Origin of the sequence: Nocardia sp. A7, from assembly GCF_046549215.1 — a bacterium.
Lineage (GTDB): Bacteria > Actinomycetota > Actinomycetes > Mycobacteriales > Mycobacteriaceae > Nocardia.
In genome coordinates this window covers 1661944-1717618 of sequence record NZ_JAJPWE010000001.1, presented here as the reverse complement: position 1 = coordinate 1717618, position 55675 = coordinate 1661944, and the positions used below count along the sequence as shown (strand labels likewise).

Here is a 55675-nt window from a genome sequence, read left to right as displayed (position 1 = left end):
TCAAGCGGCTGCGCCGACTGCGGGCCAGCAGGCAGAAGTCGCGTGCCGCGCGCAAACTCGGTTTCCAGGTCTGACATGACGGCCACACACCCTCGGTTGCGACTAGGGTTGAGCGGGTGAGCAACCCGAACCCCACTCCCGGCGGCCCGCCGTTGCGCGCGCTGGCGATGGTGTTGATCGCGCTGGCCATTGTCTTCGCCGGTCTGGGTGCGATGTCGCTGTCGAACTCCGATGCCGTGGCAGCCGACGCGGAGCCGACCGAGACCACCACCTCCAGCGCGGTCGCGCAGGCACCGACCACCACGACTGCGCCGACGACCACCAGCGCGGCTGCCGCGACCACGACGACATCCGTCGCGCCGACGACCACCGCCCCGACCACCACCGCCGCGGCGGATGGCCCGGATCAGGCTGTGTCGGTGAAGGTGCTGAACAACAGCCTGGTCGCCGGCCTGGCCGCGCGAACCGCGAGCGAGCTGGGCGCGGCGGGTTGGACCAATGTGAGCACCGGCAACTACAGCGGCGCGAACCTGACCACCACCACCGTGTACTACGGCGGCGGCGCGGGCGACAAGGCCGCGGCCACCGAGATCGCCGAGCAGGTCGGCGGGACGGTCGCGCCCAAGACGGGGGACACCTCGCCGGGCGTTGTCGTCGTGCTGACCGGTCGCTGAACCGGGCGCGGCACGCGGTGCCGTAGGTCGTCTCGCCGCTGTGGCATCATCTTGAGCGGTATAGCCCCAGTCCGATAAGGAGTCTCCTGATGGCCACGTCGACAACTCGTCGCCCGTCCTGGCGCATTGTGACCCCGTTGCTCGCGGTCGCCGCGTTCGGGCTCACTGCGTGCTCCAACAGCCAGGAGTCGAGTGACGTCAAGGGCACCACGCCGCCGGTGTGGACCAGCTCGGCGGCTCCCGGCGGCGAAAGCGGCGGCCACGGTGGCGGTCACGCCGAATCGTCGGCGACCGCGGCCCCCGGCCACGGCGACGATCACGGTGGCGTGGCAGGCGGCCTGAAGACCTCGCTCAAGAACGGTGCGGGTGCTGAGGTCGGCACCGCGACCATCGTCCAAGAAGGTGGCCACCTGGTCGTCACCGTCGAGGCACGCGGTCTCACCCCCGGCTTCCACGGTTTGCACTTCCACCAGAACGGCACCTGCGAGGGTGACTTCGCCTCGGCCGGCGGGCATCTGCAGGTCGGCGGTGCCACCGCGCACCCGGCCAGCGGTGACCTCACCTCGCTGCAGGTCGGTGCCGACGGCTCCGCGAAGCTGGTCACCCGGACCGACACGGTCACCCTCGACGCGGTCAAGGGCAAGGCGCTGATCATCCACGGCGGCGCGGACAACTTCGGCAACATCCCCCCGCGCTACACGCGTGAGGGTGGCACCGGCCCGGACGAGACCACCCTGAGCACCGGCGATGCGGGCGCCCGGGTGGCGTGCGGCGTGGTCGGTTAGCGAGAAACGCATGGCTGGGGGATTCGAGTCGGTTCCGTTTCGCGGTTCGCCCCGGCCGACCATCGGCATCGAATGGGAGATCGCGCTCGTCGACAAGGTGACGCGTGATCTGTCCAACACTGCCTCGGCGGTGTTCGACGCGGTCGGTGACCTGCGCGCGCACGACGGCACTCCGCAGGTCACCAAGGAATTGCTGCGCAACACAGTCGAATTGGTGACCGGGGTGCACGACACGGTCGGCGGGGCGGTGGAAGACCTGCGCGGCACCATGGACGCGGTGCGCCGGGCGGCCGATCCGCTCGGTGTGGACCTGTTCTGCGCGGGCACCCATCCGTTCGCGGCATGGTCGGCCCAACAGCTCACGCGCTCACCGCATTACGACGAACTGATCGAGCGCACCCAGTGGTGGGGCCGCCAGATGCTCATCTGGGGTGTGCACGTGCACGTAGGAGTTTCGCACCGGGACAAGGTCTTTCCGATCCTGAACTCGCTGCTGCTGTCGTATCCGCATCTGCTCGCGCTGTCGTCGTCCTCGCCGATGTGGTCCGGCGACGACACCGGCTACGCCAGCAATCGCGCGCTGATGTTCCAGCAGTTGCCGACCGCCGGGCTGCCGTTCCAGTTCGAGAACTGGCACCAGTTCGAAGGTTTCGTACACGACCAGATGAAAACCGGTGTGTTCGAACAACTCGGCGGCATGCACTGGGACATCCGGCCCGCCCCCAAGTGGGGCACCATCGAGGTGCGGGTGTGCGACGGGCTGTCCAGCCGTGCCGAACTCGCCGCGGTGGCCGCGCTGATCCACTGCCTGATCGTCGACCTGGACCAGCGCCTCGAAAACGGCGAGACGCTGCCGACACTGCCGCCCTGGCACGTGCAGGAGAACAAATGGCGGGCCGCGCGCTACGGGCTCGACGCCATCATCATCGTCGACGATGCCAGTAATGAGCGTTTGGTCACCGACGATCTGACCGAGCTGCTGAACCGGCTCGAGCCGACCGCGAAGCGTCTCGGCTGTGCCGACGAGCTGGCCTCGGTGGCCGACATTCCCCGCCACGGTGCCTCCTACCAGCGGCAACGCCGGGTAGCCGCGCAGACGCAGGGCGATATGGTCGCGGTCGTCGACGCGCTGGTGCGCGAGCTGGATCAATAGCGTTCAGCTGCGCGGTGGGCTGTCGTTAACCCGCCGTTTACGATGGTCGGATGCTTGTCGAACAACCACGCACTGTGGCGGGGGGTGCCACTCTCGGTTCCCGTCTGCGCGAACCACGGATACTCGCAGGCACCGCGGTGGGCGCGGTGCTCGCCTTGCTCATCGGACTGCAGGTCACGGCCTGGATCATGGGTTTCGACGGTCCGCTGGCCAGCCTGGCTCGTGACTTCGTCGGCACGCCGAAGTCGATGTCGGTGCCGTGGGCGGGTCTGGTGCTCGCGCTGGTCGGGATCTCCGCGCGCAGGCGGGTGCTCGCGCTGGCAGTCGCGATCGGGATCGACGCGGTGTGGGTCGCGCTGCGGCTGATCGACGGCAAGCCGTTCGTGGTCGGCAACGGGCCGACGATCGTGCTGGCCGGGCTCGCGGTGATCGCGGCGGTGCGCTGGCAAGGGCGTGAACGCTTCAACGCGTTGAAGGCCGTGGCCCTCGGTGCGCTGCTGGTGCTGGCCACCAAGGTCGGTGATGTGTGGTTGCACCTGACATCGGCGGTGCGGCCGACGGTGCTCGACGAATACGCGTTGCTCGCCGATCACGCGCTCGGTGATCCGTCATGGGTGCTCGGGCGGGTGCTCGATGTGCTCGGACCCGAGGTGTACGCGGTGCTGCACTGGGTCTACATCGAACTGCCGGTGGCGGCGATCGCGGTGGCGGTGTGGCAGTTGCGCAGGGTGGTGACGACCGGGCAGTGGCCGACCCACTATCTGGTGCGTACCTTCCTGGTGCTCGGGCTGGTCGGGCCGCTGTTCTATGTGCTGTTCCCGGTGGTCGGGCCGATGTTCGCGTTCGGTGCCGACGGACACGGCTTCGAGGTGGGCAACTTCTGGCCCGCCGCGTTGCCACCGATCGATGCGAATCCGTCCGCCCTGCCGTTCGACGAGTTCACCCCGCGCAACTGCATGCCCTCGATGCACACCGCGTGGGCGCTGTCGCTGTTCATCCACACCCGTCGCGATATCGACGGCTCGCGCGCGCCGATCTGGATGCGCTGGGGCGGGGCCTTCTGGCTGGCCGCCACGGTCACCGCGACGCTCGGCTTCGGCTACCACTACGGCGTGGACCTGGTGGCGGGCGCCGTGCTGTGCCTGACGGTCGAGTCGGCGTTGCGTGCGCCCGAGCGGGGCTGGGGAGCGTTCCGGATTCAGCTGGTCGGCTTCGGTACCGCGGTGTTCGCCGGGCTGCTGCTGTCCTATCGGTACCTGGCGGTGCCGATGGCGGAATACCCCGTGGCGGCGGGTGCGATCGTCATCGGGCTGCTGGCCGCGGTGGCCGTCGCCTTCCACCACACATGGTTCGCCACCGCTCCCGCACCTGCCATCGAGCGCATCCCGACACCCGCTGCCTAGAACAACCCATCGCGGTGGCGTTGTTCACGGTAGGCGGTGCGGCCGATGAGATGGGCGACCACCGGGGCGGTGATGATCGTGAACAGGCCGGTGAGCACGAGCATCCAGACGTTGACGTCGCCGCGGATATCGATGCCGGTGCCGACGAGCACCAGCATGAGGCCGACCACCTGCGGTTTGGTGGCCGCGTGCATCCGGGTGAGGGTGTCGGGGAAGCGGACGATGCCGATCGACGCCGTGAACGCGAGCGCGCAGCCGGTCAGGATCAGGATCGCCGACACCCATTCCCAGACGCTCACCGGTCGTCACTGACCCGGAATCGGGTGACCGCGGCCGAGCCGAGGAAACCGACAAGCGCGAGCGCCACGATCGCCGGGATCACGGTGGTGTCGTCGCTGTAGGCGGCCCACACCGCGAGCCCGGATGCGGAAATCGCCATCAGCGAGTCGATGCCGACGACCCGATCGAGGGTGCTCGGGCCCGCGAGGACGCGGTAGCTGGTGATCACCGCGGCGGCGGCGAGCAGGACGGCGGCGATGATGGCGACGATGGTCATGGCTGTACCTCCGTGGGGCGGCGCCGTTCGCTTGGTCGTTCGAAGGCGTTGATCATGAGGTGTTCCAGGCGCCGGGTGGTGCGGTAGAAGTTCACCACCGCCTCGTCGGTGCCGACATCGAGTACGTGCACGTAGACCACACACCGGGCGCGGTCGAGTTCGAGGACCATGGTGCCGGGGATCAGGTTGAGCAGGTCGGCGCACATCACCAGCACCAGATCGGACTGGATGCCGAGGTGCACCCGCAGCACGCCGGAGACCGGCGGTCCGCTGGGCCGGATGGCGAACCAGGCCACCTGCAGGCTCGATTCGAGCGCGTAATAGATACTGACAATGATCAATTCGAGAAACGACAGCGGATGGAAGCGCCCGACCACCGGGACCAGTGGCAGGGGCAGCGCGAAGACCACGATCAGCGCGACCACCACACCGCCGAGGACGTTGGCCGCGCTCAGATCGCCCCAGAGCGCGACCCAGACGGCGGTGAGCCAGATCAGCACGCCGACGCGAATAGCGTTGTCGCGGTTGATGAGTCGGCTCATCGCTGCACCGGTCCCAGGACCGAGTTGATGTACACCGACGGGTCGTTCAGGTCGGTGGCCGCGCGTTCGGCGATGCCGAGGACCGGTCCGGCGAACACGGTGAGCGCGAGTCCGGCGGACACGAGTCCGGCGGTGGCCAGCACCATCAGCACGGGCATGCGGCCGGGATCGGTGCGGTCCTCGTAGTACATATCGGTCGAATCCTCCACCAGTGTCGGCAGATTCGCCGCGGTGAGATGACCTTCGGGTGCCTCTTCGCGCGGTCGCCAGAAGGCCTTGCTCCACACCCGCGCCACCGCGTACAGCGTGAGCAGGCTCGTGATCACCGAACCCGCGACCAGCACCCAGGCCAGCACGCTGCCTTCGGCGGCACCGGCCTCCAGCAGCGCGACCTTGCCGATGAATCCCGAAAAGGGTGGAATGCCACCGAGGTTCAAGGCGGGGATCAGGAACAGCACGCCCAGCAGTGGGCTCGCGGTCGCCAGTCCGCCGATCCGGCGCAACGACACCGACCCGGCCTGCCGTTCGATCAAGCCGACAGCGAGGAACAGCCCCGTCTGTACCAGAATGTGGTGGGCCACGTAGAACACCGCACCGGTCAGCCCGGCGGTGGTGGCGAGGCCGATGCCGAACACCATGTAACCGATGTGGCTGACCAGCGTGAACGAGAGCAGTCGCCGGATATCGGTCTGCGCGATCGCGCCGAGGATGCCGACGATCATGGTGGCCAGCCCGCACACCAGCAGGATGTCGTCGAACGCCCCGTCCGGGAACCAGAGCGTATGGGTGCGGATGATCGCGTACACACCGACTTTGGTGAGCAGACCCGCGAACACCGCGGTGACCGGAGCGGGCGCGGTGGGGTAGGAGTCGGGCAGCCAGCTCGACAGCGGGAACACCGCCGCCTTGATCCCGAACGCCACCAGCAGCACCGCGTAGCAGGCGGTGCGCACGCCACTGGGTGTCGCTTCCAGGCGCACGGCCAGTTGCGCGAGATTCAGGGTGCCCGTCGCCGCGTAGGTGAGGCCGATGCCGATCAGGAAGATCAGCGACGACACCATCGACACCATCACATAGGCGATGCCGGTGCGGATCCGTTCCTCGGTGGCGCCGACGGTGAGCAGCACGAACGAGGCGACGAGCAGGATTTCGAAGCCGACGAACAGGTTGAACAGGTCACCGGCCAGGAACGCGGTCGACACGCCAGCGGTCAGGATCAGATAGGTGGGGCGGTAGATCGAGGTCGGCTGGAGTTCGCCACCGTCGGAAATATTCTGTCCCGCACCGTAGATCGACACCACGAGCAACACGAACGCCGAGACCAGCAGCATGGCGGCGCTGAGCCGGTCGACGACGAGGGTGATGCCGATCGGCGTCGGCCAGCCGCCAACCTGCACGGCGGTGGTGCCGTCGCGGTCGGCGAGATACAGCAGCAGCCCGCTGATCACCAGCACCACCGACAGCGCCGTCAGCGTGATCATCGCCTGCAGGCGCGGGCGGCGACCGAACACCAGCGTCGCCGCCGCGGCGAGCAGCGGAACCAGCACGGGCAGTGCGGCGATGGCGGGCAGCAGATCCGGGGACAGGGTCACAGTTCGGGATCCTCCCGTTCGCGGCCCGCCGCGACCTGGGCGTCCTCGGGGTCCTTGCTGACGTCTTCGGTGGTGGTCAGCATGTAGGCGCGATAGGCCAGCGCCAGGACGAAAGCCGCCACGCCCATGGTGATCACGATCGAGGTGAGCACCATCGCCTGGGCGAGTGGGTCGGCCATGCCGTCGGGGGAGGTGTCGGAGCTGCCGAGGATCGGGGGTTCCCCGTCCGGGCCACCCATCGTGAGGATCAGCAGGTTCACCGCGTTGCTGAGCAGCAGGATCCCGAGCAGCATCTTCGACACCACCCGCTCCAGCAGGAGGTAGACACCGCACGCGGTGAGCACGCCGATGGTGACCAGCAGAACGAGATTGGCGCTCATCGCAATTCCTTGTCCAGGCGGGCGCCGAGGCTGCGCAACACGTCCAGCACCAGCCCGACGATCACCAGGTAGACGCCGAGGTCGAAGAACAGGGCGGTGACCAGTTTGAGGTGGCCCAGTATCGGCAGCGTCACCTCGATGATCGTGGAGGACAGCGGGGGCGCGCCGAGCAGCAGCGAGGCAGTCGCGGTGCCCGCGGCGAGGGCGAGGCCGGTGCCGAGCAGGTGTCCGGCGTCGACCGGGAGCGCTTCGCCCAGCTCGTACTGCCCGCCGGCGAGGTAGCGCAGGGTCAGCGCGAGCCCGGCGACCAGGCCACCCGCGAAGCCACCGCCGGGCGCGTTGTGGCCGGCGAAGAAGAAATACACCGACAGCATCATGATGGTGGGGAAGACCAGGCGGGTGGTGATCTGCAGGACCATCGAGCGGTCGCGGCGATCAAGGAGACGGGCGGCGGGCAGCCAGCTCACCGCGTCGGGGTCGTAGTTCGGTGAATCGGCGGCGCGGGGTGCGCTGCCGAAGCGGCGGCTGCGGAAGACCAGCGACGCGACGCCGGTCGCGGCGACGACGAGCACCGAGATCTCGCCAAGGGTGTCCCAGGCGCGGATGTCGACCAGCAGCACATTGACCGCGTTCTTGCCGCCGCCGATCCGGTAGGCCGCGTCGGGGATGGCGTGCCAGATCGGGTTGCCGTGCCGGGCGGCGATGGCGAACGCGGCGAGTACGGGAACGGTGATGCCGACGGCGAGGGCGAGCAGGGCCCGGCGGAATTTGAAGGCCGTGCCCTGGCTTTCGGCGATCTCGGCGGGGAACGCGCGCAGCACGAGCACGAACACCACCAGAGTCAGTGTCTCGACCAGGAATTGGGTCAACGCCAGATCGGGAGCGCCGTGCAGCGCGAAGATCACACCGCACCCGTAACCGGTCACGCCGACCACGAGCACGCTGGCCAACCTGTTGTGCAAAAGGGTGGCGGCCAACGCCATCGCGATCATGATCGCGCCGATAGCGGCCTGCAGGGGCGAATCCCACAGTCGCAGTCGCACTCCCGTTCGCGTACCGACCGCGAGCAGGATCGTCGGCATGATGATCAGCGTGCAGAAGATGGTGGCCTGGCTGGCGGGCAGCGACCCGGACTGCACGGTTCCGGTGATGCGCGAGGACAGTCGATCCATCGCGCGCAGGGCGGCGTCGTAATTGCGATCGGCGTTGCCGAGACGTGGGTGGGCGGGTTCGCCGATCCGGCCGCGGATCAGGAACAGCGCGACACCGGCCGCGACGACCAGCACTGTCAGCGCGAGCGGTCCGTTGACGCCGTGCCAGAGCGCGAGATGGGTGTCGAGGACGCCGGGCAGCGATGCCGCGTAGGGGCTCAGCCAGTGATCGACGGCGGGCGCGCCGAGACCGCCGACCAGTCCCGCCACCGCGAGCACGGCGGGCGGGCCGAGCAGCAGCGGGCCTGGTGCGTGCCAGGTGACCGCGCGCTCGGGATTCGCGGTGATTCCGAAAGCGCCCCAGACGAATCGCAGGCTGTAGGCGACGGTGAACGCCGAACCGACCGTGACGCCCGCCAGCAGGGCGAACCGCACCGGCGGGCTCAACACCTCGGCCGACCACAGTGCGCCGAGCGCGGACTCCTTGCCGACGAACCCGAGCAACGGCGGCAGTCCGGCCATGCTGAGCGAGGCGAGCACCGCGATCGCGCACAGCACCGGCGCGCGCTGACCGAGCCCGGACAACCTGCGCAGATCCCTCGTGCCCGCGCCGTGATCGATGATGCCGACCACCATGAACAGGCACGCCTTGAACAGCCCGTGCGCCACCAGCAGGGCGAGCCCGGCCAGCGCCGCATCGGGGGTCCCGATGCCCATCATCGTGATCATCAGACCCAGCTGGCTCACGGTGCCGAACGCCAGCACCAGCTTCAGATCGTGCACCTGGATCGCCCGCCACCCCGCGAGCAGCATCGTCGCGATGCCGAGCGGCAGGAGCAGCAGATGCCATGGGGGTGTCTGCGCGAGGGCGGGCGCCAGCCGGGCAACCAGGTAGATACCGGCTTTCACCATCGCGGCGGCGTGCAGGTACGCACTCACCGGCGTCGGCGCCGCCATCGCGCCGGGCAACCAGAAGTGCAGCGGCACGATCGCGGATTTGCTGATCGCCCCGAGCAAGACCAAGCCGACCCCGACCGACACCGCGCTCCCGGCCGGGACCGAGCTCGCCGCGAGCACATCCGAGAGCAGGAAACTGTCGTAGCGCAGCCCGAGGATCACGATCCCGACCAGCATCGCCAGCCCGCCGGCGCCCGTCACCAGCAGCGCCTGGATCGCGGCCCTTCGACTGACCGAACGCTCGGCGTAATGCCCGACGAGCAGGAAAGACAGCACCGTCGTGATTTCCCAGAACACGTAGAGCAGCAACATGTTGTCGCTGACGACAAGCCCGAACATGGCACCGGCGAACCCGGTCAGCTCGGCCGCGAACACCCCGAGCCTGGCCTCGTCGCGCTCGAAATAGCGGCCGCAGTAGGCCAGGATCAACGCGCCGACGCCGAGCACCAGCGTGCACATCACCGCGGCGAGGGAATCGAATCGCAGATCGATGTCCATCGAGATCTGCGGCGCCCACCGCACCTGCGTGCGCACGGTGTCTCCCCAGTGCGCGAACACCCAGCCCAGGCTGCCGAGCGGGACCAGCGCCAGCAGGTAGAAAGCGTTGCGGCCGAGCACTCGTACGCACAGCGGGGCCAGCAAGGCCGCCAGTGCGTGAACGAGCAGTACGGCTAGCAACTCCCCCTCCGTCGGGTAGGTAGCGGTCGAGTAGCGCGCCCCGATCCTACGGGCGCGAGCGGGATGTTCGGTGGCACCGAGGCTGTTGCGTCGGCCATGTCACGCGCGAGGTGGCTATGGTCGCGACGCCCGGGGCGTGGCGGGCCGGAGCTGATACAGCACCGCGAGGCAGGCCGCGGCGCCGATGGTGACGGCCAGCGCGACCTGGCCCGGCACCCGCTCGCCCACGGCGGTGCTGCCGGTCGGCCAGTGCCGCTCGTCGGTGGGGATCGACCACACGATCGACGGCAGGAACAGCGCGCCCAGCCCGAGCATCACGCTCGGCAGGTAGACCACCCGGGTCGAGCCGATCGCGAAACCGGCCACCCAGGTCACCAGCACCAGCCCGGCCGACCACGCGAACGCCAACGGAAGCTGTTCGGCCACCGCGGCGAAAGCGCAGATCGCGGCGGCACCGAGCAGTACGCCCCACGGTGACGCCCAGCGCAGGCCGGTCAGGATGGCGACCACACCGACCACGAGAACCACAACGAGATGCCAGCCGAGAGCCGATGCGTCACCGAGCGAATCGGCGGCCGCGGCCAAGGCCACGGCGAGCAGCACACCGGTGCCGTCGCGGCCTGGCAGCAGCACGGCGGCCACGAATGCCGCTGCGAGCGTGACGATCACAGCGAGGACGAGCTGCCAGAAATTACCGCGTAGTCCGTCGAACTCGCGACCGAGCCATTCGGTGGCGAGCAGCAGCGACAGCGACAGCACCGTGGTGGCGATGATCGGAGAGATCGGCAGATCCGCGGCCATGCGCGGCACGGCGGGCACCATGAGGCCGTGCTGGTGGCGCACGGTGTTCACCGCGAGCAGTACGACCGCGGCGCCGATCAGCCAGAACGGGGTGTGCACGGCCTTGTCCGCCGTCGCGGAGGCGTTCGAGGTGAACACCGCGACGACTTCGCCGTAGACGAACACGACCAGGATCCCGAGCCCGAAACCGACCGCCGACCAGCGCATTCGCCACGCGCAGATGCACAGCGATCCGATCAGCGCACCGCCGAACAGCGAGTCGATGTAGTTCTGGGTGGTGAGGACATCGGCGGAGGTCATCGCCTGGCCGATGACGAAGTTGACCGCCAGGGCCGTCGCCCCGGCCGTCGCGGTGAGCCAGACGAGTCCCGGCCGGGTGATCGGTCTGGCCAGCACGGCGACGACGACCGCGACGATGAGACCGAGTGCCGCCGCCCGCGGAACACTGTTGATCAGGCTGGTGACCCGGTACGGCGAATTCATCGCAGACCCGTCACCGTAGGTGAACGGCAGAAACAGCGACATCCCCGCGGCCGCGGCCCCGGCGAATGCCGTGACCGCGTCCAGACCATCGCCGATCTTGGGCACCGTGTGGACGATACCGGCGACTACCCCGCCTACCTGGGATGTCGTGACCGGATCGAGAGGCGGCGAGTTCCGGCCGCGATCAAGTCCTGCTCTCGGCGTAGCGGCGTAGCGATTCGACCTGCGCGGGGTCGAGGGAGGGGCGCACGGTGGCGCGGGCGGTGGCCACGTCCTCGGCGGTGACGTCGGCGGCGGCCATATCGCGGCGCAGTGCCGAGAGCGCGGCCTCGCGCAGCAGGGCGGCGCAGTCGGCGGCCGAGTAGCCGTCGAGATCCTCGGCCATGGCGGCCAGGTCCACGTCCTCGGCAAGCGGAACCGAACGGCCCGCGGTGCGCAGGATCTCGAGGCGGGCGGGACCGTCCGGCGGTGGGACGAAGACGAGGCGGTCAAGTCGGCCGGGTCGCAACAGAGCTGGGTCGATCAATTCGGGGCGGTTGGTCGCACCGACCACCACCACGTCGCGCAGCGGTTCGACCCCGTCGAGTTCGGTGAGCAGCGCGGCGACCACCCGGTCCGACACCCCGGAGTCGCTGCTCTGGCCACGGCGGGGGGCGAGGGCATCGACCTCGTCGAGGAAGATCAGCGACGGCGCCGAATCGCGGGCCCGCTGGAACAGTTCGCGCACCGCTCGTTCCGAGGAACCGACCCACTTGTCCATCAGCTCAGCGCCTTTCACCGAGTGCACGCTGAGTTGGCCGGTGCCTGCAAGTGCCCGCACGAGGAAGGTCTTGCCGCAGCCGGGCGGGCCGTAGAGGAGGACCCCGCGCGGCGGTTCGATGCCGAGGCGGGCGAACGAGTCGGGGTGGCGCAGTGGCCACAGCACGGTTTCGGTGAGTGCCTGTTTGGTTTCGACCATGTCGCCGACGTCATCGAGGTGCAGTGAACCGATCGCCAATTCCTCTGTCCCCGAACGGGACAGGGGTCGGATCACGTCGAGTGCGCCGATCAGATCGTCCTGGGTGAGTTCGGGTTCGGTGTGTTCGCGGCTGGCCCTGCCCGCTGCGCGCACGGCCGCCTCCCGGCACAGGGCGCACAGGTCGGCGACGACGAAACCCGGTGTGCGCGAGCCGATTACGTCGAGGTCCAGCTTTCCGGCGGGTACTTTTCGCAGCAGCTGTTCCAGGAGTGCGCGCCGAATCGCCGCCGTCGGCAGTGGTAGTGCCAGCTCGCGATCGCACAGGTCGGGTGCCCGCAGTCGCGAATCCACCTGGGTGGGATGGGCGGTGGTGGTCAACAGAGCCACGCACGGCGCGCGCACAGCGGCGCGCAGTTGATCGAGAATGAGGGTGGCGACGGGCTCGGCTTCCGCGGGCAGTAGGGCGTCGATATCGGTGATCAGCAGCACTCCGCCCTGCCCGGTGGCGACATCGCCCACCGCCTCGGCGACCGCACGCAGCCGGGTGCCGCTCTCGGTGGCGCCGACACTGGGACCGTCGAGTTCGATGATGCGGCGCGGTGCGGCAACAGCTTTCGCGAAGGTGGCCTTGCCGACACCGGCCGGACCGGTGATGATCACGCCGAGATGTGCCGGTGCGCCGAGCGTTTTGAGCAACTCGGGTTCGTCGAGCGCCAAGCTCAGCCATTCGGCCAACTTGGCTGCCTGGCTCTGCACTCCGGCCAGTTCCTCGACCTGGATCGGCGCGGCCCCCGAACTGACCTTCACCGCACCGGGTTCTGACAGGTCAGACTCCGAAAGTAACTGCTGCCCTGGGCTGTTCGGCAAGGATTGCGGTGCGTCACGGGCCACCGCGTGCAGGATCGCGCCCGCGCCCGCACCCCAGCCGACGGCCGAATTCGGTTGCACGCTCACCGGTCCCGGCATCGGCTCGATGGCCGTCACGGTGAGCAGTTCGGTGGTCCAGGCGATGCCGAAGGTCCGCGAGAGGGCTTGGGTGGCCGCCGAGGAACTGATGTCGGGCCCGAGATCGCGCGGCAGCAGCGACACCGTGTCGCCCACGGTCACCACTTTGCCGAGTAGTGCCTGTCGCAGGGTGGCGGCCGGAATGCTCGCCATCGCGTGCGCCGAACCGCTCAGCGAGATCTGCTTGGCGCCGAAGACCGTCACCGGGGCGACGGTCACCGCCGCGTTCTCCCGCAGCCCCACATTCGACAGCGTCACGTCATCGAGCAGCGCCACCCCCGGCGGACTCCCCGCGGGCGCCTTCGCCACCACCGCCGCGGTCCTGCGCGCGCCGATCAGGGCGATGCCGTCCCATTCGCGCAGACCGAGCGCGGTGAGGGTCTCGGGGTGCAGGCGCACCACCCCGCGACGGGCATCGGCTGCGGAGGGATTGAGCCGGGCGGTGAGCGAGAGTTCAGCCACCGCCCCATTCTGCCGCTTCGCGCCGTGATCAGGAATCGATAGGCCGCTCGCAAGGTCAGACGGTCATTCTGGCTGACATGACGAACTCCGAGCCCCAGTCGGTACGCTGCACCGGACGCGCCGGAGGTGCCGGCGCCGCGATCTATCGGGGAAAGCAGCAGATGAACCGAATCTCCCTCGCCGTTCTGGCCGCCGGGGCACTGACCCTGACACTGGTCGGGTGTGGTTCCGGCGACGACTCCGCCGATGCGAGCGGGCTGCGCAAGGGCACGCCGAGCGCTACCTCGAGTGCGCCCGCCACCACCACCTCGAGTGCCGCGCCCACCTCGGCCGCGGTGAGCGCCGACATCACCTGCGCGCAGTTCAAGACCCTCGACTCCGATGGTGAGAAGAAGGCGATCGATCAGATCCTCGCGGAAAATCCCGGCGGGCCGTTCGAGGGCAGTCCCAACGTGGCGCTCAGCACCGCGAAGCTGATCTGCCTCGTGCCGGGCAATGCCGACAAGCCGGTCGCCGACGCGGCCGGAATGAAGCCGTGACGGGGTGCGGCTCAGTTGATGAGTGATTGCCAGTTCGCGGGTACGCGCGAGGCGGGACCGGGCACGGACTGATCGGTGGGATGGCTCGTCGGCGCGGCGAGTTCGGGGCCGTCGCTGTACATCTCGCCGGTGGCGAAGTTGTAGAACCAGTCCTCGCCCGGTTCGTAGCTCTGCATGAACGGGTGCGCGGTGGCCTCGAAGTGCTTGGTCGCGTGCTTGCTCGGTGAGCTGTCGCAGCAGCCGACGTGCCCGCATTCGGCGCAGCGGCGCAGGTGCACCCACCAGCCACCGCTCGCGTCGCACTCGACGCAACCGGCGCCGCTCGCCGGCACGCTGGGATCGATTCCGGCTTCAGCCATCCTGACCTCCTGTAGTTGGTGTGCCCACATCCTGCGCCGCCGGATGCAACGGCAGGCGGACGATGAACCGCGTGTTGCCGGGTTCGGACTCGACCCGGATGTCACCGTTGTGCTTGTTCGCCACGATCCGGAACGAGATATCGAGGCCGAGACCGGTGCCGTCGCCGACCGGTTTGGTGGTGAAGAACGGCTCGAAGATGCGGCTCCGCGTGTCGGGGGCGATGCCGGGGCCGGTGTCCCCGATCTCGATGACGGCGCAGTCGTTCTCCTGGAAGGTGCGAATCGTCAGCGTGCCCTCGCCGCCCATCGCGTAGACCGCATTGTCGATCAGGTTGGTCCACACCTGGTTGAGTTCGGCGGCGTAGCAGGGGATCGGCGGCAGGCCGCGGTCGTAGTCCTTCACCACGCGGATACCGTCACCGAGTTTGCGGTTGAGCATCACCAGCGTGGAATCGAGCAGTTCGTGCAGGTCGACGACCTGAAAGGGCGCGCGATCCATCTGCGAATACTGTTTGGCCGCGCCGACCAGGGTGGAGATGCGGGTGGTCGAGTCGAAGATCTCGTTCATCAGCAACTCGGTCTCGATGGTGTAGTTCAGCCAGCGCACGGCACCCTCGAACACCGGCGCCTGGCAGGCTTCCAAGGTCGCGTGGACGCCCTCGAGCCAGTCGGTGTCCAGGCCCGCCTGCACGAAGGTCGGCGCCAGATTCCAGCCGTCGGCGATGCCGCGCGCGTCGAACCACTCCGCCAGCGCGTCCTCCCGATCGGAGGCTTCCATCGGACTGAGGTCGGGTGCCTTGGCGACCTGGTCGGCGGCCTGCTCCTGCATCTCGACGAGCTTGACGAGTGCGTCGGCCGGGAACTTGCCCTCGGCCATCATCTTGAGCTTGTGCCGCATCCCGGCGACGCGTTCGCGCAGGCCGGAGGTGGCGCGCACTGCGGCGGCGGCGGGATTGTTGAGCTCGTGGGTGAGGCCGGCCGACAGCGAACCGAGGGCGAGCAGTCGTTCCCGTTCGGCGATCCGCTGACTCGACCGCTGCCCGCCGAAGAACGCGCCCTCGAGCAGGTGCACGGCCATCGGGAACCACTCGTTCATCATTCTGGCGAAATCATCCGCCGCGAGCACGAAGAACCGGGAGCGACGCAGCACATACATCGAGCCGTTGTGGTCCTGGCTCACCTTGTCGCCCATGTACGCCATCCAGGCACCCGCGTACACCCCACGATGGTCGGTGCGATTGGTCTCGACCTCCACGCCGCCGGACAGCTTGGTCAGCCGCACCTCGCCCTCGATCAGCACGTAGAAGCAGGTTGCCGGTTCGCCCTCGCGAAACACCGGACCGGGGTCGACGTATTCGATGCTGCCCGCCGCGCACAACTCGGCCAGCTGGGAGTCGTCGAGCTTCTCGAACAGGAACAGCGTGCGCAGTTCCTCCGGATCACAGATCATCGGACCCCCACTCATGCCAGATACCGGTGGACGAGCATGACGGCCATCGCGCCCTCGCCGACCGCCGAGGCGACGCGCTTGGCGGATTCGGCGTGTACATCGCCCGCGACGAACACGCCGGGCACGCTGGTTTCGAGGTGCTGCGGTGGGCGTGGCAGTTCCCAGCCCGGCGGTCGGGCGCCGTCGATCATCAGGTCCGGTCCGGCCAGCACGTATCCGGCGGCGTCACGGGTGACGACCCCGTCTAGCCAGCCGGTCTGTGGCGCGGCGCCGATGAACAGGAACAGACGCTGCGCGTCGACCTTGTCTTCGGTGCCGGTGCTGTTGTCGCGCAGGATGATGCGTTCGAGGTGGGTGTCGCCGTCGACGCCGACCACCTCGGTCTCGGTGTGCACGACGATGTTCGCGATCCCCGCGATCTGCTGCACGAGATAGTGCGACATCGACCGCTCCAGCGAGTCGCCCCGGACAACCAGGTGCACACGACGGGCATTGCGCGACAGGAACACCGCGGCCTGCCCGGCGGAATTCGCCCCACCGACGATGTAGACCTCCTGCTCAGCGCACTCGGCCGCCTCGGTCATCGCCGACCCGTAATACACACCGCGCCCGGTGAATTCGTCTACACCAGCCGCCGGATGACGTCGATAGTCCACCCCGGTAGCGATCAGAACCGTATGCGCACACAGCTTTCCGCCATCGGCGAACCGCACGGTGCGCGCCGAACCGTTGACCTCGAGCGCGACCACATCCCGAGTGGTGATGATCTCGGCACCGAACTTCGCCGCCTGCCTGCGCGCCCGGTCCGCCAACTGCGACCCCGACACCCCGTCCGGGAATCCGAGATAGTTCTCGATCCGCGAACTCTGCCCCGCCTGCCCGCCGGTGGCCGTGCGCTCCACCAGCACCGTGCGCAACCCCTCCGACGCGCCGTACACCGCCGCGCCGAGCCCCGCGGGTCCGCCGCCGACCACGATCAGGTCGTAGAAGTCCCCACTGGGCTCGACGGTCAACCCGACATTTTCGGCCAGCTCACTGTCGGTCGGCTGGATCAGCGCCGTGCCCTCCGCCGTGATCACCACCGGACAGGCCAGCGGATCGGCACCCGCGGCCTCCAGCAACCGGGTGCCCTCCGGCTCGTCGACCGGATACCACCGATACGGCAACTGATTGCGCGCCAAGAACTCTCGCACCTGCGAGGACCGCGGCGACCATCGATCACCGACCACCTTGGTCTCGTACACCGGCCGCTGCTCGGCACTGCGCCACACCTCGAGCAACCCGTCGATCACCGGATACAGCTTCTCCTCCGGCGGATCCCACGGCTTGAGCAGATAGTGGTCGAGATCGATGACATTGATGGCGTTGATCGCCGCGTCGGTGTCGGCATAGGCGGTGAGCAACACCCGCCGCGCGTACGGATGCAGATCCATCGCCTGCTCGAGAAACTCGATCCCGTCCATCCCCGGCATCCGGTAATCGGCGATCAACACCGCCACCGGCTGCCCCCGCAGCTTCATCTCCCGCAGCGCCTCCAGCGCCTGCTGCCCCGACTCGGCCCGCAGAATCCGATAGTCGGCGCCGTAGCGCCGGCGCAGATCGCGCACCACGGCCCGCGATACGCCTGGATCGTCGTCAACGCTCAAAATGGCCGGTTTGGTTACCGAGGGAGTGCTCACGGGTTCGAGTATCCCCCTGCGGCGAGATGATCGTCAGAGCTGGTGGTGCAGGACCAGATCTAGTTCGGAAGGCGTGAGCAAGCGTTCGAGGCGTTCCTCGCGTTTGAGTCGAGTCCCGCGCGGCATCAAAGCGCTGGGCAGCGCGAAGTCGTCAGGCCCGATGCTCGGCAGGAGCGGGACCTCGTTGATGTGCCTGCGTGGCAGGAGTGAGCGCAGTTTCACGGCCGATCACCTCGGATTTGACGACGGGAACGCTGGGGGCTGAGCTTCGTCGATCAGCAAACGTCGGTAGCGAAAAGTTTGCCAGCATGTCCGAGTTGGTGCAAGTGGGACAAGGTGGACACGGCGAGCCGACCGGTTGGTGGCCTGCTTCGGTGCAGGCCACCCCGGTTCTGCGGGATTTGCTGATCAGCTATTTCCAGGCGGGCATGGTGACAATCTGTGCCGCATAGGACAGCCCGGCACCGAAGGCGATCAGCAGCGCGGTGTCACCCGGCTTCGATTCGCCCTTGCGCAGCAGCGCCTCCATCGCCAACGGCACCGATGCTGCCGAGGTGTTGCCGGAGTCCTCGATGTCATTGGCGAGCGCGCAGCGCTCCGGTAGCTCGAGCACCCTGGCCATGATCTCGATGATCCGCCCGTTGGCCTGGTGCGGGATCATCGCGTCGAGGTCGTTGGTTGTCAGGCCCGCGCGGTCGACCGCCTCGCGGCAGACCTTCTCCAGCGAGTGCGCGGCCCAGCGGAACACCGCGGTGCCCTCCATCTCGAGGTAGGGGCGTACCGCGTCGGTGCCCTTCTCCTCGATCTCGGCGAAGAACTCCGCCCAGTCCTTGGACTGACGGATGGCGTGGTGCTGGGTGCCGTCCGAACCCCAGACGGTCGGGCCGATGCCCTGCGCGTCCGACGGGCCGACGACTACCGCGCCCGCGCCGTCGGCGAACAGGAACGCAGTCGAGCGATCGGTGAAATCGATTGCCTCGGTGAGCTTTTCGACACCGATGACCAAGACGTGTCCCGAAGTGCCCGCGCGGACCAGGTCCGAGGCCATGCCCAACGCGTGACAGAAACCGGCGCAGCCCGCCGAGATGTCGAAGGCGGCCGAGCCGGTCATGCCCAGTTCGGTGGCGATGCGCGGGCCGATGGCCGGAGTGAGCATCAGATGCGTCGACGTGGCCACGATGACGCAGTCGATCTGGCCGACCTGCACGCCCGCGGCGGCGATCGCGTCGCGCGCGGCGGCGACGCTCATGCTCTGGATGGTTTCCTCGGCCGAGGCGAAACGCCTGGTGTTGATGCCCGACCGGGTGCGGATCCACTCGTCGCTCGAGTCGATCGGCCCGGCGACCTCGGCATTGGTGACCACTCGGGCCGGGCGGTAGACGCCCAATCCGAGGATCGCGGTGTGCTCGGCACCCGTCGTCTGGGCGATTAGAGCAGCCATTGTGTGTCTCCTATGTACCTGTCAACCTGCGGCAGCACCGCTGGGTGTACCCGAAGCATCGAAATCTGTCCCTCATCGCCCGTGACTCGTGCGCGGACACCATGTGAACGCTGAGACATGAGGCATCCTCATATTAGCGCGTAAAATTGTGATCTGAGTGTCGATTGTCACAAGAGAGCCGGGGGTATCTTGGTGAGAAGGCGATTGCTCGCCCACCCTTCGAGGGATCGAGGACATCATGCTCGGACTCGGCATCATCAGTTGGATCATCATCGGCGGTCTGGCCGGTTGGATCGCGAGCAAGTTCATGAAGACCGACGCACAGCAGGGCATCCTGCTCAACATCGTCGTCGGCGTCATCGGCGGCCTGCTCGGCGGTTTCCTGCTGAGCCTGTTCGGTGTCGATGTCGAAGGCGCGGGCTGGATATTCAGCTTCATCACCTGTCTGGTGGGCGCCTGCGTGTTGTTGTACCTGGTGAAGCTGTTCACCGGGCGTAAATCGGTCCACTGACCACAGGTGCTTGCCGCGGGCTTCCCGTAGGGTGTGATCGCTTGTAGTCATCACACGAAAGAGGAAGCCCGTGGCACGCCGCCCCACCCCGCCCGGCACGCCCGATACCACCGGCGTCGGACATGTCGTCGACTTGGTTCGGGCCGCTGTCCCCCCGCTACATCCCGCCGGACTGCCGTTCGTCGCGGTGCCGTTGGCGGTGGCGGTCGTCGGCGGCCGCAACAAATGGGTGCGCCGGGCCGGTCTGACCGCCGCGGCAGCCAGCGCCGCCTTCTTCCGGCACCCGCACCGCGTGCCGCCGAACCGGGCGGGCATCGTCGTCGCGCCCGCCGACGGTGAGGTGGCGCTGGTCGACACCGCGGTACCGCCCGTCGAGCTCGGTCTCGGCGATCAGCCGTTGCCGCGCGTGAGCATCTTCCTTTCGGTGCTCGATGTGCACGTGCAGCGCGTTCCGGTGTCGGGCACCGTGCGCGAGGTGCTGCATCAGCCGGGCAAGTTCCTCTCGGCCGATCTGCCGGAGGCCTCCGACGCCAACGAGCGCAACAGCATGGTCATCGACACCGCCGACGGTAAGCAGGTCGTCGTGGTGCAGATCGCCGGGTTGCTGGCGCGGCGCATCGTCTGCGATGCCCGCGTTGGCGACCTGCTCACCATCGGTGACACCTACGGCCTGATCCGGTTCGGCTCCCGTGTCGACACGTACTTCCCGGTCGGCACCGAACTGCTGGTCGCCCCCGGGCAGCGCACGATCGGGGCCGAAACCGTCCTGGCTGTGCTGGGATGATCGAACAGGCGCGGTCGGCACCTCGTAGGCGTCCGCGCTCGGTGCGATTGCTGCCGAGCGTCGTCACCATCCTCGCGCTGTGCGCGGGCCTGTCGTCGGTGAAGTTCGGGCTCGACGGTGAGCTCGGTATCGCGTTGGCGATGGTCGGCGCGGCCGCCGTGCTCGACACCCTCGACGGCCGCCTCGCGCGCATGCTCGACGCCACATCCAAGATGGGCGCCGAACTCGATTCGCTGTCGGACGCCATCTCCTTCGGCGTCGCGCCCGCGCTGGTCATCTATGTGACCCTGCTCGACGGCAACAGCGCGGGTTGGATCGTCGCGCTGTTGTTCGCGGTGAGTCTGGTCCTGCGCCTGGCCCGCTTCAACACCCTGCTCGACGACGATTCCCGCCCGAACTGGGCGCGTGAGTACTTCGTCGGTGTGCCCGCGCCCGCCGGTGCGCTGATCGCGCTGGTGCCGATCGCGTTGAAGGTGCAGTTCGGCGACGGGTGGTGGGACAGTTTCCCGTTCGTCGCCGCCTGGACGGTTTTCGCCGCACTGCTGTGCGTGAGCACCATTCCGACCCTGGCGATGAAGTCGGTCTCGGTCGCCCCGCAGGCGGCAGCGGGTCTGCTGGTGCTGACCGCACTGGCCGCCGCGTTGCTCGTGACCTATCCGATCGTGCTGCTGCTGATCTTGGTCGCGCTGTACCTGGCGCACATTCCGTTCGCCTGGCGGTCGGCGCGCTGGGTGGCCGCGCGGCCGGAGACCTGGCAGCACAAGCCGGCTGAGCGGCGGGCCCAGCGGCGGGCCCAGCGGCGGATGCCCGCGATTCGTCGGCCCGCTATCCGGGGGTCGGCCCGGTTACGTCTGCGTCGTCCGCGCAACGACGACTGAGGGGCACGCGTGGAATCCGATGGCGTCGCGCAGTTTCTCGAGCATCGGCCGCGGCTTTTCTCGTTGGCCTATCGCATGTTCGGGGCGGTGAGTGAGGCCGAGGATGTTGTGCAGGAGGTCTATCTGCGGTGGGCATCGGCCGACCGCGGGGAGATCGCCAATGGCGAGGCGTGGCTGACGACCGTCACGGTGAATCTGTGTCGCACGCAGCTTGTTTCGGCTCGGGCCCGACGTGAGACCTATGTCGGGCAGTGGCTGCCCGAGCCGGTGCCGACCGGCGGTGGTGCGCTCGGTCCGCTGGGGACCGTCGAGGAACGCGAGTCGGTGTCGCTGGCCGTGCTCACCGCGATGGAACGGCTCAGCCCGATCGAGCGGGCCGTGTTCGTGCTGCGCGAGGCCTTCGGCTACTCGCACGCCGAGATCGCGGAGATGCTCGATCTCACGGTGGCCAACACCCAGCAGATATTCCATCGGGCCGGTCAGCGGGTGCGTACCGGCAAACAGCGTTTCGTGGTGTCGCCTGAGCACGCGCGCACGATGATCGAGAAGTTCTTGCAGGCGGCGTCGACCGGGGATGTGGCCGGGCTGCGCGAACTGCTCGCCGATGACGTGGTGTCGGTGGCCGACGGTGGCGGCAGGGTGGTCGCGGCCAAGATCCCGGTGGTCGGCGGCGACGTGGTCGCGCGCTACCTGGCCAAGCTGCGGCGCTTCCTCGGGACGACGGCGCGCTTCGAATTCAGCGAGATCAACGGCGACGTGGGTCTGGTCCTGTTCCAGGACGAGGCGCCGATCGGCGTACTGGTCTTCGACTTCGACGAGGCAGGTGCGATCGCGGCGGTTCGCACGGTCGTGAACCCGATCAAATTGGGCGCGATCGCGGTGTGATCCGTATCACTTCAAGAACCTGTCAGGAACTCGGGGGCTGCTCGGTCTGGTGTGTGTAGGCATTTCGAGAGAAGGAGCCACACCATGACCGGTCAGCATCGGATCGTTGTCCTCGGCGCCGGGTACGCGGGACTCACCGCCGCCCGCGCCCTCGCGAAGAAGACCCGCGACACCCAGATCACCGTCGTGGACGGCCGCGCCGAATTCGTGCAGCGGGTGCGTCTGCACCAAGCCGCCGCGGGTCAGTCGGTCAAACGCCTCGACTTGCGGAAGTCGCTGGGGCGCAAGGGCATCGAATTCGTCCAGGCGCGGGTCACCGACCTGGACCCGGATCGCAAGATCATCGCCGTCGACGGCGAGTGGACGCTGCACTACGACACCCTCGTCTACGCGCTCGGCAGTCAGGCCGACCGCAATGCCGTGCCCGGTGCCGCCGCGCACGCGAAGTTCGTCGCCACCGCCGAGGATGTGACGGAGCTGTCGGGTCAGATCGTGATCGTGGGATCGGGCCCCACCGGCATCGAACTGGCCACCGAACTAGCTGAGTCGCAGCCAGATTCGCGGATCAGTCTGCTCGGTTCCGAGGATCCCGGCGCCTGGCTCTCGCCGCGCGCGCACCAGTCGATCCGTGCCGCGCTCACCCGGCTCGGCGTCCAGATCCGTTCCGGCGTCAAGGTTGTCGAGGTGCTGCCCGATGCTGTCCGGCTCGCCGACGGCACCCTGGTACCCGCCGCGACCACCGTCTGGACCACCGGTTTCACTGTTCCCGACCTGGCTCGTCGCGCAGGGCTGGAGGTCGCCGACGACGGCCGCATCCGCACCGACGCCACGCTGCGCTCGGTCTCGCACCCCGACATCTACGCCGTCGGCGACGCCGCGTTGATGGCTGGTGTAGACGGTCGACCGCTGCGGATGGCCTGTGCGACAGCGATTCCCGCCGGGCAATATGTGGTCGGTGCGATCACGGCGCGCGCGCGTGGCCGCGAACCCGAGCCGATGAACGGCCGCTATGTCGCACAGTGCATCAGCCTCGGCCGTCACGACGCGGTGCTGCAACTCGTCAAGGCCGACGACACCCCGACGAACACGGTGTTCACCGGTCGAATCGGTGTGGTGATGAAGGAGCTGATCGTGCGCGGCACCGCTTTTACGGTCGGCCTGCGGTAATCGCCGGAACGACGCTCGAACACCGCGCCGAGTGCACACTCTTCCCGAGCATTGTCGATATTCGGCCGCTACGCGATGGGTATGCCCTCAGCGCGGTCAGTCGTCGGTGTGCGGCGACGGGTAAGGCTGCTCAGCGTCCACGCCCACGGTGCGATTGCGATTGCGATGAGCACGCCCAGCCATGGCAGCCGCCACCACCAGCGCAGATCCCGCTCGGGTGCCGTTGGTGGCTCGGTCAGCAGACGTGCCGTCGACGACCAGACCACGAACGCGTCCCCGATCGGCATCAATCCGAAGGCGTACCGCTTGGAGCCGGGCAGGGTGACCGGCAGGCCGAGCAATTCGCCTTCGGCGCCGATCGCGGACGCCAACTCGCGGTCACCGTTCACGCGGGCGGCGCCTTGGGCGACAACCGTGGCGGACAGGCTGATACCGGCGATCAGTGGTCCCGAGTCGACATCGCCGCTCCCGTCCACACCTTTCGGATACTCGCGCAGCGCTGGGCCGAAACCGGCTGGGTAGGCGAGGAACTGGTCGCGGTAACGCGCGTACTGACTCTTCGCGAACGCCGGATCGATCTCGGGCAGGAATCGGTGGATCACGGTCTGCGAGGTCGCTCGCGCACCGGTCATCAGCGATCCGTCCGACGGTGAAACCTGGTGCGGGAGCAGGCCGGTGGTGGGGTCGAGCCGGGACTTCGCCTGTTCGAGCCAGCGATCGATCACCGCCGTGTACTTCGCTCCGAACAGCTTGTCGTGCAGTCGAAGCGAGGCGATGGCGACCGTGGAATCGACCGGCCAAGCCTGTCCGGGATAGGCCTGGAGAAAGGGTGTTTCCGCGGCCGCGAACGCCTGCGCGATCTCCGAACTGTGCGTGGAGAACCGTTGCACCGCCGCGGTATCGGTGTCGTCGAGCGACAAGATCGCCCCGCGCAACCAGTTGGTCCACCCAGCGAAGAACACCCCGAACGAGGGCTGCGACCGGGGGCTGAAGATCGCCTTGCCTTCGTCGGATTCCAATCGTGCCAGCGCCCAATGTGATTCGCGCAGGGCCGCATCGTGGAGCCGGGGATCGGTATGCGCTGCCTGTACCCAGGCGAGACCGTAGAGCACGTTCGAGAAGACGTACCCCTCCGGAAACAGTTCCTGTGCGGCGGTAGCCGATCCTTCGTCGAGCGCGTCCCGCACGAAGGCCAACTGACGCGCCGTGGATCCGGGCTGCTCGTCGAGGCCGGGCTGCGGCCACAGCAGTCGTCCGGCGCCGACCAGACACGCCAACGTCACGACGATCCCCACCACGCGCGGCGCCCAGCGCCGAATTCTCCCCATGGCGCCACTCTGCCAGGAATTAGCCGTCAACCAACCGTTGACGATTCCGAATCGTCAACCTAGAGTTGACGCATGAGCACTCCGAACTTTCGCCTCGACGACCTCATCGACGGCATCAAAAAGGCCCGCCCCGACAATGTTCTCGACCAGCTCTCCGACGCGGTGGTCGCCGCCAATCACCTCGGCGAAACCGCCGACCACCTGATCGGCCACTTCGTCGACCAGGCTCGCCGCTCCGGCGCTTCCTGGACCGACATCGGCGCCAGCATGGGCGTCAGCAAGCAGGCCGTCCAGAAACGATTCGTGCCCAAGGGGCCGAGCGACACGGCCGCCATGGATCCCCAGGCCGGCTTCGCCAAGTTCACCGAGCGGGCCCGGCAGGTGGTCGTCGGCTCCCAGGAGGCGGCCCGCGCCTCGGGAAGCGGCCAGATCGCGCTCGGGCACCTGATCCTCGGCCTGATCGGTCAGACGGAGGGTCTGGCCGCCAAGGGGATCGTCGCCATGGGTGTGACACTGGATGCGGTGCGCGATGCCGCGATCGCCTCGCTGCCCGCCGCCGAAGGTGACGTGCCCGCCCTCATCCCGTTCGACGGTGACACGAAGAAGGTACTCGAGCTCACCTTTCGCGAGGCGCTGCGCCTCGGCCACAACTACATCGGCACCGAGCACATCCTGTTGGCTCTGCTGGAACAGGAGAACGGCGCGGGGGTACTCAGCGATCTGGGCCTTGACAAGGCCGTCGTCGAGGCCGAGCTCGTCGAGGTGCTGAATCAGTTCCTGCCCGCGCCGGAGGGCGGGGTCTGAGCGGTCGGTCGTGCCCGGTGCGGCCACCGCGCCGGGCGCGACCTTGCACTCTCGCCACCCGAGTGCTAAAAATGGCTTGGCACTCGTGACTGTTGAGTGCCAGGTCGGGACGGTGAGATCGGGTTCCATCGACACCCTCGGTCGTCCGTCGCGGGCACCTCCTGACCAGCGTACTTTGGGGCGATCCAACCTGTGGTCGTCTCGTGTGTCAGTCATAGACATGTGGAGGATCTCAACGCAATGGCCAAGACAATTGCGTACGACGAAGAGGCCCGTCGCGGTCTCGAGCGGGGTCTCAACGCCCTCGCCGACGCTGTCAAGGTGACGCTGGGCCCGAAGGGTCGCAACGTCGTGCTCGAGAAGAAGTGGGGCGCCCCCACGATCACCAACGATGGTGTTTCCATCGCCAAGGAGATCGACCTCGAGGACCCGTACGAGAAGATCGGCGCTGAGCTGGTCAAGGAAGTCGCCAAGAAGACGGACGACGTCGCGGGCGACGGTACGACCACCGCCACCGTGCTCGCCCAGGCGCTCGTGCGTGAAGGTCTGCGCAACGTCGCGGCCGGCGCGAACCCCCTCGGCCTGAAGCGCGGCATCGAGAAGGCCGTCGAGGCCGTCACCGCTCGACTGCTCGAGACCGCCAAGGAGATCGACACCAAGGAGCAGATCGCTGCTACCGCTGGTATCTCCGCGGGCGACCCGGCCATCGGCCAGCTCATCGCCGAGGCGATGGACAAGGTCGGCAAGGAAGGTGTCATCACCGTCGAGGAGAGCAACACCTTCGGGCTCCAGCTGGAGCTCACCGAGGGCATGCGCTTCGACAAGGGCTACATCTCCGGTTACTTCGTGACCGACCCCGAGCGTCAGGAAGCGGTCCTCGAGGACCCGTACATCCTGCTCGTCTCGTCCAAGATCTCGACGGTCAAGGACCTGCTGCCGCTGCTGGAGAAGGTCATCCAGTCCGGCAAGCCGCTGCTGATCATCGCCGAGGACGTCGAGGGTGAAGCCCTCTCGACCCTGGTCGTGAACAAGATCCGTGGCACCTTCAAGTCCGTCGCCGTCAAGGCGCCCGGCTTCGGTGACCGTCGCAAGGCCCAGCTGGCCGATATCGCCATCCTCACCGGTGGCGAGGTCATCAGCGAAGAGGTCGGCCTCTCCCTGGAGACCGCGGGCATCGAGCTGCTCGGCACCGCGCGCAAGGTCGTCATCACCAAGGACGAGACCACCATCGTCGAGGGTGCGGGCGACGCGGAGGCCATCAAGGGCCGCGTTTCGCAGATCCGCGCCGAGATCGAGGGTTCGGACTCGGACTACGACCGTGAGAAGCTGCAGGAACGTCTGGCCAAGCTGGCCGGCGGCGTCGCGGTGATCAAGGCCGGTGCCGCTACCGAGGTCGAGCTCAAGGAGCGCAAGCACCGCATCGAAGATGCCGTGCGCAACGCCAAGGCCGCCGTCGAAGAGGGCATCGTTGCCGGTGGTGGCGTCGCGCTGCTGCAGGCCGCCCCCGCGCTCGACGGCTTCAGCGGTCTGACCGCTGACGAGGCGACCGGTGTCAACATCGTGCGCGTCGCGCTGTCGGCCCCGCTCAAGCAGATCGCCTTCAACGCGGGCCTCGAGCCCGGCGTCGTGGCCGAGAAGGTCTCCAACCTCCCCGAGGGCGAAGGCCTGAACGCCGACACCGGTGTCTACGAGAACCTGCTGGCCGCCGGCGTTGCCGACCCGGTCAAGGTCACCCGCTCGGCCCTGCAGAACGCGGCCTCCATCGCCGCGCTCTTCCTCACCACCGAGGCAGTAGTCGCCGACAAGCCGGAGAAGTCCGCCCCCGCGGGCGACCCCACCGGCGGCATGGGCGGCATGGACTTCTGATCCCCTGATCAGCTAGTTCCCGCTAGTCACGAAGGCCGGCCCACTCTCGAGTGGGCCGGCCTTCGGCGTTGAATGCGGGTGCGGACTCGGCGAATGGGCCGGAGGTCAACCGACCGGGGTCAAGCGCAGGCGTTCGGCTAGTTCGTTGAAGATGTAGAAGTTGGGGATGGTGCTGACGGGGGCCAGGGACATCCATACGCCGGAGAGTTTGATGCGGATGTGGCCGCTGCGGGCGTCGATGAGTTGGATGTCTTCCCAGGACAGCGCTTCTCCGCGGAAGGTGAGGGCTTCGAGGGAGAGGGAGAGGTCGCCGAAGGGGACTGTTTCGCCGTCGTCTATGGCGGCTACCGCGGCGGGGAGTTGGGTTGCGGTGACGGCGGATTGGATGGCGCGGGCCCATTCTCGGGCGCGGGCGAAACCCTCTTCGTCGATGGTGGCTTCGACACCGCCGGGGCCGGACAGTTCCAGCAGGTAGGTGACGGGGGTGGTGTCGTGGAAGGGGATCGAGTGCTGACGCACTTCGGTGCTGTCCCAACGGAATCCGGCCACGCGCTGACCTGACCGGTAGACGGTGACGCCGTGGTCGAACAGATCGATGCGGGCCGCGCGGTTCTGCCGGTTGATCACGCCGCGGTGCAGTGCGAGAAGCACGGGCGCGGCGGCGATCACGAGCAGTGCGACGCCGCCCTGCCATCCGCCCACGGCCGCGACGATCACGCCGATGGTGGCGATACAGCCCGCGACGATGCCGCAGCCGCGCACGAAGGTGTCGTCGGCGGGGGTCGCGAGAAAGGTGTCACGGTGCGCGCCCAGGTGCTGATACTCCGACATCAGGTGTATCAGTTGGGTCAATGGCACCGCGTGCCGAGTATCGGCTACGTCCTCCGGCCTGTTCGGAGTGATCACTCGTCCCTCCAAGAGGCGTTTTCATCCGCGGCGAAGCGTATGCGAACCGGCGGAATATTGCCACCGGTACAGTACGGAAATTCTGGCCGCGACCGGGCGGAATGCCTCAGCCGATGGCAAATGCGACGAAGAACCCTGCCGCGGTGGCTATCCCGACCCACCAGCCGCCTTCGCGGTAGGCCTCGGGGATGAGCGAGTCGGCCAGCACCGCGATCGTCGCACCACCCGCGAACGCTTGGACCGTGCTGATCGCGGTCGGCGAAACGGAATCGGCGAATCCGTTGCCCAGCACCGTCACCGCGACGAGCACCGCAGCCGTCACCGCCCACAGCGCGAAGGTCCGGCCCGCCTGGAACCCGTGCTGCTCGCGCATGAGTACCGCCCCGCTCAGAGCTTCGGGCACATTGCCTGCCGCGATCGCGACGAGCAACACGAATCCGCCTCCGCCGCTCAGCGATACGCCGAGCGCGAGGTTCTCCGGCACGCCGTCGAGCACGGTCCCCAGCAGCAACGCCCAGCCGATCGCGGCGGGCCCCAGCTTGTTCTCGATGAGGTGGTTGGCGACCACGTACACCCCCGCACCGGCGAACAGCGCGCTGCCCGCGATCAGCGCACCGTCGCGGTGGAAGGCGGGCGCGAACAGTTCCTGCGACATCGCCGCGATCATCGTGCCCGCGCCGAACGCCATCATCGCGGCGAGTACGGCCTTCGGCAGCGTCCACCGCAGTCCCACCGCCACCCCGATCAGCAGCGGGACCGCGGTGCCGAGGCCGTACAGCAGGGCGGTAGACATGGGCAGAGCCTAGGCGAATCTATTCGGACCGGGACGCGCGCGGGGACCTCACCGAGGTGACGGCGGTAGACCATTCGTTCGGCGCCGAGACCGCCTTGGAACTCGCCGCCGTCTCCCATCGGGTTGCCCGCGTCGTGGTCGTCGGCCAAGCCCCCGGACTACCAGGCTGCCAGGATCCCGACGGCCGCGAAGTGGGTTGTTCGCCCGTGGGCGGTGCGCCTGGCGCAGCGGTGCTAGAACTCCGTGACGGCCGAAACGACGAATGTCCCCGGCGTGCCCGTCTGATCCAGCGGCCCACCCTTGTCGAACTGTGACGACACGATCAGTGCCCGCTCGCCCGAATGCACCATCGTCGTCGGGATATTCAGCGCGGGATCGTGGAATTCGCCGGTGCGGGTGGCGGTCGTACCGTTGTCGGTGAGGGTCCAGCGGCTGATGGTGTTGTCGAGGTTGTGGACTATCCACAGCGTGTTGTCGCGCAGGTCCAACCCGTCGCCGTGGCGCGCGTCGCCTCCGGTCAGCATGACCTTGCGGATCGGCTCCGCGCCGCCGGTGAGGTCGATGCGGTACAGCTCGGCCGCTGACATGGCGACGACGATCAGGAACTTCCCGGCCGGGTCGGCGACAATACCGTTGAGTTCGAACACCGTCGGATCACGCGGCCCGAGTGCGGTGGTCAGGTCGTAGGCGACTGTCAATGCACCCTCGGCGCCGATTACCGCCCTGTAGACGACATTGCGCATGCTGTCGGTCAGATACGCCGACCCGTCCGCGCCGAAATCCAGGTCGTTGACGAAACGCGGCGCGTCACCTGGCGCCTCGAAGCGCGCGAGCAGCGCACGTGACCCGGTGTCGTAAACACTCACGCCCACACCCGAATCGATCACCCACAGTCGACCACTCCGATCGACCTTCAGGCCGTTCGCCGTCTTCCTGCCGTCGGCGCCTGCTGGCAGGAACACCTCGGCGCGCGAAGCATCGGCAGCAGTCCGGTACACCGCGCCGTCCGCGAACGACCCGACATAGGTGTCACCGTTGCGCGGGTCCAGGCCGATGCCCTCGGGGTACACAGCGTTGCCGGGCAGTTCGTAGGCGGTGCTCAGCGTGGGGGTGGCGGGCGAGGTCCCGCATGCGGTCAGCGCCAGGCAGGCGGCGGCAGCGGCGACGGTTCTCAACATGATGAAGCCTCTCGGTGATGTAATGCCAAGTATCAAGCAATAGGCAGTAACGTAGATTAGAGTCGTTATGATCGTCAAGGGATTTACGAAGTAATGGGCGGATATCATGCAACGCATGACGTCCATGTCCGCCGCCGAGAGGCTCGGCACGTATATCAAGCGCGCCGAGCAAGCCCTGATCGCGACGAAGACGGCCGCGCTCAAACCCGCCGGGCTGACCGTCGCGCAGTACAGCGCGTTACTGCACCTCGCGGAGAATCCCGGTATCTCGGCCGCGGCCCTGGCCCGGCTGGCCGGTGTCACCCCACCGACCATGAACACCGTCCTGACCAACCTCCAGGAGCGCGGCCTGGTGGATCGGACCCCGCATGAGTGGCACAAGAACGTGCTGGAAACCCGCCTCACCGAAGAGGGGCGGACGGTGATGAACGATGCCGACGTCCGCGCGATCGCGGTGGAGCGCGCATTGGCCGAGCGATTCACCGCGGCCGAACTGGTGGCGGTGCAGGAGCTGCTCACCCGCGGCACGCAGGCGCTCGACGAGATCCGCGACAACCTGGCATAACGAAAAAGAGCCCGCCGGATGATTCCGGCGGGCTCACGCGATGTTCGAGGTCAGCGCTCGGCGGCGGCCTTCACCTTGCTCAGCGTCTGCTGCATCCCCGCGACCAGGTCGGCCTCGAACTGCTCCTCGCCACCCATGGCGACCTTGATCGTCTTCTGCAGCCAGCCGGGCAGGCCCTTGGCGTCGACGGTGCGGGTCTCGACGACGCGGGTGCCGGTAGCGGTCGGCTCGAGCTCGTAGCTCCAGACCGTGCGGTTCTCGTTCATCCGGAAAGCGAACGCCTTGTTCGGCTCGAGGCGCACGATCCGCGAGGTGGTCGGGTAGATCTTCCAGCCGACCTTGTTGACGTTGACGGTGAACGCGCCGTCGCGGACGCCACCGACCGCGACCATCTTCACTGTCGTCGGGCTGAACTCGGGCATGCGGCGCAGATCGGCGAGCACCGACCAGACTTTCTCCGGCGATGCGGCGATGTCGATACTGGCTTCGAGAGTGTTCGGCAACGGTGCCTCCGGGTATGCGTGACAGACGGTCACGCTGAGCATAGGCACCGCGCCGTCACTCGACGTCCCCCCGTGGGCGGATTTCGCCGAAGTTGTTGCCGCACATCGGTACACTCGCGGTTCACATATCGGTCGCTGCGGGTGAGTTGCCCCTGGCGAGACCGAACTTCTCGGGTCTTGTGCGCAATGACAAAAAATTCTAGAGAATTCCTGTAAAACACTCACGCTTCACATTGTGTGTCGGTATCGTCCGAGACGGCAAATGGCCAGTGACAACGAGGTCACAAAACATCGACTTGGAGTGAACATGCTTTACAACATCACTGATGATGGCAGCGACGGCAACATTTTGACCCTGCTGCTCGGACTGCTCACCAGCTCGCTCAGCAGCGGTTCGGCGCAGTCCTCCGGGAACTGAGCGAACAGCAGACAACTTTCGGCTAACGCGCGGTTGGTCGAAAGGGCAAGCCGAAGGGCCTGATCCATGACGAGGGGATCAGGCCCTTCGGTATTGTCAGCGACAATGTCACAGGATGCGAATACGGGACGAATGTATGCCGGGCAACCCGTAGAGGACCGGCAACGCCAGCGGCGTGCGCGTTTTCTGGAGTCAGGCCTGACTGTCTTCGCGCGCGACGGGTACGCCAACAGCTCGGTCGGGGCCATCTGCAAGGACGCGGGACTATCGTCTCGCCAGTTCTACGAGGAGTTCACCGGCCGCGAATCCCTGCTGCTGGAGCTGTACGAGGAGATCGACCGGCTTTCGCGCGAGGCGGTGGCCACCGCGCTCGAGGACAAGTCCGAGTCGACCGTGCTCGAGCAGATCGACGCGGCGGTACGGGCTTACGTCGAGTCGATCGGCAACGATCCGCGGAAGGCGCGGGTGGCCCTGGTGGAAGTGGTCGGAGCGGGCCCCAAGGTCGAGAAGTTCCGTCTCGAACTGCGTCGCGTCTGGGGATCGCTGCTGGCCAGCGCCGCCGAGGACGCGGCGATGCACGGCGAGATCCCCGCGGGCGATTACGAATTGCGGGTGCTCGCGATCATCGGCGCGGTGAACTATGTCGTCGACGGCTGGAGTGGCAGCGACCCGCGGCCCCCGCTCGATGAGGTGATCAAGGTGCTGAGCCGGGTGATCCTCGGCGCGGTCGGGGCTTGATGGCGCGGGCCGAGATCGTCGAGATCCAAGTACCCGACGGCAGCACCCTGCCGGTCCGACTCATCCCGGCCACCGGCGCACACCGGCATCCGGTCACCCCCGACGCACCGCGCGCGGTGGTGGTCATCGTGCCCGGCCTGGCCGTACCCGGCGAGTTCTACGAGTACTTCGGGCAGCGGCTGGCCGCCTGTGGATTCGATGTCGCCATCGGCGAACTGCGTGGTCAGGGCGAGAGCACCCACCGCCCCGATAGCGAAAGTACCTACGGCTACCACGAATTGGTCTCGGTGGACTTTCCCGCGATGCTGGCCGCGGTGCGCAACCGCTTCCCCGCCAGCACGCCGTATCTGCTCGGCCACAGCATGGGCGGGCAGCTCGCGTCGATGTACGCGGCCCGGGTGCGCGGCAGGCTCGGCGGTCTGATCCTGATCGCCTCCGGCACACCGTATTTCCGGGGGTATCGCGGGGTGTTGGGCCCGGGCATGTTGGTCGGTACCGCGGCGGTGGCGGTCGCGTCGAGCCTGGCCGGGTTCTGGCCCGGTGACATGCTCGGCAAGCGCGCGTACGGCAGGCAGTCCAAAGTGCTCATGTCGGATTGGGCGAGGTTGGCCCGCACCGGGCGATTCGTGCCAGTCGGCGCCGATATCGACTACGACGAGCGGATGTCGCGGCTGAAGTTCCCGGTGCTGTCGATCACCATCGCCGGTGACGACCTGGCCCCGCAGACCTCCGCCGATCACCTGCTGAGCAAACTGCCCGGCGCGCAGGTCACCCGGTGGTTCCAGCCGGAGGCCCTCGGGCACAACGGCTGGATCACCAATCCGGACTCCACGGTCGACGCGGTGGAGAAGTGGTTGCGCGACCGCTGACGGGTTACGCCGATCGGCGCCCTTCGATCAGCATCTGGATGAAGAACTCGTAGACCAGCGCGGACAGGTACGCCGACTGCTTGTTGTCGGCGGCGCCGCCGTGACCACCCTCGATGTTCTCGTAGTACCAGACGGTGCGCTCCTGGGACTCCAAGAGCGCGGCCATCTTTCGCGCGTGACCGGGGTGAACCCGGTCGTCGCGGGTGGAGGTGGCGAGCAGGATCGGCGGGTACTGCCTACCGGTATCGGTGTTCTGATACGGCGAGTACTCGCTGAGGTAGGCCCACTCCTGCGGCTTGTCCGGGTCGCCGTATTCGGCGACCCACGACGCACCGGCCAGCAGCAGGTGGTAGCGCTTCATGTCCAGCAACGGCACCTGGCAGACGATGGCGCCGAACAGTTCCGGGTAGCGGGTGAGCATCACGCCCATCAGCAGCCCGCCATTGCTGCCGCCGATGGCGCCGAGCCGGTCGGGGGTGGTGATGCCGCGGGTCACGAGGTCGCGTGCGATGGCGGCGAAGTCCTCGAAGGCGCGGTGACGATGCTCTTTCAGTGCGGCAGTGTGCCATTCGGGTCCGTATTCGCCGCCGCCGCGAATATTGGCCACCACATAGGTGCCGCCGCGTTCGAGCCACGCCATGCCCGTGCCGCCCAGATAGCCAGGAGTCTTGGAGATTTCGAAGCCGCCGTAGCCGTTCATGATCGTCGGGCCCGGCGTGCCGTGACGGTCGCGATGCCGAATCACGAAGTAGGGCACCGTGGTCCCGTCATCGGAGGTGGCGAAGAACTGCTCGGTCTCGATGCCGGTGGCGTCGAAGTAGCTCGGCGCCTGCCGCAACGTCACCGCCGGTTCACCGATCGCGCTGCTGAGCAGTGTGGTCGGGGTGGTGAAACCGGTTGTCATGAGCATGAACTCGTCACCGCCCTCGAGCGGGTCGAGGTTGGTCACCGAGGTGGACGACATGGCGGGGACGTCGGTGAGTTCGCTGGTCGTCCAGCCGTCCGGGCCGGGGGTGAGCACCCGAAAGCCGGTCTGCACGTCCTGCAGCGTGGACAGGATCAGGTGGTTCTCGGTCCATCCCCAACCATCCAGTGAGGTGTGCGGGTCGGGGGTGAACAGCGCTTCGAATTCTCTTGCACCGGCCAAAAACTCGTTCAGATCGGTGACGATCAGACTGCCGGGAGGGAAGGTGGTGTCGCTCGGTGTCCACTCGGTTTTCAAGCGCACCAGCAGCCAGTCGCGGTACCAGTCGACGTCCGCGTCGGTCGGGGTTTCGATCAGGCGCCACTCCCCGTCCTCGAGCAGCGACACCTCGCTGTTGAAGAAGTCGGTCGAACGGGTCAGGAAGTGTCGCTCGTAGCCGGGGTGGCGGTCGTACCCCACGCCGATCGAGACATCACTCGGCTTTCCTTCGTACACCGTTTCGGCAGCGGACAATTCGGTACCGCGCCGCCAGCGCTTGGCGATGCGCGGGTACCCGGAGTCGGTGAGCGATCCCGGCCCGAAATCGGTGCCGACATAGACGGTGTCGGCGTCGATCCAGCCGATCCGCGACTTGGCCTCCGGCACGAAGAACCCGCCGTCTTCTGGTGCGATGAATTGCCGTGTGGTCAGGTCGAATTCGCGCTCGACGTTGGCATCGGCACCACCTCGGGACAGATGGATGATGGCGCGTTCCTGCGAGGGACGCAGCACCGCGGCGCCCGCCCACACCCAGTTCTCGCCGTCGGCCTCGGCCAGCGCGTCCACATCGATCAGCACATCCCACTCGGGCTCACCGGTGGCGTAGGACGCGAAAGTGGTCCGTCGCCACAACCCACGCTGATGCTGCGCGTCGCGCCAGAAGTTGTACAGCCACGGCCCGCGCTTGCCCGGGTAGGCGATCTTGGTGTCGTCGTCGAGCATCGCGAGCATGCGACGCTCCAGATCGGCGAATCGGTCGGTCGCCGCGAACCGCTGCCCGACCACCTCGTTGCGGGCGCGCGCCCAGTCCAGCGCGCCCTCGTCGGTCACGTCCTCGAGCCAGAGATAGGGATCGGTCACGTTCTCTTCAACGCCGCTCATCCCCATATTGTTGCCGATGTGCGGATTCGCCTGTCGGGCGCGCTGTGGTCACCACTGGTGAGCGACGTCGATGACCACGCGTGTCGGGTTGTCGAGGGTGCTGACGCGGAACGGGAGGCGGGCGCGGACGCCGAGACCGATCGTGGACTGGCCCTCGAACGAGACCGCCCAGGCGAGCTGGCGGAAGGTTCGATAGCCGTTGACGTCGGCCAGCTCTGTGCGGTCGGCGGGGCGGTAGGTCATGTTGCCCGCGTCGTCATGGGCCGGTGCGTTGACCGTCACCTGGAGGAACGCGCCGCCACGCAAGGGGACGGGCGCACCGGAGCCGTCCTCGGTGACGGTGCCGACATAGCGCACCAGGTAGCCCGCCGACGGGCCTGCCAGGTCGACGACCATGCGGTCGAAGCACTCGTGACGGCCCGCCCGCACAGCGGTGAGGGTGGCCGGGGAATAGGTCGGATTCGATGTGTCCTGTGAGCCCCAGACGAGCCCGCAGTAGGACGGGGCAGCGGTCGCGGGCAGGGTCGAGAGGCCGACGCAGGCGGCGAGTGTGGCGAGCAGGACGAGGAAGCGACGCATGTCGCACCGCCTTTGAACTGGGCCCTCTGGTGGGGGGCGGAGTACTCGTCTATCGGACGAATCCGCGGCCGCGTTAGCGGCGGTTCGGTGTCGAATGCGCCGCGAAACGTAGGATCGCAGGTCACGAATCAACCGGAGGTGGATGTGTTCCTGTGGGAGCAGCACTGTTGTCTGCCGTTGCGGCCGACCGCGCGGGTCGCGGACCTGGCCCGGTACCCGGTGGGCTCGTATCTGTCGGTGAACGTCGGGTACTCGGCGGAGAGCAAGGCCGATTCCCTCGCATTGCTGCACCAGTTCCGTGGCGAGGCGCTGGCCGACCCGCGATTCCGGCTGGTCGAGCGATTCGCCGATACCGTTGCGCCCGAGGTGATCGCGCTGGCCTTCGACCTGGAGGACTCGGCCCCGCTCGAGGGCGACCTCGACAATGTCGAGCTGTTCTACGGGCTGGGTGTGCGCTCGCTGCTGCCGACCTACAACCACGCCAACGCGGCAGGCTGCGGCTGCCTCGACACCGTGGACACCGGTCTCACCGGCTACGGAAAAGACTTGGTACGCAAGCTCAATGAGGTGGGCATGTTCGCCGACGGGTCGCACTGTTCACGACGCACCGGCCTGGACCTGTCCACCCACACGTCCGTACCGATGATCTACAGCCACTCGAACTTCGCCGCGCTGCACGAGCATCCGCGCAACATCGACGACGAGCAGGCACGCGCGTGTGCCGCGACCGGTGGGGTGATCGGCATCAACGGTGTCGGGATCTTCCTTGGGTGCAATGACCCGGGTGCGCGCACCGAGCGCGTGACGGCGATGGCCGATCAGATCCGCTACGGCGTCGACCTGGTTGGCATCGACCACATCGGGATCGGCTCGGACTACTCGTTCGACGGTCACCAGTTCAACGAGGAGATCAGCGAGAACCCCGGTGCGTTCTCCGACGCCTACACCAAGTGGGGCCCGCTGCAGTGGACTCCGCCAGAGGACCTACTCGGCGAATCCGACGTCCCCGGGCTGGACGACCTCCTCGCCGAGCGCGGCTTCACTCCCACCGAACGCGCGGCCGTCTTCGGCGGCAACTTCGCCCGCGTCGCGAGCCTGGTCTGGCGCGAGTGAGGTTGGACGGTTGATCACCAGGCCCTCAGGGAGGCATCGCCCGAGAAGGAAAATCCACCAGGGCCTAGTGATCGACTGACCAGTAGTGGTCATAGGCATCCGGGCCGGTGGTCAGGCGAGGTGGACGAGCATTTTGCCGGTGTTGGCACCGGTGAGGACGCCGAGGAAGGCGGCGGGGGCCTGGTCGAGGCCCTCGTACACGGTTTCGGTGGTGCGCAGGGTGCCGTCGGTGAGCCAACCCGCGGCCTTGGCGATGTATTCGCCGAAGATCGGGAAGTGGCTCGTCACCAGCATGCCGCGCAGGGTGGCCTCCTTCGTAGCGGCGAGGTAGAGATCGGGGGTCTGCTGGGTGGTGGCGCCGTTGTAGCCGCTGATCGCGCCGACCAGGGCTATGCGGCCGTGCTGGTTGAGTGCCTCGATGGCGACCTTCAGGTGTTCGCCGCCGACACTGTCGAGATAGACGTCCACCCCCTCGGGCGCCGCAGCCGCGAGCTGACCACCGAGATCGCCTGCGCGGTAGTCGATCGCCGCGTCGAAACCGAACTCCGCGAGCAACGTTCGGGCCTTGGCGGGACCACCGGCTGAACCGATCACCCGCTTCGCCCCGAGTGCCTTGGCGATCTGGCCGGCCACGCTGCCGACAGCTCCCGCGGCGGCCGAGATGAACACGGTGTCGCCGGGCTCGACCGGGGCGACATCGGTGAGTGCGGCGTAGGCGGTGAGGCCGGTGGTGCCGAGCGCGCCCAGAAAGTGCTGCGGCGCAGCGAGTTCTGGATCTATCAGGGTGACGGTGGCGGCGTCGACGATGGCGTGTTCGCGCCAGCCGGCGAAGTGCGAGACCGTGGCGCCGACCGCGATATCGGCCGAGCGGGACGCGATCACCTCGCCGACCGCTGAACCCTCGAGGGCCGCACCCAGTTCGAAGGGCGGAATGTAGGACGCCTTGTCGTCCATTCGGCCGCGCATGTACGGGTCGACCGACATCCAGGTGTTACGCACCAGAAGCTGGCCATCGGCGAGTTCCGGCAGCTCCCGCTCCACCAGGGCGAAATCGCCGGCGACCGGTGCGCCGTTCGGACGGGCGGCGAGGTGGATCTCGCGGGTGAAGGTGGGCAGTGCGCGGATGGCCGTGTTCGACATGATCGAGCCTTCTTTCGAGGTCAGCCGGGGTTTCTCGCCGGTGACAACTACGCTATGACCCGCGATCCGACCGCACGAGGTCCTCGCACGCCAGCACCCGGTCCCTTCGCGCCACCTCGTGCGGGGCAGCGCCGACTGATTCACCAGTCGCGCGGTGCACGTACTACAGAATTCGCCGAGTGGCATGGCCGATGCTGATCGCGTGGCCCTGTCCGCGCAGCATGGTGGATCAGGGTGCTGAGGGGTCGACTGCGCCGGTCCATCGGTGGAGGGCTTTTCGTAGGGCACGGTCGTCGGTGAAAGCCAGGCGCTGGGCGATAACGCTCTTCGTGAAGCCTTGGTCCAGCAGGTTTTTCGCGCGTTCGTGGCGGAGCAGGTCCAGTTCGTCGCGCCAGGACGTGCCGTGTTCGGCGAGGTGGCGCTGCAGGGTGCGCTGGCTCATGGCCAGGCTTTTCGCGACGCGGGGCAGGGCTGGGTCGCCCGCGTCCAGTGCCGCGCCGAGGGCGATGCGAAAGGCATCGAGGGGGTCGGCGATCGGACGGGCGCAGGCGAGGACCAGGTCGGCGTGGCTGCGCATCAGGTCGGCCAGCATCGGATCCGCGCGGGCGAGCGGTGCGTTGGCGTCGTCGGCGTGGAAGGTGATCGCGTCTGCCGCAGCGTCGAATTCGATGTCGGCGGTACCGAATACGGCGATCAGACCGGTGTGATCCGCCGGTGCGGCGTGGCCGAAACTCACCCGGGTCGGCACGAGTGGGCGGCCGATCGCCTCGCGCGCGCGGCGCAGGTAGTAGGCGAGCACGTACTCGTTGACCACCGTGGCCACCGCCGGATCACCGGCTGATGTCCGGTAGCCGACGGTGAGATCCCCGTCGCCGGAAAGATCGAATCCCTCGGTCGCGGCGGTCACCAGGCGGTGGTACGGCTGGGCCGCGCGCAGCGAATCCGCCAGTGTCGCACCGGTTGTCACCAGGTAGTCCCAGGTGTTGAGTGAGCCGAGTGGGGCCGCCGCGGCGATCGCCGCCCCCGAGCCTGCGCCGGGTCGTGCCTGCGCGATCAACTCCCACAACCTGAGCAGCGAACTCATCGGAATCCGATTGAGCTCCCCGCGCAGAATCACCTCGTCGATACCGGCCACCCGGGCCAGCTGATTTTCGGCCGCGCCCGCCGCCCTGGCCGCCCGCACGAGCAGCCGGACGAGATGGGTCGAGGCCGTGCCGTCGAGCCGGCTACCGATTCCGCCCGCCGACCCAGCACCGCTCACCATCTCGACCTTACTGGCCGGGTCGTCGCCATCGCCGAGCTCGGCGACCAGCGGTTCCCGAACGTGCGCGTCGACAGGTGGTCGGGTGCACATCTCACCGATGTGGGGGACGGGTGGGTGAACTCCACCGAACAGAGTTAGGCTCGGTGACGTGACTTCCCACTACGATGTCGTCGTTCTCGGCGCTGGTCCCGGCGGATATGTCGCCGCGATCCGTGCCGCTCAACTCGGCCTGCGAACAGCGATTGTCGAGCAGAAATACTGGGGTGGCGTGTGCCTGAACGTGGGCTGCATCCCGTCCAAGGCACTGCTGCGCAACGCCGAGCTGGCCCATATCTTCCACAAGGAAGCCAAGACCTTCGGCATCTCCGGTGAGGTCAGCTTCGACTTCGGTGTCGCCTTCGATCGCAGCCGCAAGGTGGCCGACGGTCGGGTCAAGGGCGTGCACTTCCTGATGAAGAAGAACAAGATCGACGAGTTCGACGGTCTCGGTACCTTCACCGGCCCGAACTCGATCGATGTCGCCCTGACCAAGGGCGGCGCCGAGACGATCACGTTCGACAATGCCATCATCGCCACCGGCACCACCACCAAGCTGCTGCCGGGCACCGAGCTCTCCGAGAACGTGGTCACCTACGAGGAGCAGATCCTCACCCGTGAGCTACCCGGCTCGATCTTGATCGTCGGCGCGGGCGCCATCGGCATGGAGTTCGCCTACGTCCTCAAGAACTACGGCGTCGACGTGCGGATCGTCGAGTTCCTCGACCGCGCGCTGCCCAACGAGGACGCCGACGTCTCCAAAGAGATCACCAAGCAGTACAAGAAGCTCGGCATCACCATCAGCACCGGTGCCGCCGTGCAGTCGATCGACGACGACGGCTCCAAGGTCACCGTCCAGATCAAGGACAACAAGTCCGGCGCGATCGAGACCGTCACGGTCGACAAGGTGCTGCAGGCCGTCGGCTTCGCGCCGCGGGTGGAGGGCTACGGCCTCGAGACCACCGGCGTCGCGCTCACCGAGCGTGGTGCCATCGAGATCGACGACTACATGCGCACCAATGTGGCGCACATCTACGCGATCGGTGACGTCACAGCCAAGCTGCAGCTCGCCCACGTGGCGGAGGCGCAGGGCGTGGTCGCGGCCGAGACCATCGGCGGCGCCGAGACGATGCCCCTCGGTGACTACCGGATGATGCCGCGCGCCACCTTCTGCCAGCCGCAGGTCGCCAGCTTCGGTCTCACCGAGCAGCAGGCCCGCGACGAGGGCTACGACGTGAAGGTCGCGACCTTCCCGTTCATGGCCAACGGCAAGGCGCACGGTCTCGGCGACCCGACCGGCTTCGTGAAGCTGATCTCCGACAACGCGCACGGCGAACTCATCGGTGGCCACCTGATCGGCCCCGACGCGTCCGAGCTGCTGCCGGAGCTCACGCTGGCGCAGAAGTGGGACCTCACGGTCAACGAGCTCGCCCGCAATGTGCACACGCATCCGACGTTGAGCGAGGCTGTGCAGGAAGCGCTCCACGGCCTCGCGGGGCACATGATCAATCTCTGAGATATCGGCTGATGGGCCGGGCACGCGGATCGCGCGCCCGGCCCTTTTGGTTTCTATTCGGTCTTTTTCTCGGTGTTGATTTGGTGAATCGGGTTCGATAACCGATGATCAACAACACCTCCAGGTAAGTTCTCCACGCTCGTGTTCGACATGTTCGTGTTCCATGAGATGGTCCCCTCACCCGGGTTGACTCGCGGTGGCGGGCACGGTTGAGAGGTTACGACTCGATGAGCAAGCGCATTCTCGGTTGGGCAGCACGTTGCGCGGCGATCGCCGCGGTGGCTGTGGCCGGACTCGGCACGGTGACACCGGCCGTGGCTGAACCTCTTTTCCCCGGTGGACCAGATGTCCCGGGTGTTCCCGCCCTTGTTCCCACCGCATCGCCGTGCCCGGTTGTCGAAGCCAGGGCCTGCCTGCGGCTGTCGACGAACGAGGCATGGCTGGTCGACAACGGCCGGGTGATCTTCGGGCCGACGCCGATCTCGCACGGCATGGCCGGATACGAAACCCCGCCCGCCGTGACCAAGATTTCCTTCAAGCGGGAATTCCACTGGAGCACGATGCACAATGCGCCGATGCGCTGGGCCACGTTCTTCAATGGCGACATGGCATTCCACGTGGGACCGGTCGATTCGAAATCGCACGGCTGTGTGCGCATGACCGAAGACGGCGCCCACCGCTTCTTCGACTACCTGAAGCCGGGCGACATCACCCAGGTGATCGTGTAAGTACACGGTCGTACTCACCGGGCCGAACCGACCCGGTGAGTTAGCGTCTGCCCATGCGTAAGTGGTTGATCAGCGTGGCTGTCGGGATCGTTGTGGTTTTGGCGGTGGCGGCAGGTTTGTATGTGCTGATGAATTCGCGGACCTATCAGGTGGCGGGGCGGCTGGTCGATCGGGTCGACACCGACGAGAAGGTCGTCGCGTTGACCTTCGATGACGGCCCGACCGCGCGGACGCCGGAAGTGTTGCGGGTGCTGGGGGAATCGCGGGTACCCGCGACCTTCTACCTCGTCGGCGAAGATCTGGCCGCGCATCCCGAATACGGTGCGGCGATCGTGGGCGCCGGTCACGAGCTCGGCAATCACACCTATTCGCACCGGCGGATGGTGCTGGTTTCCGGCGACACCGTGCGCGATGAGGTCGAGCGGACCGACACCGAGATCCGTCGTGCCGGGTATCAGGGGCCCATCACCTTTCGCCCGCCCTACGGCAAGAAGCTGTGGGCGCTGCCGCGTTACCTGGCCGACCACGATCGCACCACGGTGACCTGGGATGTGGAGCCTGATTCCGCGGGTGGCGCGTCCCGCGAGGCCATCGTCGGTGACGCGATGGGCAAGACCCGGCCGGGTTCGATCATCCTGCTGCACGTCATGTACGGCGCCGAGTCCCTTGCCGCGGTGCCCGAGATCGTGAACGGGTTGCGTGCGAAGGGCTACCGGTTCGTCACTGTCTCAGAGCTGCTCGCGCGGTGAGCTGATCCTGGACGCCCCGGCGCGGTGATAGCTCTCCTGCGCGGCACGGACCGCGTCCATGTTGGATTCGAGGACGACGACCAGCGATCGCAGTTGGCCCGCCACCTCCTCGCCCAGTGTTGTGAGGGTGTACTCGACGCGGGGTGGGATCGCTTCCAGCACCTCGCGATGGACCATGCCGTCGCGTTCGAGTGCCTGCAGGGTCTGCGAGAGCATGCGCTCGCTCACACCGTCGACTCGACGGCGTAGGGCACTGAAGCGGACCGGACCGTCGAGCAGCGCGACCAGGGCCAGCACGCCCCACCGTCCGGCGATGTTCTGCAGGACCGGGCGAGAATCACAATTGCGCGCGAAGACGTCGGCTTCCAGCGTGGGGTCGTGATCCGCGGGGGACGTCTCGGGCATGCACCCATTCTACCCACTTGACGGTAGCGCCCCACAAGTCCATAGTACTTACTAATAGTTAGCACTAAGGCGATGGAGGCAGCAATGACCGTGGCAGTGACAGCAGCAAGCGGAAAGCTCGGCCGGTTGGTCGTGGAGGCTCTGCTCGACGCGGGGGAGCGACCGGTCGCGATCGTGCGCGATCCGCGGAAAGTGGCCGATCTGGCCGCGCGCGGTGCCGTCGTGCGCCAGGCGACCTACGACGATCCGGCCGCCCTCGATGCCGCCTTGGCTGGCGTGAATCGCGTGCTGCTGATCTCGGGCAATGAGTTCGGTCAGCGAATTACCCAGCACACCAATGTCATTCGTGCCGCCGAGCGTGCCGGTGTCGAACTGCTCGCCTACACCAGCATCCCGCGCGCCGACAGCAATCCGATGGTGCTGGCCGCCGAGCATCGCGGTACCGAAGAGGTGCTGGCCACCGCCTCGGTACCGACGGTGCTGCTGCGCAACGGGTGGTACTGGGAGAACTACGGCGGTTCCGTCGCGCACGCGGCGCAGGTCGGTGTCCTGCACGGGGCAATGGGCGATGGCCGCGTCTCGGGCGCCGCCCGTGCCGACTACGCCGAAGCCGCCGCGCGCGTGCTCACCAGCGAAGGACACGAGGGTCGGGTCTACGAACTGGGTGGCGACGAGGCGCTGACCGGCGCGGATCTGGCCGCCGCGATCGCCGAGGCGCAGGGTGCCACGGTCAGCTACGCGAACCTCACTCAGGACGACTACACGGCGGCCCTGCGCGCGGCGGGCCTGGACGACCAGTACGCCGCCGTCCTCGCCGACGCCGACGCCCGCATCGGTGAGGGCGTACTGGAGGTGAACACCGGCGACCTCAGCAAGATCCTCGGCCGCCCCGCCACCTCGGCCGCCACAGTCTTCGCTCGGTAGTCGCCCAGCGGCACCTACTCGGGACAAGAGCACCTGGGTAACTCGCCGGGCACGGGCTAACCTGACCAGATGAGCGACCTTCGACCAACGTCACCCAGCCCCGCCCTTCGGTCCGGCTCGAAGACCAGGAGCGGCGCAAAGGCGCACTCCTGGTTGAGTGGACTGCTGTTCTTCATGGGCGCCCTGCACTTCGTCGCGCCGAAGCCGTTCGACAAGATCGTGCCGCCGCAGCTGCCCGGCGACCCGCGGACCTACACGTATGCGTCCGGGGTCGCCGAGCTGGGCGTGGCGACCGCGCTGGCCGTGCCGCGCACCCGGCGGCTCGGTGGTTGGCTGGCGGTGGCGCTGTTCATCGGCGTCTTCCCGGCCAATGTGCAGATGACGGTGGACGTGGTCGGTAATCCGAAGGCGCCCAAGGTGTTCAAGGCAGGCGTGCTGGCGCGGCTGCCGTTGCAGATCCCGATGATCGTGGCCGCGCTGCGGGTCGCGCGTCGCTGATCACACCCACTGGACGAGCTGGATGACGATCCCGTTGGGGTCGGTCATCTGGAAGTAGCGCTCGCCCCATTCCTCGGTTTCGATAGGGGTCTCGATCGGGACGCCCTCGGCCCGCAATCGGTCGTATTCGCGGTCGATGTCGTCGACGACGAACACGACAAGCAGTCCCTCGCCCGCGTTCCCGGCGATGCGGGCGGGCTTGAACGAGCCGAGCCCGGTGCGCAGGTAGATCACGTCCATGCCCGCGTCTGCCCGTGCCACGTTCACGAACCCCTCGGCGGCCATCTTCTCGGTGAAGCCGAGGTGGTCGATCAGGAACTGGGCGGAGGCCTGCGGATCGGCGACGTTGAGCGAGAGGGCGGAAGCGGTGATCTGCAAGGGGGTCTCCTCGGTGTCGATGAACTCCGTACGTCGTACGCCTTTACTGTGGGAGGTTCTGCGGGCGCTCGCTATATGACCTCGGTCACACCGTCAGAACTTGTCTCGCTCGATCCGCAGGGTCGTGATGGTCGAGGCAAGACCTTCGTACTGGTTGATCAGCAGCACGATCTCGATCAGTACCCGCTCGTCGTAGTGCTCGGCCAGGGCGGCCCACGTCGCGTCGTCCACGTCCCGGCTGGTCACCAGCTGATCGACGACGCTCAACAGGGCCCGCTGACGAGGCGTCCAGCCTTCCGCCTCGGGGCCCGCGGCCACCCGCTCGATCTCCACGGCGGACAGCCCCGCCTTGCGTCCGAGCCGACGATGATGATCGGCCTCGTAGTCGCACTCGCGCAGCTGTGCGACGCGCAGGATCACCAATTCGGCCTCCGCACGCGGCAACCTGCCACCCGGCATGAGCTTGCCGGAGAAATGCAGCCAGCCGCGAAAAAGTCCGCCCGTGCGACCGAGGGTGCTGAAAAGGTGCGCGTCTTCGGTGCCCGACGCGCGGGAAAGTACTTGCCAGACAACCCAGTTGATCGGTCCGAGTTCACCGAACCGGCCCGGCGAAACGCGTGGTAGGGGCGCTGAATCCATCTCTTGTCCACCTTTCTTCTCGAACATCGTCGGCCCGGAACGGAGCGTACTCGCCGGTATCGACTCCAGGGGGCAGTCGTATATTCGCGCCGGTTTTCTTTGGTTTCCAGTGGTTTTCGGAACAGTTGCGCGTCATGATCGGTGGGTACCGCAGCGCGCAGCGGCGGTGCGAAGTCGCAAGCCTGGTAGGGGAAAATCGCACATGCTGGTTCGGATCAGACCGGGTGCCGAGCTCACCGGCGCCGAGCGCGAGCTCGTGGAATGCCTGCGCGCCTATCCGAGTACGGGGCTCGCGCTCCTCGATTGCCGGGTGGGTGACCGGCGACTCGGCGCGGTGATCGTGACGCCACGCGGGATCACGGTGCTCGAGGTCAAGGGTTTCCGGCGGCGCCAGAGCGGGCTGCTCAGCGCCGGCGCCGACGGCACGTGGATGATCAGCGACAGTGCGCTAGATTTAGACGCCGAGCCGTCGAACGGTCTCACCGACCGGGTCGAGCACGGGGTGCACGCGGTGCGCGTGGCGCTCGAGCAGGCGCTGCAGGACAGCAAGCACGTGTCGGGCGCGGTGGTGCTCGTGCCGTATCGGGGCGTGGTCGTCCGGCCTGCCCGCACCGCGCTGCGGCCTGGACTTGATGTGCTGGTCGCGAACACCGTTGATGCGCATGAGCTGCGGGTATACCTCGAGGGGTTCTCGGCGGGGCCGCCCGAATGGACGATCGATCGGGTGCTCAACACGTGCGCGACCCTCGGTGGGGTCGAGGTGCCCTCGCGTGCTGAGCTGGCCGAAGAGGGTTTCGCCGACAGGCGATCCGCGCAGGCGCCGGTGGTGGCGCCGGTGCGCAGATTCAGCGAGCCCGCCCCGCCCCCTGACCCGTCGCGCCGCGGAAAGCTCGTCGGTATCGGACTGTTCGTCGGCGCGCTGCTCGGCATCCTCGTTCTCTTCGTGGTGGTCGGCGTGGCGCTGGTGCAGGACTCGCCGAATTCGCGCCCGATGTCGGACACGACGCAGACCTCGACGACCCGTGCGCCCACGTCGGTGACTCCGCGCAAGACCGAGTGCTGGCCGTTCCAGCCGGACTGTTGATCAATCCCGCACGACGCGTCCGAGTTTGGTGAAGGCGATCGCCTGCTCCGCACGTACTCGAACGTGGGCGCGCGAGGTTTCGATGTGGGTGGTGAGAGTGCGCAGGGCTTGTTCGTCGTCACCGGCCAGTACCTGTTCGGCGATGCTGATGTGATCGGCCGTCATGGCCGCGACCCGTTCGGCGGTGGGCACGTCCATGGTGCGCACCGGGCGAACCCGCAGGTAGACGGCGGTCAGTGCCTCCGCGAGAGCGGAATTGCCCGCCGCCCTCAGTAGTTCGGTGTGGAACTGCTCGTCGGCGGCGACCAGGTCGAGGCCGGGTTCCGGTGGGGTGTCGCGGAATTCGAGCCAGCGGGCCAGCTCGGCGCGCACGGTGGGCAGGTCGTGTTCGGCCGGGATGCGCACCTGCACGGAACCACCGTTGGCGATGCGCTGAAAACCGCGTGCTTCCAGCACAATTCGTAGCTCGTAGAGTTCGTCCAGTTCGTGCAGGCGTGGGCGGTAGAGATACAGGCCGTCGACATGGCGCTGGACCAGGCCATCGGCCTGCAGGCGCGCCAGCGCCTCGCGCACCGGAGTGCGCGAGACGCCGTAGCGCTCGGCCAGCCGTTCGGCACGTAGCCGTTCGGTCGGAGCCAGCTCTCCGGTGGCGAGGTCGCGCCGGAGTTCGTCGTAGACGCGCTCGGCCAGCGGAACCCGCCCTCTGCCGCCGGCGGGACCCCCGGACTCGCCCGAGCGCCCGCCGGTAGCGCGACGTGCACCATCGCCCGAGCCCCCGGTCGCCATGTGCGTGTCTGCGATCAGATCGCCATCGCCGCGCGGACCGCGGCTTCCGCGCCCGCACCGCCTGCCCCGGTCGAGCCGAGATGCCCCGAGTGCACCACGTAGTACTGCTGCGCGGCCTGCAGCGCGAAGCCGATGTGCTGTTCCACCAGCAGCACACTCAAACCGCCACGCTGCGTCAATTCGATGATGGTGCGCTCGATCTCGGCGACCACCGATGGCTGGATGCCCTCGGTCGGTTCGTCGAGGATGAGTAGCTTCGGCTCCGTGATCAGCGCCCGCGCGATGGCGAGTTGCTGACGTTGACCGCCCGAGAGCAGACCGGCCTTGCGGGTGAGCAGGTCCTTCAAGGCGGGGAACAGATCGAGCGACTCGTCGATCAGCGCCTTGCCGCGTTTACGTCCATCGGCAACCACCTGCAGATTCTCCGCGGTGGTCAGCTGCCCGAAGCTCTGCTGACCCTGCGGCACGTAGCCGATGCCGCGCTTGACCCGTTGCGAGGGTGAGAGTTTGGTGATCTTCTCGCCGTTGAAGGTGATGGTGCCCGACTTGGTGGGCAGCAGGCCGACGGCGGTGCGCAGCAGGGTGGTCTTGCCCGCGCCGTTGTGGCCCATGATGGCGACCACGCTGTCGTCGGGCACGGTGAGGCTCACGCCGTGGATCACCTCGGTGCGCCCGTACCCGGAACGGATGTCGTGTAGTTCAAGCATCGGCCGACTCTCCTTGTGTCGCGGGGCTTGTCGCAGCGAGATTCGCGGTGCCGAGATAGACCTCCTGCACCTTCGGATCGGCCTGCACCTGTTCGACGCTGCCCTCGCTGAGCACCTTGCCGCCCGCGAGCACGGTGACCGAGGTGGCGAAGGAGCGCATGAAGTCCATGTCGTGCTCGACGACGATGACCACGCGGTCACTACCGATGCGGCGCAACAGGTTTCCGGTCTCCTCGCGTTCCTCGGCGCTCATGCCCGCGACGGGCTCGTCGAGCAGCAGCACCGACGCGTTCTGCACCAGCAGCATGCCGATCTCGAGCCACTGCTTCTGCCCGTGCGCGAGTACCCCGGCGGGTTTGTCGCGCAGTGCGGTGAGACCCGTTGTCGCTAAGGCCTCTTCGATACTCGGCAGCACGGATTTGCGACTGCGTAGCAGTGACCAGGGCGAACGATCGGCGCCCGCGGCGATATCCAGGTTCTGCAACACCGTGAGCTGTTCGAACACACTGGCCGTCTGGAAGGTGCGCCCGATGCCGAGACGGGCGATCTGGTGCACCTTCTTGCCGAGCAGTTCGGTGCCCGACTTCTGCGCCGAACCGGTGGCGGGCACCAGGCCGGTGATGGCGTCGATCAGCGTGGTCTTACCCGCGCCGTTCGGGCCGATCAGGAACCGCAGGTCACCCTGCAGCACCGTGAGATCGACGTCGGTCACCGCCTTGAAACCGTCGAAACTCACCGAGAGACCACGGATTTCGAGGTAGTCGCTGTCCATGCCGGCGTTGCCGCCCGCTCGTGGTTCGTGTGTCATCGCGCTTGCACCTTCTCTTCGGTGACGACCGCTGGTTGCGCCGGTGCCGGTGGCTGCTTCTTGCGACTGTCGAGCCAGCCCTTCAGCATCGGCCACAGCCCGGCCAGGCCGGCGGGGATGAATCCGACGACCACGATGAAGAGCACGCCCTGCATGTAGGTCCAGCCCGACGGGAACGACTCCGACAGCGAGGTCTGTGCCCAGGCGACACCGATCGCGCCGAGGACCGGGCCGAGCAGGGTGGTGCGGCCACCGATCGCCACCCCGATGAGGAAGGCGATGGAGGGCACGACGCCGATATCGGCGGGGGAGATGATGCCGACGATCGGAGTGAACAGCGCGCCCGCGATACCGGCCAGGAACGCCGCGACGACATACGCGACGATCTTGATATTGGCCGGGTCGTAGCCGAGGAAGCGCACGCGCTCCTCCGCGTCACGCACCGCGACCAGCAGTTCGCCGTAGCGGCTTCGGTTGAGCTGGCGAATCAGCGCGACCACCACGAGCAGCGTGCCCGCGGCGATGAAGAACAGCATCTGCCGGTTGGCCGGGTCCGAGAGCCGGAATCCGAAGAAGGAACGGAAGTCCGACAGGCCGGTGAAGCCGCCGATGGCCTGCTGGCCGGTGAGCAGGATGGCCAGCGCCGCGGCCAGCGCCTGGCTCAGGATGGCGAAGTACGCACCGCGCACCCGGCGCTTGAACACGCCGTAGCCGAGCACGGCGGCGACCAGCGCGGGCAGTACCAGGATGCCGAGGATGGCGACCGGCGCGGAACTGAACGGCTGCCAGAAGGCGGGGAGTTCGCTGATGCCGGAGATCTCCATGAACTCCGGGACGTCGTTGCCCATGCGGGCGGCGTCGGCGAGTTGCATGTGCATGGCCATGACGTAGGCGCCGATGCCGAAGAACACGCCCTGGCCGAGGGTGAGCATTCCGCCACGACCCCACGCCAATCCGATGCCCGCGGCCACGATGGCGAAGCAGAGGAACTTTGCGAGCAGGTTCAAGCGGAAGTCGCTCAAAACCGCCGGGGCGACCGCGAACAGCAGGATCGCCGCGAGAGCGAAACCGGCCAGAGGTGTGAGTCGCGGGTATGTGCGGAGACGTTCGGTGAGTGCGGTCATGCCAGGCTCCTCGTCCGCACGGTGAACAGGCCCTGCGGGCGGACCTGCAGGAAGATGACGATCAGCACGAACACGATCACCTTCGCGATGGACGCGGTGGTGGAGTATTCGATGAACGAGTTGAGCAGGCCGAGCGCGAACGCCGCGATCACCGTGCCCTTGATCTGGCCGAGGCCACCGATCACGACCACCAGGAACGCGTCGATCAGATAGCTCTGGCCGATGGTCGGGCTGGTCGATCCGATCAGGGTGAGCGCCACACCGGCGACACCGGCGAGGCCGGAGCCGATGAAGAACGTGCTGATATCGGTGAAACGGCTGGAGATGCCGCTGGTTTCGGCGAGTCCGCGGTTCTGGACGACGGCGCGAATCCGTCGGCCCATCGGCGTGGTCTTGAGCACGGCGGCCAGGGTGGTCACCGCGACGATCGCCAGCACGAGGATGAAGATGCGGGTCTTCGGCACGACCGCGCCCGCGATAGTGATTCCGCCACTGAGCCATTCGGGCACCAGCACGTTCTTGGCCGGTGCGCCGAAGATGTCACGCGCGGCCTGCTGCAGCACGAGCCCGACACCGAAGGTGACGAGCAGCGTGTCAAGTGGCCGGTCGTACATGTAGCGGATCAGCCCCATTTCCAGGGCGGCACCGAGCAGACCGCCGATGAGGAAGCCCATCAGCAGCGACACGACCAGCGAGACACCGGCCGACGAAAAGACTTGCTGCACTACATAAGTGGTGTAGCAACCGGCCATGATGAATTCGCCGTGCGCCATATTGATGACGCCCATCTGACCGAAGGTCAGGGACAGACCGAGCGCGGCGAGCAGAAGAATGGATCCCAGACTCAACCCTGTGAAGAGCTGACTGATCAGCACGTCCATTGCAGTGGACTCCTTGGAACTGGGGCGGTGTGGGACGCGCTAGCCGCGCGTCCCACACCTGTCGGGCTGTTTACTTGAGGCCCTTGGCCCACTCGTAGGACTTCAGGTACGGGTCCGGGGTGATGGCCTTGCCGGAATCCCAGACGGTGTAGATCAGGCCGTCGGGGCGGATCTCACCGATGCGGGCGGTCTTGGTGATGTGGTGGTTGGAGCCGTCGATGGTGACGGTGCCCTCCGGGGCGTCGAAACTCACGCCGTCGGCCGCGGCCTGGATGTCGGCCACCGCGAACGACTTCGCCTTCTCGACGGTGTTCTTCCACAGGTAGACCGAGGCGTAGGCGGCTTCCATCGGGTCCGAGGTGGGCTTGTCGGCGCCGAAGGCGGCCTTGTAGTCGGCGACGAACTTCTTGTTCGCCGGGGAGTCGACGGTCTGGTAGTAGTTCCATGCGGTCAGCTGGCCCGCGATGTTCTGCGCGCCGATGCCGGCGACCTCTTCCTCGGCGATCGACACCGAGACCACCGGCATCTCAGTGGCTTTCAGGCCCGCGTTGGTGTACTCGCGGAAGAAGGCGACATTGGAGTCACCGTTGAGGGTGTTGAACACCGCGCCCGCCTTGGCGGCACGCACCTTGTTGATGATGGTGGAGAAGTCGGTGGAGCCGAGCGGGGTGTAGTCCTCGCCCTTGATCTCGATGCCGTTGGCCGCCGCGTAGGCCTTGATCTCGCGATTGGCGGTCTGCGGGAAGACGTAGTCGGAGCCGACCAGGTAGAGGGACTTGATGCCCTTCTGCTTCAGGTAGTCCAGCGCGGGGACGATCTGCTGGTTGGTGGTGGCGCCGGTGTAGAAGATGTTCTTGGAATCTTCCAGGCCTTCGTACTGCACCGGGTAGTAGAGCAGCGAGTTCAGGCTCTCGAACTTGGGCTTCATGGCCTTACGGCTCGACGAGGTCCAGCCGCCGAAAACCGCTGCGACACAGTCGGAGCTGATCAGTTTCTCCGCCTTCTCGGCGAAGGTCTTCGGGTCCGACGCACCGTCTTCGAGCACGATCTCGATCTTCTTGCCGTTGACCCCGCCCGCGGCGTTGATCTGGTCGATCGCCAGCTTGGTCGAATTGGCCACGGTCACTTCGGAAATGGCCATGGTGCCCGACAGCGAGTGCAGCGACCCCACCTTGATGGTGTCTTTGCTGGTGTCGACGCAGGAGGCGGCGGTCGAGCCGGTCGACGCGTCGTCGCGCGCACCACAGCCGGTGAGCAGCAGGCCGGCGACGGCCACCGCGGCAGGCACGACAAGTGCCTTGACCAAACGGGATTCAGACATGGGCGGGTCTCCTCATCAGGTGTAACGGCGGCGCCACACGCGCCACAACGAACACCGCCGCTGCCTGGGTGTACACCGAGTTGTATACAGCGGCTGTATTCGTGATTCGAGACAGTAGATGGAACTTGTTGCCCCGGAATGTCGCCCGGTCACGTGCCCGTTTCGTCTGTTTCGTCCATGTGAATTGTTCGCCGTGGGACCGCCGTACCTACGGTTGCGTAGGGGCGCGGCGGTGCGGCACGCTCGATTCGTACGACGTCGAGCAGCCGAGTCACGCGGCAATCGGGCCGTGTGCGCCTCAGTCGAGGAGGGCCCCATGGGGCACTACAAGGCGAACGTGCGTGACATCGAATTCAATCTGTTCGAGGTGCTGAACCTCGACAAGCTTCTGGATACCGGCGCCTACGGCGACCTGGACTCCGATACGGTGCGCCAGCTCCTCGACGAGGTGAAACACCTGGCCGAGGGGCCGATCGCGGACTCGTTCGCCGAGGCCGACCGGCACCCCGTGGTCTTCCACCCCGATACCCATGACCTCACCGTGCCCGATCCGCTGCGCAAGACGGTGAATCTGGTCCGCGAGGCGGGCTGGTACCGCCTCGGCATGCCGGCGGGCATGGACGGCACCGCCGCCCCGAACGTGGTGATGTGGGCGATCAACGAGCTCATCATCTGTGCCAATCCGGCGGCCAGCTTCTTCAACATGGGCCCGGTGATGGGCTCGGTGCTCTACGAGGTCGGCAACGAAGATCAGAAGCGCTGGGCGCAGGGCGGTGTCGAACGCGGGTGGCAGGCCACCATGGTGCTCACCGAGCCAGACGCCGGATCCGATGTCGGCGCGGGCCGCACCAGGGCCGTGCCGCAGCCCGACGGTTCGTGGCACATCGAGGGGGTGAAACGGTTCATTTCCGGCGGTGACGTGGGTGACATGGCGGAGAACATCTTCCACCTGGTCCTCGCCCGGCCGGAGGGCGCAGGCCCCGGCACCAAGGGGCTGTCGCTGTTCTACGTGCCGAAGTTCCTCTTCGATCCCGAGACGCTGGAACTGGGCGACCGCAACGGTGTGTACGTGACCGGGGTCGAGCACAAGATGGGGATCAAGTCGTCGCCGACCTGCGAGATGACCTTCGGTGGCAGCGCGGTGCCTGCCAAGGGCTGGCTGGTCGGCGATGTGCACAACGGCATCGCCCAGATGTTCGAGGTGATCGAGAACGCGCGGATGACGGTGGGTGTGAAGTCGTCAGGGACGTTGTCGACCGGGTACCTGAACGCGCTGGAGTTCGCCAAGACGCGGGTGCAGGGCGCGGATCTGACGCAGGTCGCCGACAAGGCGGCGCCGCGCGTCACCATCACCCATCACCCCGATGTGCGCCGGTCGCTTGCCATGCAGAAGGCCTATGCGGAGGGGTTGCGAGCGGTGTATCTGTATACCGCCGCGCACCAGAACGCGGACATGGCGCAGCTGGTCTCCGCTGCCGATCCCGAGACCGCGCACCGCGTGAACGACCTGCTGCTGCCGATCGTCAAGGGCGTCGGATCCGAGCGTGCGTACCAGCTGCTCACCGAGTCTCTGCAAACTCTCGGTGGCTCGGGCTATCTGCAGGACTATCCGATCGAGCAGTACATCCGCGACGCCAAGATCGACTCGCTCTACGAGGGCACCACGGCGATCCAGGCCCAGGACTTCTTCTTCCGCAAGATCATGCGCGATCGTGGCGTCGCCCTGGCCCACGTGAACGCTCAGCTCAGCGGCTACCTCGACGATGACACCGGCCGTTTCGCCACCGAGCGTGCCCTGCTGCGCACCGCCCAGGCCGACATCGGCGCCATGGCAGCCACCCTCACCGGCTACGCCATGGCGGGCAGGACCGCGCCCACCGAGCTCTACAAGGTCGGCCTCGGTTCTGTTCGCTTCCTGATGTCGGTCGGCGACCTGCTCATCGCCTGGCGCCTGCTGGTCCAGGCCGATATCGCCGCCGCCGCGCTGGCCGCCGACGCCGCACCGCGGGACCGCCCCTTCTACCAGGGCAAAATCGCCGCGGCGAGCTTCTTCGCCAAGAATGTGCTTCCCGAACTCACCGCTACCAGGAACATCCTCGCCACCATCGACAACGACATCATGACCGTCCCGGAGGAAGCCTTCTGAGTGGGGCGAAACTACTTGATCAGGTAGGGCGAGACCGAGCTGCGGTGTTCGCTGATGTCGAGGGCTTTGCCCAGGGGTGGGAAGGCGCGTTGGGGGCAGTTGGAGCGCACGCAGACTCGGCAACCCGCGCCGATGGGGGTGGCGGTGGCTTCGCCGAGGTCGATGCCGTCGGCGTAGACGACCCGGCTCGCGTGACGTAGTTCGCAGCCGAGGCCGATGGCGAAGGTCTTGCCGGGTTGGCCGTAGCGGGTGGCACGGCGTTCGACGGTGCGCGCGATCCAGAGGTATTTGCGGCCGTCGGGCATCTGGGCGATCTGGGTCATGATCTTGCCGGGGTAGGCGAAGGTCTCGTAGACGTTCCACAGTGGGCAGGTGCCGCCGCTGGCGGAGAAGTGGAAACCCGTGGCGGACTGGCGTTTCGACATATTGCCCGCGCGGTCGACGCGCACGAAGGAGAAGGGGACGCCGCGCAGGGTGGGCCGCTGCAGGGTCGAGAGGCGGTGGCAGATGGTTTCGAAACTCTGCGAGAAGAAGGCCGACAGGCGCTCGATGTCGTAGCGAAAATTCTCGGCTACGTCGTGAAAGTGTGTGTAGGGCAGGACCATCGCGGCCGCGAAATAGTTCGCCAATCCCAGCATCGCGAGTTTGTGCGAGGAGTCGGAGGCGAAATTGCCTTCGTCGACCAGCTTTTCGAGCAGCGGACCACATTCGAGGTAGGCGAGTTCGGCGGCGAGTTTGAAGGTGCGCTGTCCGCCGGACAGATGTGGGGAGATCTCGAGCTGTTTGGTGTCGGGGTCGTAGTGGTGCAGCACGCCTTCGCCGAGGTCGATGCGTTCGCTGATCCGCACGCCGTGCGCGCGCAGCAGGCGCACGATCTCGGTGCTCACCTCGCCACCGTGGAACCGGATGCGCGCGGTGAGATCCTCTGCGGCGGTATCCAATTCGTGGATGTAGTTCTGCCGCTGATAGAAGTAGTCGCGCACTTCCTCGTGCGGCTTGCTGATCGCGGCGCTGCCGGAACCGTCGGCGAACCGGTCCTCGGTGGCCGCGGCCAGTTGGGCGCTGGTGTTGCGGTAGCGGTTGTGCATGGCCACCAGGGCGCGCGCCATCGACGGATGCGCGGACACCATGTCGGCGATCTGCTGGGTGTCGGCCTCGATCCCGAGCTCGGCATCCATCACCACCTCGGACAACTCGGCGATGAGCCGGGTGTCGTCCTGGGCGGAGAAGAAGGTGGGGTCGACCCCGAAGACCTCGTTGATCCGCGTCAGCACCGGCACGGTGAGCGGTCGCACGTCGTGCTCGATCTGGTTCAGATAACTCGCCGAGATCTCCAGTTTCTGCGCGAGCGCCACTTGGCTGAGCCCACGCTCGGTACGCAGCTGGCGCAGCCGCGCTCCGACATAGGTCTTGGCCATATGTCCAGTTTAGGGGCGATTTCGCAGGCTTGCCAATGGATTCTTAACAGCGGGCTGGAGCTCTGTGTCACACCCTCGCGATACTGTCGTGAGGTGCTGTTCAGCGATGTCGTCACGGCCTCGGA

At 67.2% G+C, this 55675-nt stretch carries 57 protein-coding genes (2 of these 57 running past the window's edge); 25 read left to right on the top strand and 32 right to left on the bottom strand.

The window, feature by feature from the left end; translation table 11 throughout:
* From ACLJPD_RS07735 to ACLJPD_RS07715, 5 genes are all read left to right on the top strand, one after another.
* Positions 1–74 carry the 3' end of a DUF3263 domain-containing protein gene (locus tag ACLJPD_RS07735; protein ID WP_410871117.1) on the top strand. 253 nt of this gene lie to the left of the window's left edge, so 74 of the gene's 327 nt are visible here — the last part of the coding sequence; its start codon lies off the left edge, out of view; it ends in the stop codon at positions 72–74.
* A gap of 42 nt (positions 75–116) precedes the next feature.
* Complete coding sequence (locus ACLJPD_RS07730; RefSeq protein WP_410871116.1) at positions 117–674, top strand: LytR C-terminal domain-containing protein; 558 nt, start codon at positions 117–119, stop codon at positions 672–674.
* Positions 675–763: 89 nt separating this feature from the next.
* On the top strand, positions 764–1459 hold the full coding sequence (gene sodC, locus ACLJPD_RS07725; RefSeq protein WP_410871114.1) for a superoxide dismutase[Cu-Zn]: 696 nt from the start codon (positions 764–766) through the stop codon (positions 1457–1459).
* A gap of 10 nt (positions 1460–1469) precedes the next feature.
* Positions 1470–2612, top strand: coding sequence for a glutamate--cysteine ligase (locus tag ACLJPD_RS07720; protein ID WP_410871112.1), 1143 nt, complete (start codon positions 1470–1472; stop codon positions 2610–2612).
* A gap of 50 nt (positions 2613–2662) precedes the next feature.
* Positions 2663–4015, top strand: coding sequence for a DUF5933 domain-containing protein (locus ACLJPD_RS07715; RefSeq protein WP_410871110.1), 1353 nt, complete (start codon positions 2663–2665; stop codon positions 4013–4015).
* On the opposite strand, the gene mnhG is transcribed toward ACLJPD_RS07715, so the two are convergent.
* From mnhG to ACLJPD_RS07675, 8 genes are all read right to left on the bottom strand, one after another.
* The gene (gene mnhG / locus ACLJPD_RS07710; protein WP_410871108.1) at positions 4012–4314 is read right to left on the bottom strand and encodes a monovalent cation/H(+) antiporter subunit G; all 303 of its coding nucleotides are present in this window, start codon (positions 4312–4314) and stop codon (positions 4012–4014) included. The two genes, ACLJPD_RS07715 and mnhG, sit on opposite strands and share 4 nt — an antisense overlap.
* Positions 4311–4571 (bottom strand): monovalent cation/H+ antiporter complex subunit F, encoded by a 261-nt coding sequence (locus ACLJPD_RS07705; RefSeq protein ID WP_410871106.1) that lies wholly within the window; start codon positions 4569–4571, stop codon positions 4311–4313. Before ACLJPD_RS07705 ends, mnhG begins: the two co-directional genes overlap by 4 nt.
* Positions 4568–5113, bottom strand: coding sequence for a Na+/H+ antiporter subunit E (locus ACLJPD_RS07700; RefSeq protein WP_410871104.1), 546 nt, complete (start codon positions 5111–5113; stop codon positions 4568–4570). The genes ACLJPD_RS07705 and ACLJPD_RS07700 overlap by 4 nt, the downstream gene beginning before the upstream one ends.
* Positions 5110–6705, bottom strand: coding sequence for a Na+/H+ antiporter subunit D (locus tag ACLJPD_RS07695; protein WP_410871102.1), 1596 nt, complete (start codon positions 6703–6705; stop codon positions 5110–5112). The genes ACLJPD_RS07700 and ACLJPD_RS07695 overlap by 4 nt, the downstream gene beginning before the upstream one ends.
* Positions 6702–7085, bottom strand: a complete 384-nt coding sequence (locus ACLJPD_RS07690) for a Na(+)/H(+) antiporter subunit C (protein ID WP_410871100.1) — start codon at positions 7083–7085, stop codon at positions 6702–6704. Before ACLJPD_RS07690 ends, ACLJPD_RS07695 begins: the two co-directional genes overlap by 4 nt.
* Complete coding sequence (locus ACLJPD_RS07685) at positions 7082–9871, bottom strand: Na+/H+ antiporter subunit A (protein WP_410871098.1); 2790 nt, start codon at positions 9869–9871, stop codon at positions 7082–7084. The genes ACLJPD_RS07690 and ACLJPD_RS07685 overlap by 4 nt, the downstream gene beginning before the upstream one ends.
* A gap of 114 nt (positions 9872–9985) precedes the next feature.
* Positions 9986–11260, bottom strand: a complete 1275-nt coding sequence (locus tag ACLJPD_RS07680; protein WP_410871096.1) for a hypothetical protein — start codon at positions 11258–11260, stop codon at positions 9986–9988.
* A 79-nt stretch (positions 11261–11339) separates the two neighbouring features.
* Positions 11340–13580 carry an AAA family ATPase gene (locus ACLJPD_RS07675; protein WP_410871094.1) on the bottom strand — a complete coding sequence of 747 codons (2241 nt, stop codon included), beginning with the start codon at positions 13578–13580 and terminating at the stop codon, positions 11340–11342.
* 77 nt (positions 13581–13657) lie between these two features.
* On the opposite strand from ACLJPD_RS07675, the gene ACLJPD_RS07670 reads away from it, so the two are divergent.
* A complete protein-coding gene (locus tag ACLJPD_RS07670) occupies positions 13658–14119 on the top strand; it encodes a hypothetical protein (RefSeq protein WP_410871092.1) in 462 nt (153 codons plus the stop codon).
* Between the two features lie 11 nt (positions 14120–14130).
* Here ACLJPD_RS07670 and ACLJPD_RS07665 read toward each other — a convergent pair whose 3' ends face one another.
* The 5 genes from ACLJPD_RS07665 to ACLJPD_RS07645 form a co-directional block, all read right to left on the bottom strand.
* Entirely contained in the window at positions 14131–14478 is a 348-nt protein-coding gene (locus ACLJPD_RS07665; RefSeq protein ID WP_410871090.1) for a UBP-type zinc finger domain-containing protein, read from the bottom strand.
* The gene (locus tag ACLJPD_RS07660; RefSeq protein WP_410871089.1) at positions 14471–15943 is read right to left on the bottom strand and encodes an ATP-binding protein; all 1473 of its coding nucleotides are present in this window, start codon (positions 15941–15943) and stop codon (positions 14471–14473) included. The genes ACLJPD_RS07665 and ACLJPD_RS07660 overlap by 8 nt, the downstream gene beginning before the upstream one ends.
* Positions 15940–17607, bottom strand: a complete 1668-nt coding sequence (locus tag ACLJPD_RS07655; protein ID WP_410871087.1) for an FAD-dependent oxidoreductase — start codon at positions 17605–17607, stop codon at positions 15940–15942. Before ACLJPD_RS07655 ends, ACLJPD_RS07660 begins: the two co-directional genes overlap by 4 nt.
* A gap of 33 nt (positions 17608–17640) precedes the next feature.
* Positions 17641–17829, bottom strand: coding sequence for a hypothetical protein (locus tag ACLJPD_RS07650; RefSeq protein WP_410871085.1), 189 nt, complete (start codon positions 17827–17829; stop codon positions 17641–17643).
* A gap of 190 nt (positions 17830–18019) precedes the next feature.
* Positions 18020–19048: a beta-ketoacyl-ACP synthase III gene (locus tag ACLJPD_RS07645; RefSeq protein WP_410871083.1), complete on the bottom strand. Its 1029-nt coding sequence runs from the start codon at positions 19046–19048 to the stop codon at positions 18020–18022.
* A 238-nt stretch (positions 19049–19286) separates the two neighbouring features.
* Here ACLJPD_RS07645 and ACLJPD_RS07640 point away from each other — a divergent pair, with 238 nt between their 5' ends.
* The 5 genes from ACLJPD_RS07640 (at position 19287) to ACLJPD_RS07620 (ending at position 23273) form a co-directional block, all read left to right on the top strand.
* Positions 19287–19559, top strand: coding sequence for a GlsB/YeaQ/YmgE family stress response membrane protein (locus ACLJPD_RS07640; RefSeq protein ID WP_410871081.1), 273 nt, complete (start codon positions 19287–19289; stop codon positions 19557–19559).
* Positions 19560–19629: 70 nt separating this feature from the next.
* Positions 19630–20343, top strand: coding sequence for a phosphatidylserine decarboxylase (locus ACLJPD_RS07635; RefSeq protein ID WP_410871079.1), 714 nt, complete (start codon positions 19630–19632; stop codon positions 20341–20343).
* Positions 20340–21221 carry a CDP-alcohol phosphatidyltransferase family protein gene (locus ACLJPD_RS07630; RefSeq protein WP_410871077.1) on the top strand — a complete coding sequence of 294 codons (882 nt, stop codon included), beginning with the start codon at positions 20340–20342 and terminating at the stop codon, positions 21219–21221. Before ACLJPD_RS07635 ends, ACLJPD_RS07630 begins: the two co-directional genes overlap by 4 nt.
* Before the next feature lie 9 nt (positions 21222–21230).
* On the top strand, positions 21231–22106 hold the full coding sequence (locus ACLJPD_RS07625; RefSeq protein WP_410871075.1) for an RNA polymerase sigma-70 factor: 876 nt from the start codon (positions 21231–21233) through the stop codon (positions 22104–22106).
* Positions 22107–22190: 84 nt separating this feature from the next.
* A complete protein-coding gene (locus ACLJPD_RS07620) occupies positions 22191–23273 on the top strand; it encodes an NAD(P)/FAD-dependent oxidoreductase (protein ID WP_410871073.1) in 1083 nt (360 codons plus the stop codon).
* A gap of 68 nt (positions 23274–23341) precedes the next feature.
* Here ACLJPD_RS07620 and ACLJPD_RS07615 read toward each other — a convergent pair whose 3' ends face one another.
* Positions 23342–24601 (bottom strand): hypothetical protein, encoded by a 1260-nt coding sequence (locus ACLJPD_RS07615; RefSeq protein WP_410871071.1) that lies wholly within the window; start codon positions 24599–24601, stop codon positions 23342–23344.
* Positions 24602–24673: 72 nt separating this feature from the next.
* Here ACLJPD_RS07615 and ACLJPD_RS07610 point away from each other — a divergent pair, with 72 nt between their 5' ends.
* Complete coding sequence (locus ACLJPD_RS07610; RefSeq protein ID WP_410871069.1) at positions 24674–25405, top strand: Clp protease N-terminal domain-containing protein; 732 nt, start codon at positions 24674–24676, stop codon at positions 25403–25405.
* A gap of 240 nt (positions 25406–25645) precedes the next feature.
* Positions 25646–27271 carry a chaperonin GroEL gene (groL, locus tag ACLJPD_RS07605; RefSeq protein WP_410871067.1) on the top strand — a complete coding sequence of 542 codons (1626 nt, stop codon included), beginning with the start codon at positions 25646–25648 and terminating at the stop codon, positions 27269–27271.
* Between the two features lie 105 nt (positions 27272–27376).
* Here the strand turns inward: groL and ACLJPD_RS07600 are convergent, their stop codons facing one another.
* The 3 genes from ACLJPD_RS07600 to ACLJPD_RS07590 all read right to left on the bottom strand — a co-directional run bounded on the left by ACLJPD_RS07600 (position 27377) and on the right by ACLJPD_RS07590 (position 30274).
* Entirely contained in the window at positions 27377–28177 is an 801-nt protein-coding gene (locus tag ACLJPD_RS07600) for a DUF6585 family protein (protein WP_410871065.1), read from the bottom strand.
* Positions 28178–28283: 106 nt separating this feature from the next.
* A complete protein-coding gene (locus ACLJPD_RS07595) occupies positions 28284–28970 on the bottom strand; it encodes a ZIP family metal transporter (protein ID WP_410871063.1) in 687 nt (228 codons plus the stop codon).
* A gap of 233 nt (positions 28971–29203) precedes the next feature.
* Positions 29204–30274: an SMP-30/gluconolactonase/LRE family protein gene (locus ACLJPD_RS07590; RefSeq protein WP_410871061.1), complete on the bottom strand. Its 1071-nt coding sequence runs from the start codon at positions 30272–30274 to the stop codon at positions 29204–29206.
* Between ACLJPD_RS07590 and ACLJPD_RS07585 the strand changes: the two genes are divergently transcribed.
* Positions 30264–30713: a MarR family winged helix-turn-helix transcriptional regulator gene (locus ACLJPD_RS07585; RefSeq protein WP_410871059.1), complete on the top strand. Its 450-nt coding sequence runs from the start codon at positions 30264–30266 to the stop codon at positions 30711–30713. The genes ACLJPD_RS07590 and ACLJPD_RS07585 overlap by 11 nt on opposite strands.
* A gap of 50 nt (positions 30714–30763) precedes the next feature.
* Here ACLJPD_RS07585 and ACLJPD_RS07580 read toward each other — a convergent pair whose 3' ends face one another.
* A complete protein-coding gene (locus ACLJPD_RS07580) occupies positions 30764–31216 on the bottom strand; it encodes an SRPBCC family protein (protein WP_410871057.1) in 453 nt (150 codons plus the stop codon).
* A gap of 523 nt (positions 31217–31739) precedes the next feature.
* On the opposite strand from ACLJPD_RS07580, the gene ACLJPD_RS07575 reads away from it, so the two are divergent.
* A complete protein-coding gene (locus tag ACLJPD_RS07575; protein ID WP_410871055.1) occupies positions 31740–32372 on the top strand; it encodes a TetR/AcrR family transcriptional regulator in 633 nt (210 codons plus the stop codon).
* Positions 32372–33241, top strand: coding sequence for an alpha/beta fold hydrolase (locus ACLJPD_RS07570; RefSeq protein ID WP_410871054.1), 870 nt, complete (start codon positions 32372–32374; stop codon positions 33239–33241). Before ACLJPD_RS07575 ends, ACLJPD_RS07570 begins: the two co-directional genes overlap by 1 nt.
* 4 nt (positions 33242–33245) lie before the next feature.
* Here ACLJPD_RS07570 and ACLJPD_RS07565 read toward each other — a convergent pair whose 3' ends face one another.
* Both ACLJPD_RS07565 and ACLJPD_RS07560 read right to left on the bottom strand, forming a co-directional pair.
* On the bottom strand, positions 33246–35306 hold the full coding sequence (locus tag ACLJPD_RS07565) for a prolyl oligopeptidase family serine peptidase (protein ID WP_410871052.1): 2061 nt from the start codon (positions 35304–35306) through the stop codon (positions 33246–33248).
* Positions 35307–35354: 48 nt separating this feature from the next.
* Entirely contained in the window at positions 35355–35885 is a 531-nt protein-coding gene (locus ACLJPD_RS07560) for a hypothetical protein (RefSeq protein ID WP_410871050.1), read from the bottom strand.
* A gap of 138 nt (positions 35886–36023) precedes the next feature.
* On the opposite strand from ACLJPD_RS07560, the gene ACLJPD_RS07555 reads away from it, so the two are divergent.
* Positions 36024–36998 (top strand): dipeptidase, encoded by a 975-nt coding sequence (locus tag ACLJPD_RS07555; protein ID WP_410871048.1) that lies wholly within the window; start codon positions 36024–36026, stop codon positions 36996–36998.
* 111 nt (positions 36999–37109) lie between these two features.
* On the opposite strand, the gene ACLJPD_RS07550 is transcribed toward ACLJPD_RS07555, so the two are convergent.
* Positions 37110–38138, bottom strand: coding sequence for an NADP-dependent oxidoreductase (locus ACLJPD_RS07550; RefSeq protein WP_410871046.1), 1029 nt, complete (start codon positions 38136–38138; stop codon positions 37110–37112).
* 229 nt (positions 38139–38367) lie between these two features.
* Positions 38368–39492 (bottom strand): AraC family transcriptional regulator ligand-binding domain-containing protein, encoded by a 1125-nt coding sequence (locus tag ACLJPD_RS07545; RefSeq protein WP_410871044.1) that lies wholly within the window; start codon positions 39490–39492, stop codon positions 38368–38370.
* 58 nt (positions 39493–39550) lie between these two features.
* On the opposite strand from ACLJPD_RS07545, the gene lpdA reads away from it, so the two are divergent.
* From lpdA to ACLJPD_RS07530, 3 genes are all read left to right on the top strand, one after another.
* A complete protein-coding gene (lpdA, locus tag ACLJPD_RS07540; RefSeq protein ID WP_410871042.1) occupies positions 39551–40954 on the top strand; it encodes a dihydrolipoyl dehydrogenase in 1404 nt (467 codons plus the stop codon).
* 227 nt (positions 40955–41181) lie between these two features.
* A complete protein-coding gene (locus ACLJPD_RS07535) occupies positions 41182–41682 on the top strand; it encodes a L,D-transpeptidase (RefSeq protein ID WP_410871041.1) in 501 nt (166 codons plus the stop codon).
* A 53-nt stretch (positions 41683–41735) separates the two neighbouring features.
* The gene (locus ACLJPD_RS07530) at positions 41736–42431 is read left to right on the top strand and encodes a polysaccharide deacetylase family protein (protein ID WP_410871039.1); all 696 of its coding nucleotides are present in this window, start codon (positions 41736–41738) and stop codon (positions 42429–42431) included.
* Here ACLJPD_RS07530 and ACLJPD_RS07525 read toward each other — a convergent pair.
* Entirely contained in the window at positions 42411–42836 is a 426-nt protein-coding gene (locus ACLJPD_RS07525) for a winged helix-turn-helix transcriptional regulator (RefSeq protein WP_410871038.1), read from the bottom strand. The two genes, ACLJPD_RS07530 and ACLJPD_RS07525, sit on opposite strands and share 21 nt — an antisense overlap.
* Before the next feature lie 84 nt (positions 42837–42920).
* On the opposite strand from ACLJPD_RS07525, the gene ACLJPD_RS07520 reads away from it, so the two are divergent.
* Together ACLJPD_RS07520 and ACLJPD_RS07515 are read left to right on the top strand one after the other, a co-directional pair.
* Positions 42921–43760: an NmrA family NAD(P)-binding protein gene (locus ACLJPD_RS07520; protein WP_410871037.1), complete on the top strand. Its 840-nt coding sequence runs from the start codon at positions 42921–42923 to the stop codon at positions 43758–43760.
* A 69-nt stretch (positions 43761–43829) separates the two neighbouring features.
* Complete coding sequence (locus ACLJPD_RS07515; RefSeq protein WP_410871035.1) at positions 43830–44258, top strand: hypothetical protein; 429 nt, start codon at positions 43830–43832, stop codon at positions 44256–44258.
* On the opposite strand, the gene ACLJPD_RS07510 is transcribed toward ACLJPD_RS07515, so the two are convergent.
* Entirely contained in the window at positions 44259–44636 is a 378-nt protein-coding gene (locus ACLJPD_RS07510; RefSeq protein ID WP_410871033.1) for a VOC family protein, read from the bottom strand.
* A 93-nt stretch (positions 44637–44729) separates the two neighbouring features.
* On the bottom strand, positions 44730–45275 hold the full coding sequence (locus ACLJPD_RS07505) for a carboxymuconolactone decarboxylase family protein (RefSeq protein ID WP_410871031.1): 546 nt from the start codon (positions 45273–45275) through the stop codon (positions 44730–44732).
* A 202-nt stretch (positions 45276–45477) separates the two neighbouring features.
* On the opposite strand from ACLJPD_RS07505, the gene ACLJPD_RS07500 reads away from it, so the two are divergent.
* The gene (locus tag ACLJPD_RS07500; RefSeq protein WP_410871030.1) at positions 45478–46359 is read left to right on the top strand and encodes an NERD domain-containing protein; all 882 of its coding nucleotides are present in this window, start codon (positions 45478–45480) and stop codon (positions 46357–46359) included.
* Here ACLJPD_RS07500 and ACLJPD_RS07495 read toward each other — a convergent pair whose 3' ends face one another.
* The 6 genes from ACLJPD_RS07495 to urtA form a co-directional block, all read right to left on the bottom strand.
* Positions 46360–47145 (bottom strand): GntR family transcriptional regulator, encoded by a 786-nt coding sequence (locus ACLJPD_RS07495; RefSeq protein WP_410871028.1) that lies wholly within the window; start codon positions 47143–47145, stop codon positions 46360–46362. It abuts the gene before it with no gap.
* Positions 47146–47159: 14 nt separating this feature from the next.
* Entirely contained in the window at positions 47160–47852 is a 693-nt protein-coding gene (gene urtE / locus ACLJPD_RS07490; RefSeq protein ID WP_410871026.1) for an urea ABC transporter ATP-binding subunit UrtE, read from the bottom strand.
* Positions 47845–48660 (bottom strand): urea ABC transporter ATP-binding protein UrtD, encoded by an 816-nt coding sequence (gene urtD, locus ACLJPD_RS07485; protein WP_410871025.1) that lies wholly within the window; start codon positions 48658–48660, stop codon positions 47845–47847. Before urtD ends, urtE begins: the two co-directional genes overlap by 8 nt.
* Complete coding sequence (gene urtC, locus ACLJPD_RS07480; protein ID WP_410871024.1) at positions 48657–49784, bottom strand: urea ABC transporter permease subunit UrtC; 1128 nt, start codon at positions 49782–49784, stop codon at positions 48657–48659. The genes urtD and urtC overlap by 4 nt, the downstream gene beginning before the upstream one ends.
* Positions 49781–50665 carry an urea ABC transporter permease subunit UrtB gene (gene urtB, locus ACLJPD_RS07475; protein ID WP_266293973.1) on the bottom strand — a complete coding sequence of 295 codons (885 nt, stop codon included), beginning with the start codon at positions 50663–50665 and terminating at the stop codon, positions 49781–49783. Before urtB ends, urtC begins: the two co-directional genes overlap by 4 nt.
* Before the next feature lie 70 nt (positions 50666–50735).
* On the bottom strand, positions 50736–51986 hold the full coding sequence (gene urtA / locus ACLJPD_RS07470) for an urea ABC transporter substrate-binding protein (RefSeq protein WP_410871023.1): 1251 nt from the start codon (positions 51984–51986) through the stop codon (positions 50736–50738).
* A gap of 316 nt (positions 51987–52302) precedes the next feature.
* On the opposite strand from urtA, the gene ACLJPD_RS07465 reads away from it, so the two are divergent.
* Positions 52303–54132 (top strand): acyl-CoA dehydrogenase, encoded by a 1830-nt coding sequence (locus ACLJPD_RS07465; protein WP_410871022.1) that lies wholly within the window; start codon positions 52303–52305, stop codon positions 54130–54132.
* A gap of 11 nt (positions 54133–54143) precedes the next feature.
* Here ACLJPD_RS07465 and ramB read toward each other — a convergent pair whose 3' ends face one another.
* Complete coding sequence (ramB, locus tag ACLJPD_RS07460; RefSeq protein ID WP_410871020.1) at positions 54144–55550, bottom strand: acetate metabolism transcriptional regulator RamB; 1407 nt, start codon at positions 55548–55550, stop codon at positions 54144–54146.
* A gap of 93 nt (positions 55551–55643) precedes the next feature.
* Here ramB and ACLJPD_RS07455 point away from each other — a divergent pair, with 93 nt between their 5' ends.
* Positions 55644–55675, top strand: partial view of an ATP-dependent DNA ligase gene (locus ACLJPD_RS07455; protein WP_410871018.1) — the beginning only. It continues 1486 nt past the right edge of the window; only the first 32 of its 1518 coding nucleotides appear in the window; its start codon is at positions 55644–55646; the stop codon falls past the right edge of the window.

Excerpts from the sequence above, each read along its gene's own strand:
- sodC (WP_410871114.1), top strand. The coding sequence starts at position 764 with ATGGCCACGTCGACAACTCGTCGCCCGTCCTGGCGCATTGTGACCCCG.
- ACLJPD_RS07720 (WP_410871112.1), top strand. The coding sequence starts at position 1,470 with ATGGCTGGGGGATTCGAGTCGGTTCCGTTTCGCGGTTCGCCCCGGCCG.
- ACLJPD_RS07715 (WP_410871110.1), top strand. The coding sequence starts at position 2,663 with ATGCTTGTCGAACAACCACGCACTGTGGCGGGGGGTGCCACTCTCGGT.
- ACLJPD_RS07705 (WP_410871106.1), bottom strand. The coding sequence starts at position 4,571 with ATGACCATCGTCGCCATCATCGCCGCCGTCCTGCTCGCCGCCGCCGCG.
- ACLJPD_RS07700 (WP_410871104.1), bottom strand. The coding sequence starts at position 5,113 with ATGAGCCGACTCATCAACCGCGACAACGCTATTCGCGTCGGCGTGCTG.
- ACLJPD_RS07690 (WP_410871100.1), bottom strand. The coding sequence starts at position 7,085 with ATGAGCGCCAATCTCGTTCTGCTGGTCACCATCGGCGTGCTCACCGCG.
- ACLJPD_RS07670 (WP_410871092.1), top strand. The coding sequence starts at position 13,658 with ATGACGAACTCCGAGCCCCAGTCGGTACGCTGCACCGGACGCGCCGGA.
- ACLJPD_RS07665 (WP_410871090.1), bottom strand. The coding sequence starts at position 14,478 with ATGGCTGAAGCCGGAATCGATCCCAGCGTGCCGGCGAGCGGCGCCGGT.
- ACLJPD_RS07660 (WP_410871089.1), bottom strand. The coding sequence starts at position 15,943 with ATGAGTGGGGGTCCGATGATCTGTGATCCGGAGGAACTGCGCACGCTG.
- ACLJPD_RS07645 (WP_410871083.1), bottom strand. The coding sequence starts at position 19,048 with ATGGCTGCTCTAATCGCCCAGACGACGGGTGCCGAGCACACCGCGATC.
- ACLJPD_RS07640 (WP_410871081.1), top strand. The coding sequence starts at position 19,287 with ATGCTCGGACTCGGCATCATCAGTTGGATCATCATCGGCGGTCTGGCC.
- ACLJPD_RS07630 (WP_410871077.1), top strand. The coding sequence starts at position 20,340 with ATGATCGAACAGGCGCGGTCGGCACCTCGTAGGCGTCCGCGCTCGGTG.
- ACLJPD_RS07620 (WP_410871073.1), top strand. The coding sequence starts at position 22,191 with ATGACCGGTCAGCATCGGATCGTTGTCCTCGGCGCCGGGTACGCGGGA.
- ACLJPD_RS07615 (WP_410871071.1), bottom strand. The coding sequence starts at position 24,601 with ATGGGGAGAATTCGGCGCTGGGCGCCGCGCGTGGTGGGGATCGTCGTG.
- ACLJPD_RS07610 (WP_410871069.1), top strand. The coding sequence starts at position 24,674 with ATGAGCACTCCGAACTTTCGCCTCGACGACCTCATCGACGGCATCAAA.
- groL (WP_410871067.1), top strand. The coding sequence starts at position 25,646 with ATGGCCAAGACAATTGCGTACGACGAAGAGGCCCGTCGCGGTCTCGAG.
- ACLJPD_RS07595 (WP_410871063.1), bottom strand. The coding sequence starts at position 28,970 with ATGTCTACCGCCCTGCTGTACGGCCTCGGCACCGCGGTCCCGCTGCTG.
- ACLJPD_RS07585 (WP_410871059.1), top strand. The coding sequence starts at position 30,264 with ATGACGTCCATGTCCGCCGCCGAGAGGCTCGGCACGTATATCAAGCGC.
- ACLJPD_RS07590 (WP_410871061.1), bottom strand. The coding sequence starts at position 30,274 with ATGGACGTCATGCGTTGCATGATATCCGCCCATTACTTCGTAAATCCC.
- ACLJPD_RS07575 (WP_410871055.1), top strand. The coding sequence starts at position 31,740 with ATGTCACAGGATGCGAATACGGGACGAATGTATGCCGGGCAACCCGTA.
- ACLJPD_RS07570 (WP_410871054.1), top strand. The coding sequence starts at position 32,372 with ATGGCGCGGGCCGAGATCGTCGAGATCCAAGTACCCGACGGCAGCACC.
- ACLJPD_RS07565 (WP_410871052.1), bottom strand. The coding sequence starts at position 35,306 with ATGAGCGGCGTTGAAGAGAACGTGACCGATCCCTATCTCTGGCTCGAG.
- ACLJPD_RS07560 (WP_410871050.1), bottom strand. The coding sequence starts at position 35,885 with ATGCGTCGCTTCCTCGTCCTGCTCGCCACACTCGCCGCCTGCGTCGGC.
- ACLJPD_RS07550 (WP_410871046.1), bottom strand. The coding sequence starts at position 38,138 with ATGTCGAACACGGCCATCCGCGCACTGCCCACCTTCACCCGCGAGATC.
- ACLJPD_RS07545 (WP_410871044.1), bottom strand. The coding sequence starts at position 39,492 with ATGTGCACCCGACCACCTGTCGACGCGCACGTTCGGGAACCGCTGGTC.
- ACLJPD_RS07535 (WP_410871041.1), top strand. The coding sequence starts at position 41,182 with ATGAGCAAGCGCATTCTCGGTTGGGCAGCACGTTGCGCGGCGATCGCC.
- ACLJPD_RS07530 (WP_410871039.1), top strand. The coding sequence starts at position 41,736 with ATGCGTAAGTGGTTGATCAGCGTGGCTGTCGGGATCGTTGTGGTTTTG.
- ACLJPD_RS07525 (WP_410871038.1), bottom strand. The coding sequence starts at position 42,836 with ATGCCCGAGACGTCCCCCGCGGATCACGACCCCACGCTGGAAGCCGAC.
- ACLJPD_RS07520 (WP_410871037.1), top strand. The coding sequence starts at position 42,921 with ATGACCGTGGCAGTGACAGCAGCAAGCGGAAAGCTCGGCCGGTTGGTC.
- ACLJPD_RS07515 (WP_410871035.1), top strand. The coding sequence starts at position 43,830 with ATGAGCGACCTTCGACCAACGTCACCCAGCCCCGCCCTTCGGTCCGGC.
- ACLJPD_RS07505 (WP_410871031.1), bottom strand. The coding sequence starts at position 45,275 with ATGGATTCAGCGCCCCTACCACGCGTTTCGCCGGGCCGGTTCGGTGAA.
- ACLJPD_RS07500 (WP_410871030.1), top strand. The coding sequence starts at position 45,478 with ATGCTGGTTCGGATCAGACCGGGTGCCGAGCTCACCGGCGCCGAGCGC.
- ACLJPD_RS07495 (WP_410871028.1), bottom strand. The coding sequence starts at position 47,145 with ATGGCGACCGGGGGCTCGGGCGATGGTGCACGTCGCGCTACCGGCGGG.
- urtE (WP_410871026.1), bottom strand. The coding sequence starts at position 47,852 with ATGCTTGAACTACACGACATCCGTTCCGGGTACGGGCGCACCGAGGTG.
- urtD (WP_410871025.1), bottom strand. The coding sequence starts at position 48,660 with ATGACACACGAACCACGAGCGGGCGGCAACGCCGGCATGGACAGCGAC.
- urtC (WP_410871024.1), bottom strand. The coding sequence starts at position 49,784 with ATGACCGCACTCACCGAACGTCTCCGCACATACCCGCGACTCACACCT.
- urtB (WP_266293973.1), bottom strand. The coding sequence starts at position 50,665 with ATGGACGTGCTGATCAGTCAGCTCTTCACAGGGTTGAGTCTGGGATCC.
- urtA (WP_410871023.1), bottom strand. The coding sequence starts at position 51,986 with ATGTCTGAATCCCGTTTGGTCAAGGCACTTGTCGTGCCTGCCGCGGTG.
- ACLJPD_RS07465 (WP_410871022.1), top strand. The coding sequence starts at position 52,303 with ATGGGGCACTACAAGGCGAACGTGCGTGACATCGAATTCAATCTGTTC.
- ramB (WP_410871020.1), bottom strand. The coding sequence starts at position 55,550 with ATGGCCAAGACCTATGTCGGAGCGCGGCTGCGCCAGCTGCGTACCGAG.